Genomic DNA, 57,671 nt, shown 5'->3' with positions numbered 1-57,671 from the left:
AAATGATTTAGCAAACATTCGAATTCAACAAAAAAGTGGCACTTATTTTGAAGCATTACGAAAGTTTTGTAGAGAAAGTGTTGAAACAGAAGGAGAAGAGGTAATACAACAAAAAGTAATCTTCTTTCTAGACATGTTACAAAAGTGGCGTTCGCAAGCGAGAGAAGGAGCACTTTCGGACTTAATATGGCAACTATACCGTGATACAAGTTTTTATGACTTTGTGGGTGGAATGCCAGGGGGTAAACAAAGACAGGCAAACTTACGTGCTCTATATGATAGGTCAAGGCAATACGAATCAACGTCATTTCGTGGATTATTTCGCTTTTTACGATTTATCGAGCGAATGCAAGATAGAGGAGAAGACCTTGGGGCAGCAAGAGCACTAGGGGAGCAAGAAGATGTTGTTCGTTTAATGACAATCCATTCGAGTAAAGGTTTAGAATTCCCGATAGTGTTTGTTGCTGGCCTTTCTAAACAATTCAACATGATGGATTTAAACAGTTCCTATTTACTTGATAAAGAGTTCGGGTTAGCGACTAAATTTGTCCATCCCAAACTACGAATCACGTATCCAACCATTTTACAATTAGCATTGAAACGAAAAGCAAGAGCTCAGCTTATTGCAGAAGAAATGCGTGTTTTATATGTAGCACTAACTCGTGCAAAAGAAAAACTATACCTATTAGGTACAGTTAAAGATGCAACAAAATCGCTCGCTGACTGGAATGAACATGTAAGTAATGAACAATGGCTTCTACCAGACTATGTAAGAGCAAATGCCAAAACGTATCTTGACTGGATAGGTCCTTCGTTAGTTAGACATAACGATACAGAGGTGTTGCGAACAGATTCTGTTTCAGCCATAGTACCTGAAGAAATAACGAAACATCCAGCGAAGTTAACTATATCCATTATTCCAGTTGCTGAATTTTTAGCTGAAATGGAAGAAGAAAAATTAGAAGAACAGGTTTTAACTGAAATAATAAAAAAACGAGAAGCAGTTCCTATAGAGTCAGATTGGAAAGATACAGTGAAAAAGCAATTACATTGGCAATATAATTACGCCACTGCCACATCGGTCCGTTCCAAACAATCCGTTTCAGAGCTAAAGAGGTTAAAAGAACCACAAGACCCTTATGCGGATATGCAATTAGTCTCAACGACGAAGAAATTTTTCTTGGATCGACCAAAGTTTGTTCAAAAGCAAAAATTGGCTCCAGCAGAAATTGGTACTGCCGTTCATGCTGCCATGCAACATATCGACTTCCAAACGGATTTGGTAACAATTTCTTCGGTTAGAGAGCAAATAAGTAAGATGGTTGCACGTGAGCTTATTACAGAAGAGCAAGCAAAAGTAGTGGACGTAGAATCAATCGTAACGTTTTTTGAAACGCCAATTGGAATGCGCCTAAGAAATGCGAAGAAAATTCAGCGTGAAGTGCCATTCAGTTTTGCTTTAGAAGCAGATGAGTTATATGGTAAAAGTGAGCTAGCAGGCGAGACGGTTTTACTTCAAGGTGTGATTGACTGTTTATTTGAAGATGAGCATGGTGTAGTATTACTTGATTATAAAACAGATACAATCACAGGTCGCATCAAGAAAGAAGAAGAAGAAATACAATCAATGCTTCGTAGTCGATACGAAAAGCAAATAGCCTATTACAGTAAAGCTGTCGAACAAATTTGGCATAAAACCGTCAATGAAAAATATTTATTTTTCTTTGATGGTAATCGGTTAATAAACATATAATTTATTTGTAATACAGAAATGCTCTTTTCTCAAAGTTTGTTGCTTTTAAATTTAATTTAAAATCGTTAGTGGATTGGAGCGGAAGGAACCTGACTCCTGCGGGAAGTAGAGCGAAGCGGGAGACCCCACAGGCGCATGCGCCGAGGAGGCTCCCGTCGCTCCCCGCGGAAAGCAGGTTCCTGCAGCGGAAAGGAACGGGCTGCATTAATATCCAAAACAACAATCATTTAGAAAAGAGAGCCTAAAGAAAAAAAGAATATGCTTAATGGAGCTTGGCTATATTAGCCAAGCTTTCCTTTACTACTTATCGGGGGAATGGTTTTGAATGAATGAATCTAGTGATAAGAAACAAAATCTCGAATCCGAAATAGAATTAAACGATAAAAACGACAAAGTAGCTAAGCTTAAATTAGAAGAAGAGAAATTAAAAGCTATTCTGAAAAAGGCTAGCGAGAAGCAAAAAGCCTTGAAAGAAGAGTGGAAAAATGTAAGTTTACAGGTGAAAAAAAAACAATTACTGAAGCAAGCCTATGACGCAAAGCTACAAATTGTTCAAAAAGAAGAGGGATTGAAACAAGTTGTAGAGGAAGAAAATTCCCTTTATATTAAAATTCAAAAAACAACGAACGAAATAAATAAACTGGAAAACAACCAAAGTAAGATGAAGGCGAAGTTAATGTCTGTATGGGAAAGAACAGAATCCTATTTCCAATCCACCGCTAATTTAACTGCAAAGTTAGATTGGTTGTTGGCAAAGATTGATAGAGAAGAGGCCAACCTTAAAGAACAACTGGAGCAGGAGAGAGTTAGACAACTTGCAATGGAATTATCAAAAAAATTAATACAAGGTAAAGCTTGCCCCGTATGTGGTTCCACTCAACATAAACCTGTGATAATGGAGAATGAGAAAAAAGTAAGTCAAGAAGAGTTAGAGGAAATGGAGCAGTTAAGAAAACTAATTCAAAAAGAGTATCAACAGAACATAACAATTAAAGTGAAATTTGAGCGTTTAGCCTCTGAATTGTTTGAAATGTTACAAGATACAAATTTTCCTACTGTACTCCATGAAGATGAATCACTGTATCAATGGGAAAGAAGTTATCCAAAGGAAAAAAATAGCACGGCTTTTTTAAAAGCATTATTTAAGGAAGTGTCAAGTGAACAAAAAGCACTACGACAAGACGTTTTACAGATAACGAAAGAAAAAGAAGCCTTAGTGGCAAACTATAATTTGAGAGCAGTAAATAAAGATCACTTAGTGATATTATTAGATACGTACAATGTGGATTGGCAAAAGTGGAGTGATCGATTAATACAAGGGGAAAAAGAAATAGACTTATTAAAAGATCAATGGATGGATACATTTATAGATGTAGCGTATCAATCTTTAGAAAATGAAATAGTAACGATAAACAAATTACAGGAAGAAATGAATGCTTTACAACATAGACTCTTGAAAAGTGTAGAATTTATTGATAAAAAGAGAGAAGAATTATTGGAAATAACGCAAAAAATAAATAAAAGTTGAGCTGATAAACATGGCTAAGAAGAAATTTAATACTGGAACATGTGAATTATGTAGAAGAGAACATGTCGAAATAACCGTACATCACTTAACACCGAAAGAAATGGATGGAACCTTTTTACCTACTACAAATTTATGTATCCCATGTCATAAACAAATTCATGCGTTATATCCAAATGAGGAACTTGCAGTTAGGTTGAACACGATAGCATTGTTGAGGAAAGATGAAAAAATATCGAAGTTTTTAAGGTGGATTCGAAAGCAACCTTCCACCAAAATTCCTATAACAAGAAAATCAGCACAATTAAAAAAACGATAATAAAGCCAGCCTCATTCGACCTTAAGGCTGGCTTTATACGTTTATTTATTAGTTATTTGCCGAGATATTCTGATCGTTAACATCAGGATCAATGGTGTTTGTTGCACTTAGACCGTTATTTGTTACGATAAAATTCCCTGTATTAAAACATCCAGATCCGGCATTTGTTTTAGACGCACTTTTAGGCGAAAGATAAAATGAATCACCAAAATTTACGGCGCCACCACTAATACTATTGATAGCAACAGGACCGACTATTGCAGGCATACGAGTCATCCTTTATATATCATGATAAAATAGTATATGTTACAACAGTCTAGTTTGTTCATATCTGTGAGGAGTACCCGCTGTTGATTGGAGCGCAAATCTTCGCTTTCCGCGGGCGGGCCGGGAGCCTCCTCAGCGCATTCGCGCCTGCGGGGTCTCCCGCTTCCCGCTTCTCCCGCAGGACAAGGAAAGCTACGGAGCGATTCATCGCACGAAGAAAATGCGTATGCATTTTCGAGGAGTCTTCATTTGCGCTCCAATCAACAGCTAGAAAGGGCTAATTAATAATTTACTGATAAATATAATTTCATTTTAATGAAAATAAAACCTCGGACATTTTGTATATAATTATACTTATTGATTTGCTGCTATATTTTGGTCATTAACATCTGGGTCAATTGTATTTGTTGCGCTAAGACCGTTATTTGCTACGATGAAATTTCCTGTGTTAAAACCTCCAGAACCACCTTGTGTTTTACCTGTAGCCTTCGGGCTTAAGTAAAAGGAATCACCGAAGTTAACAGAGCCACCACCAACAGAATTAATTTGTACTGGGCCTACAATCGCTGGCATACGAGTCTTCCTTTCTCATTTTCATCATTCTTCATCTGCTTCTTTATCGTTACCATTTCCAAGTAATTGTCTTATATGCTTTATTCTAGCTTCTGCATTTGTTGTTTTATTTGAACCAATTTGAAAAACAGACGAAAAGGAAATACCACTTATATCTACCTTCTGTACATGTATGTTACGGTTATTATTGGTAACATTCAAGCAAACATTTTCGGTAATAACCGGTTTGGGAATTGGTCTAGTGAATAATGAATAAGCAAGAAAATTTCCTTCTCTTCCATAAAATCGAGGAAATTCCCTCTTAACAGCTAAAGCTTTCGAAAAAGCATTAATGTTAGCAGAATCTCCAATGGTAAAATGAGAACTAAATGATAAGGAGTGAACATTAACTTCTTCTACCTTGGAAACTCTCATATTTATACACCCTTTACTCTGCTGTTAACGGAACAAATGGACCGATGATAAGTGATTCTGGCGGAGTATCGAAAATGGAACTTAAACAAATATTTTGAGTGTCACCTATAAGAAAAATGGAAGAAGAAGATACCCCTGTAATTTCGATATGATTAACATGTAAACCGTTATTTACTACATGGAAATTCAAGATTTGCCACCACCTTTATTACTAGGTATTGTCTGGATAAAAGTCGAAAATGCTTTTGTCATATCTGTTTTTAATTGTTGTACAGTCATTTTACGAATTTCATCGTCACTTAAATTTTGTTTTATTGCTTCAGGTGTAATTTGATTTAAATATTGATTAATTCGTTTCGGTAATTGTGACTTTATATCTTGTATCATAAAATCGGAATAATGGACATCTAGTTGTCTTCCTTGATTAGCGGCCACTGTATTAATTGCATTTGAGGCGTCTTTTTCTAAATAGTTTCTTAAATCTTCTTCCACTAATTTAGCGACATTCTCACTGCGCTTTTGAACAGGTACTTGCATGTTGTCTTGCGTCACGATGAAGTCCTCTATTTCTCCAGTTGAACCTGGAGTTAACCCGATATTTAACGTTCCTTCTAATGTTTCCACTTTTAGTTGGTCAAACTTATATTCAATCCGTTCAATATTCATCGTCGGTTTTTCTTTTAGTTGGATGATCTCTTGTTGCATTGTTTTTAAAAGTTTTTCGAGCGTCTGAATTTGTTTGTGTTGTTTTTCCACTATCTCTTGCATCTGTTTCATCTGTTGTTGAGATTCGTAAAAGTAAGGTTGTTGTTGATAATACATAATGATCACCCCGTTTGCGCACGTTTTTGTTAATACTTAATGTATGCACATATGACGAATGGGTGAATGCCTATTTCAGTTCACTAATTAGCAATACCACCTATTGGTACAAAAGAGCCTCCTTCATCAATATCTCCACTTCCTGTAGGAGCTGGCTCAACAAAACCTCCAGTATTGTATAAATTAGAGAGTGATTTGATAACACCAGCACTCCCAATTTGAAAAATAGAGGAGTTGGATACACCGCCAATTTTTATCTGATGTATCGTAATGTTTTGATGAATAAAAAAGTTTGTTGCCAATTTAATCGCCTCCTTTAAGAAGCAACAGATTACATGTTTAATGCAACCGGCTGATCGTTAACATCTTGATCATACGTATTTGTTTGGCTATTCGTATTGCTAACATTAATTTTATCTGCGGTATTAAAACTTCCTGCACCAGCGAAAGTTTTTGCAGAACTTATAGGCGCCATACTGAATACATCACCAATATGAAAAATAGCAGCATTACCGATGCTATTTACATTTACTGCTCCAACAATTGCGGGCATACTAAGAACTCCTTTAAAACTTTCTTATTGGTATACTATGATAAACGCCCTTGTTTGTGAAAAAATAGAAGACGATTATACCAATAAAGCGTTATAATAAATTGTTGGAAATAAAAGGAGGAGATGGGATGCAACCTATACAGGAAAAAGAAAGAATTGTAACGTTAGATATAATTAGAGGATTTGCTATTTTTGGAATACTTTTAGTAAATATGCTTGCTTTTTTTTCTCCGTTTATATACATAAATCCAAATGAATACTGGACGCATCAAACGGATATATGGGCATTAAGTTTTATTGATATTTTTGCACAAGCGAGCTTTTACACGTTGTTTTCTTTCTTGTTTGGTTATGGATTCATTATCTTTACAACTAGATTACAAGAAAAAGGACTGTCAGTAGGGAAATATTTTAGTCGGAGGCTATTTGTACTTTTAATCATTGGTTGTATCCATGCGTTTCTTATTTGGCACGGAGATATATTGATTCTTTATGCTTTAATTGGCTTTCTTTTAATTCCATTTTTGAAAGTATCTGTTAAAGGATTAACCTGGACAGCTGTATTACTATTAGTAATACCTAATGGATTACTTGCACTCTCTTATTATATTGCTGTTAAACTTGGAATGGGTTATGAGTTTTTTGATGAGATGAAGCCTATGGTTGAACAGTCCATAGAAGTATATAAGAATGGTTCTTACTTAGAAATTACGGCACAGCGTATACACGATTGGAGCTTTGTAAATATTAGTAACTTTATTTTTATTATCTTTACATTGTTACCAATGTTTTTACTTGGAGCAGCTGCGGCGAAGATTAAGCTAGTTGAAAAAGCAACAGAGCATTTAAAATTATTAAAAGGTTTATGGGTTACTACCCTTATCGGTACGTTGGTCTTTAAACTTTTACCGTATTATACGGATAAAAATCTATTTACAGAAGTTGTGCAAGACTTTATCGGAGGACCGTTTCACGCCATTTTTTACTTCACAACGATTACATTACTTGTGAAAATGAACGTTGCATACTCATTGCTAGCACCACTTCGCTATATCGGAAAAATGAGTTTATCTAATTATTTATTACAATCAGTTGTCTGTACTTTTATCGCTTATGGCTATGGCTTAGGATACTATGATGATTTATCAGTATCATTTAGAATATTTTTAGCTATTATTCTTTTTTCTGTACAAATATTGTTAAGTAAATGGTGGTTAAGTCGTTTCCAATATGGTCCTGCAGAATGGATATGGAGAATAGGAACATATGGTACAAAGCAACCAATCAAAAAAGTTATGAAGGGATAACTTACATGAAAAGAGTTATTATCATAGGTTCAGGTGGGGCAGGGAAATCGACACTTGCAAGAAAACTTGGTGAGGTTACGAATCTACCTGTCATACATTTAGATTCTGTATTTTGGAAACCAAATTGGACACCTACACCAAAAGAGGAATGGAAAGAAATTGTAGAACAGTTGATAATGAAAGACGAGTGGATAATTGACGGAAATTTTGGTTCCACTATGGATTTGCGTATTCAAAGAGCGGATACAATTATTCTATTAGACTTACACCCATTGATTTGTGTATATAGTGTGATTAAAAGAGTGCTGAAACATAGAAATAAAACTCGTCCAGATATGGGAGAAAATTGCCCGGAGAAAGCCGACTTTGAATTTTTAAGATGGGTGTGGACTTTTCGTAAAAAAAGTTTACCTTCCATTTTACGTAAACTTGATGAAGCAGAAGGGAAGACAATTATTCGACTTAAATCAAGAAAAGAAATAGATCAATTTGTAAAAGAATTAGATTAAAGTGAAAAGGGCTAATCAGAAGTACATTCTGGATAGCCCCTTTGTTTGCTCTATTTAGCCAATTTATATGAATAAGAAAAAGAAGGTCTAGTCATCGTTAATTTACTTCTATTATTGAATTGTTTATTCAGTAATAGATCTAACTCTTGGCTACATTTTACTGTTTCTTTGGATGTGTACCCGAACTGTGCTGCTATATGAAACATTTCTTGACGTTTTAATTCGATTAGTAATGCTAACATGCCATCAATCTCCATCCCGTTGTGTATGAAAATCATTATGCCACGCTTTGGACAACTTTAAAACCACTTCGATAAAACAAGTCATAAAAAAACAAAATAATACAAGAGTATGGGTAGATTGTCGGATTTTGGAATAGATAATTTTGTAGGGTTAATAATCTTCTCTATCCAAATATTCTGTGATACAGTGTTGATTTCCGCTGCAGGCACTCGCTTTCCACGGGTGGACTAGTGAGCCTCCTCAGAGCTAGCGCGCTTGCGGGGTCTCCCTTGTCGCACTTCTCCCGCAGGAGTCTCCTGCCTGCAGCGGAAATCAACAAGAGAATGATAAAATAGCTCTAAATTTAAAAAACAGGAATAGATTATTTCATCCATTCCTGTTTTTTCTATACTATACAGATAACACTTTTTTCACTTTATCGATTGCCCAGTCTAGGTCTTCTTGAGAAATTACTAGAGGTGGAGCGAAACGAATAACTGTTTCGTGTGTTTCTTTACATAACAATCCTTCTTCTTTAAGACGTTCACAATAAGGACGAGCAGCTTCTGTTAATTCAACTCCGATAAAAAGCCCTCTACCGCGAATATCTTTAATAATCGGGTTGTCAATTTCTTTTAACTTGTCTTGCATATAATTACCTAGTTCAAAAGAACGTTCCACTAACTTTTCTTCCTCTAACACGTTAAGTGCTGCCATAGATACTGCACAAGCTAATGGGTTTCCTCCAAACGTAGAACCGTGAGAACCAGGGTTGAACACGCCTAAAATATCACTGTTAGCTGCTACACACGAGATAGGGAATACACCGCCTCCAAGTGCTTTACCTAAAATGTACATATCCGGTTCAACCTCTTCCCAATCACATGCGAAAAGTTTACCAGAACGACCTAAGCCTGCTTGAATCTCGTCAGCTACATAAATAACATTGTTTGCTTTACAAATGTCATACGCTTCTTTTAAGAAACCATCACGAGGAATGTTAATGCCAGCTTCCCCTTGAATTGGTTCAAAAATGAATGCAGCTGTATTTGGTGTGATGGCAGCTTTTAATGCTTCAGTGTCACCATATGGTATTACTTTAATACCAGGAAGCATTGGTCCAAAACCACGTTGGTATTCTTCGCTAGATGACATAGAAACAGCCGTCATTGTTCTACCGTGGAAGTTATCCTCACAAACAATAACTTCTGCTTGGTTAACTGGTACATTTTTTACATCGTATGCCCAGCGGCGAACAGCTTTCACTGCAGTTTCAACAGCCTCTGCACCAGTATTCATTGGTAGAACCATGTCTTTGTTCGTTAATTTAGCTACTTTTCCATACCAATCACCAAGTTGGTCATTATGAAATGCACGGGAAGTTAGGGTGATTTTATCTGCTTGGTCTTTAAGTGCTTGTATTATTTTTGGATGACGGTGTCCTTGGTTTACAGCAGAATACGCACTAAGCATATCCATGTACTTGTTTCCTTCAGGATCTTCTACCCAAACACCTTCCGCTTTTGAAATTACAATCGGTAGCGGATGATAGTTTTTTGCACCGAATTTTTCCGTTTGTTCAATAATTGCATGAGTTTTTGTTGTCATCATAGTCCCTCCAATTACGTTATGTAATGGCTTTCATTTCACATTATATCATTTACATCTTTTCTTTGCTTACTATTACTCATGAATAATATGGATAAGTTGTCCAAATTTTTGGGAGTTGATATAATAGTTTTTGAAAAATTTAAAGAGAGGACGATGCTGATGCCCATACCATACAAAGATCGAAGTGAACCTGCAGAACTAGTTATCTATCGTTTGTTAAATGAAAGAATGAATTTGATGGAAAAGGATAAAAAGAACTTTATTAATTTACAAAAAGGGTTTGAAGGTGAAAAGTTATTTGATCATTGGACAGAAGCTTTACAGAGCAACTGCCTTGTTATTAATGACTTACTCTTAAATTACAAAGGGAATACTTTTCAACTTGATTCCACACTTATTTTTCAAGATACTATTTATTTGTTTGAAGTCAAAAATTTTGAAGGGGACCATCTTTACGACTCCGGCTCCGAAAGATTATACCTATTACCTGACTCTGAAGTTAATAACCCTCTCATACAATTAAAAAGAAGTGAATCGTTATTTAGACAATTACTCCAATCACTAGGATATATTTTTTCTATTAAAGCATTTGTCGTTTTTATTAACCAAGATTTCACTATGTACAATACACCTCCTAAGACACCATTTATTTTCTCCTCCCAAATGAAAAGGTTCTTTAATAAGTTGAATGCTATCGGTATTCCAAAGTTGAACGAGAAGCATAAAAAGTTAGGCGACAAGCTTATTTCCTTGCATATGGATAATTTTCCATATAAAAAGATTCCTACTTACAATTTTCATCAGCTTGGCAAAGGGATTACGTGTGAAAACTGTCATTCTTTTAATCTTTGTATAGAGGGATATACAGTCTACTGTGAAGACTGTGGGTATAGGGGGAAATTTGCCGATGCGGTTTTGAGAAGTGTAAGGGAATTTAGAATTTTGTTTCCTGAGGAGAAAATTACTACTAATGTTATTTATGAGTGGTGTAATATGGTTGAGTCGAAAAAAAGGATAAGAACTGTTTTACAAAAAAAATACAAAAAAGTAGGAGTTAAGAATAATACTTATTATGTCTAATACTTCTTTTGGCATTACTAGTCATAAACTAATGTATTTATCTAGATAGAAATGATGAATTTGTCATGGGGAAAGTCGCCAAGGCCGATTAGGGTAGAAAAAAAGAGTAAACCGTTCATGGGGAAAGTCGCCAAGGCCCAATAGGGTAGAAAAAAAGAGTAAACCGTTCATGGGGAAAGTCGCCAAGGCCAATTATGGTAGAAAAAAAGAGCAAACCGTTCATGGGGAAAGTCGCCAAGGCCGAATAGGGTAGAAAAAAAGAGCAAACCGTTCATGGGGAAAGTCGCCAAGGCCAATTATGGTAGAAAAAAAGAGTAAACCGTTCATGAGAATAGTCGCCAAGGCCGATTAGGTTAGAAAAAAAGAGTAAACCGTTCATGGGGAAAGTCGCCAAGGCCAATTATGGTAGAAAAAAAGAGCAAACCGTTCATGGGGAAAGTCGCCAAGGCCGATTAGGGTAGAAAAAAGAGCAAACCGTTCATGGGGATAGTCGCCAAGGCCGAATAGGGTAGAAAAAAAGAGCAAACCGTTCATGAGAATAGTCGCCAAGGCCGATTAGGTTAGAAAAAAAGAGCAAACCGTTCATGAGAATAGTCGCCAAGGCCGAATAGGGTAGAAAAAAAGAGCAAACCGTTCATGAGAATAGTCGCCAAGGCCGATTAGGGTAGAAAAAAGAGCAAACCGTTCATGGGGATAGTCGCCAAGGCTGGTTTGGGAGAACAAAAGTAATTAACGTTCATAAATTGCCCTCATTAATAACTTCTTATAATATACCTTTATCATCTACATTAACATTTCTTCTTTCCCCACAAACATGATATGATACAAGTATTGAAAAAAGTGTTAACAAGGAGGAAAAACGTTAATGACACATGCACATATTACAGCATGGGCTGTAGCAATTATTTTATTTGTCGTTGTTCTTTTATTACAAAACGCTAACAAAGCAAAGGGTGTAAAAATTACGCAAATGGTTCTAAGACTTTTCTACGTCTTAATTGTTGTAACAGGAGCACAATTATTACATGTTGTAGGTACATACATAAATGGTACATACATTGTAAAATCCATCTTAGGGATCTTAGTTATCGGTGCGATGGAAATGGTTCTTGTGCGTAGAGGAAAAGGAAAACCAACTAGAGTTCCTTGGATTCTTTTTGCAATTACACTAGTAGTTGTTATTTACTTAGGCTTCTATTTACCTTACGGAACTAAACTGTGGTAAGTTAAATACCGATAAATTCCAACGCTATACCAAATAAAGAAAAAGTCACTTTCTCTTAGAAGGTGGCTTTTTTGATGCTACTTACTAACTCCGCATAAATTCCTCTTCCCACTCCGAAACTATAAAGTCACTATCTAACGGACTTTATTCTTTTAAGCATGATTCAAAGTTTTTATATAATTGAAATGGTTCTTATAGTAAAATGAAAGTAATATTTTGTCGAAAGAATAAGAAAAATTCCTTTTGTTATCTTCTAATTTGTAGGTGAATAGTCTGATGAAAATGTTGAATTTACTTTACACAGAGAAGAAAGAGCTATCTTCTTTTATATCGGAAAATAGTATAGACAATTGCCCCAATATTCTTGTGCAGATTTATTCAGGAATAGTAGATAGGGCACTTTTAAAAGAAGTAACAATGGTTCTAAAAGGATTGCTTCCGCAAGCTGTCGTAGTAGGTACGACAACGGATGGTGAACTCCTCGATGGTAAGGTACTAACAAATCAAGTAGTGATCTCCTTTTTATTACTCGAAAAATCATACATAAATGCTGGTATCCTTCAATATGATGACTTTCCTACATTAGTAGAAGTAGGGGAAGCTATTATGAATGAAGTTGCAACTGAAAAAACAAAGGCAATTTTATTATTCGCAAATGGTGTGCATTATGATATTGAATCTTTAATAAAAGGAGTTAATTTACATAACTCCTCCATAAAAGTGTTCGGTGGATTAGCAGGTGCGAATGGAGAATTTACTGATACGCACGTTTGGTTGAACAACCAATTTACTTCAAGCGGAGTTGCAGCTATTGGTCTAGATGGAGAAGATTTAGCAATACGTTCCTATTCCAATAATAGTTGGAGGAAAGTAGGAAGGCAGTTTCAAATTACAAGAAGTAATAACAATGAAATATATGAGATAAATGGAAAGAAAGCCGTAAGTATTTTAAAACAATATTTAGGAGAGTTATTTGTAACAGAATTACCTAGCAGTGGTACGCAATTTCCACTTTTGTTTGAACGAGATGGGGATACGATTAGGGCATTTTTAACGACGGTTTTACCTAACGGTGGTGTAAAAATCGATAGAAAAGTTGACTTAGGCGAACAATTTTATTTCGCTTATGCAGATGGCCAATCACTGTTAAACGCTAGCTCTAAAAATATAAATAAAATACAGCAACGCCATGTTGAATGTTTTCTTGTCTTTAATTGTATGGCAAGAAGAAGATACTTTTTGCCATATGTAGAAAAGGAAATGGCTACCATTCAACAAATAGCACCAACATCAGGTTTTTTCTCCTATGGAGAAATTGACACTCCTCGAAAAGAACAGACAGAATTCACCAGCTACTCTACTGTCGTTCTAGCTTGTTCTGAGTCCACTGAGGTCAATAACTATGAACGCATTAAATTAGACTTTAAAATACAAAATGAAACAAAAGCGACAATTGCGCTGACTAATTTAATAGATGCTTCTGCCAATGATATTGCCCAACTTAATACAGATATTGAATATTCGGAGCAAAAATATAAGTCTCTTTTTGAACATAACTCAGATATTATTTTTTCTACAGATATATCTGGAAGGTTTACAAGTGTAAACCCAACATTCACTAAGGTATTTGGTTACATGGAAGAAGAAGTACTAGGGAAAAGTGCTCTAAGATTTGTAGAAGAATCGGACGAAAAAAGAGTTAGGCGTCATTTTAGGCGAGCGATTGATGGGAAAGAGCAATTCTATGAAATTAATTTGCAATCTAAAAATGGAAAGATACAAACTTTCTTAATTAAAAATATTCCGATTATCGTTAACGGAGAAAATGTTGGGATTTTCGGGATAGGAAGAGATGTAACAGCGCAAAAAGACGCAGAAAAGAAAGTTGCTTATTTAGCTTATTTTGATGCAGAAACTTCGCTTCCTAATAGACAAAACTTTAATGAAAAGCTAGCAGAATACATTAAAGAGATTAAAATTCGAAAAAAGAAAACAAAAGTAGCAATTATGTTCATTGACCTTGACCGATTTAAAATCATTAACGATAGTGAAGGTCACTTTGTTGGGGATGAGTTGTTGAAAATTGTTGTGGAGCGTATTCATGATGAACTACCATCAAGAAGCTATTTAGGTCGTTTTGGTGGAGATAAGTTTACGCTGTTGCTTTCAAAAGTAAGCGGTGTGGATGAAGTTTTAGAAGTTGCTCAAGCAATACAAAGTACAATAGCTTCTCCGCTATTCTACAATCAAAAAGAATTCTATCTGACGGCAAGCATAGGAATTAGTATGTACCCAAATGATGGAGACGATGAACAAACATTATTAAAAAATGCAGATGCAGCAATGAATCAATCTAAACAGCTAGGTGGGAACAAAATTAAGTTTTATTCCACTGATATGAACGAGCAATCTTTGTTCAAAATTGAATTAGAAAGCTATTTACGGAAAGCTTTAGAGAAACAAGAATTTTTCTTATGCTACCAGCCTTTTATAGACTTATTAACTCAACAAGTTGTTGGAGCGGAAGCATTAATACGTTGGGACCATCCTAAACTCGGATTAGTATCACCATTAGAGTTTATTCCGTTAGCAGAAGAGACGGGATTAATTATTCCAATCGGTGAATGGGTTTTAATAACAGCGTGTATAGAAGCAAAAAAATGGCAAGAACAAGGCTATGAAAAGTTTAGTATATCTGTTAATGTATCAGCTTCGCAGTTTCAACAACCAAATTTTGTCGAGATTGTAAAAAAAGCATTACAAATTAGTGGCTTATCACCATGTGCACTTAAATTAGAATTAACAGAAAGCGTTATGTTGCGAAATGCAACGTACAGCATTACGGTCATGAAGGAAATTCAAAAACTAGGTGTACAGCTATCAGTAGACGACTTCGGTACTGGTTATTCCTCATTAAGTTATTTAAAAGATTTGCCAATAAATAATTTGAAAATCGATCGTTCTTTTATTAAAAACTTAAGTATGACTTCAAAAGATGTGGCCATTGTTAATGCTATTATAACAATGGGAAAAGGTCTGAATTTGAATGTAGTAGCGGAAGGTTTAGAAACAGAAGACCAACTAGACTTACTAAAAAGTATGCAATGTGACATTGGACAAGGCTATTATTTTTCTAAACCGCTAATTAAAGAAGAATTTGAGAAGTTTATCTACAATAAATTAAAGAATAAATAAGGAAAAGACCGCCTTGAGAAAAGTTCAGGTGGTCTTTCTTATTCCGCCTTACGCTCCAAATTAGTAAATAACATCCGCTTCCCAGTTTGTAACGTATATTCAAATCGATCACTCATTTGCTTTCCACGAGTAAAGTGATGCTGCACGGAGCATATAATGGATTCATTATCATAAACAAGGAAGTTCACGCCACGTCTTGCCGTATCAGAGACTTCCTCCCCCATAAATTGCATCGTATTATGACAATAAATACAATCATACAATGAAATGTCCTTAGAATTTAATAATTTTGTAAACTGTAAAAATGACTCACCTGACAATTCTTCTAACATTTCTAAATAAGGATAAGGAAGTTTTTTTCTTACCCGAACAGCATCTCCGTTGTTTAATTCATATTGATGCAACGTGTGTAAAAACACATCACCTGATTCAAGTAACACACCAGGTACCCATTCATTAGACAAAAATATCTCAAGTCCATCTTCTATCAGTTCATTTAACATGAATGCTTCATCGTCCTCTGCGTCAAAAAAAATCCATTGGTCATTAATATTTTCTATCGTTCCATATGTATAGGAACGCTTTTGGGTAAATATAAAGGTTTTTCGTTCCTGTGCTTTCATTTTACTTTATCCTCCGATACTCCAAACTCCAAATGAAAAATCTGTTATTAACGTTTTTGACAAAAAGGAGCATCTTTAAACAAGTTGCATGTTTGTACATCTACTAAACAAAATCTTGTAACTGTTTCCAATGGTTCATCGTATTCTAAACTTCCGCATAGTATAAAACATCTGAATTATTGAAAACTGATACGACACGACACCATGAAGGAGTGAATTTACACTTATGTGTGGAATAACAGGATGGATTAACTATAATCGATCGTTACGTAATGAAAGTGAAACGATTGCAAAAATGACGAACACTCTTACGAAAAGAGGTCCTGATGATACAAATACTTGGATACATGACCATGTTGCTTTTGGTCATAAGCGATTAGTTGTTGTAGACCCAGAAGGCGGTAAACAACCGATGTCACGAACTAAAAATGAAAACGGTTATACGATTTGTTATAACGGTGAACTATACAATACAGAAGATATACGTAAAGAATTACTGAATAGAGGTTACTCCTTTGAAGGACATTCAGATACAGAAATCTTATTAACTTCCTATATAGAATGGAAAGAAGCATGCTTAGACCACCTGAATGGCATTTTTGCATTTGCCATCTGGGATGAATCAGAAGAAAAACTATTTATAGGTCGTGACCGACTTGGGGTCAAACCTTTATTTTTTTATGAGAAAAATGGCCAGTTGCTGTTTGGTTCAGAATTAAAAGCAATTTTAACTCACAGCGAAGTGAAGAGTGAAGTAAGTTACGACGGATTAGCGGAAATCTTCGGACTTGGACCGTCTCGCTCCCCTGGCCACGGACTTTTTCACGATGTAAAAGAATTAAGACCGGCCCACTTTTTAACGTTTTCTAAAAATGGATTAAAAATAAAACGATATTGGAACGTAAAAAGCATGCCACATACAGATTCATTAGATGAAACGGTCGAAAAGGTCCAATATTTATTTAAGGATGCGGTGATAAGACAACTCGTATCAGATGTACCGGTTTGTACATTATTATCTGGTGGGGTAGATTCAAGCGCCATAACAGCTATTGCAGCAACAGAGTTTAAAAAACAAGGAAAAGGTCCTCTTCATACGTATTCTATTGACTATGAGGATAACGATAAATACTTTAAGGGGAATGAATTTCAGCCTAATTCGGATGGAGCATTTATTAAAAAGATGACAGAAGCGTTTGGAACGAAACATCATAGCTCAGTTATTTCCCAACAGCAATTAGCAGATTTTCTTGAAGAAGCGGTATTAGTAAGAGATCAGCCTGGAATGGCAGATGTTGATTCTTCTCTTTTATGGTTTTGTCGTGAAATAAAAGAAAATTTTGTTGTTAGTTTATCAGGAGAATGTGCGGATGAAATTTTTGGCGGCTATCCTTGGTTTCATAGACCAGAAGATTTAGCTTCAAAAAACTTTCCGTGGATGCGCTCTACTGAAGCTAGGATGGAATTGTTAAGGCCAGAGTGGCGAAAGAAATTGAGACTTGATGAATATATCCATTCTAAGTTTGAAGAAACGATAAAGGAAACACCTAGACTAGAAGGAGAAAACCCTATAGAGGCAAAAAGAAGAGAACTTTTTTACTTGAATATGCTCTGGTTTATGACAACATTACTCGATCGGAAAGATCGCATGAGTATGGGGGCTAGCCTTGAAGTGCGTGTACCATTTGCAGATCATCGATTAGTAGAGTACGTGTGGAACGTTCCATGGGAAATGAAAATGTTAGAAAACAGGGAGAAAGGATTGTTAAGAAAGGCGCTGGAAGGGATTTTACCGAATGAAGTGTTGTACAGAAAGAAAAGTCCTTATCCGAAAACACACCACCCAGTTTATACAAAATTAGTTGGAGACTGGCTAACTACCATTCTAGAAGACAAAAACACACCACTTTATGAGTTTTTTGACAAGAAAAAATTGCATACGATTGTGGAATCTGGTGGCAACACCTTTAAAGAACCTTGGTTTGGTCAACTAATGACAGGCCCTCAACTCCTAGCCCACCTAGCCCAAATTCACGTATGGTTCACTCATTACGGAGTGACGATCAAAGAGTAAAAAGTTGCATCCTTCACTGATCAACAGCGGTCTTTAATAGAGCCTAAAATAGAAAAGCAGCCTTAAATTCAGGCTGTTTTTTTCAAAAAGAAAATTGTACAAGTCTAATAGAGCATAAATGATTGTCAATAAAGAACAGGGTGTGTATAATGATTGTATAATATTTGTTTAACTAAACTAAATCTTCAAAATAGATATTACATATCGAAATGAGGTGTTAAGGTGAAAAAGAAAATAATCGTAATAGGTGCAGGACCAGGTGGGCTTGCGGCTGCTATGCTGCTATCGGCTAACGGATATGACGTATCCCTATACGAAAAACAAGGTTATGTTGGAGGTCGCAACGGCTCGATACAGCTAGAAGAATTCACATTTGATATTGGACCGACTTTTCTTAGCATGCCCCACATTGCAGAAGAAATATTTGCAGAGTCTAATAGAAACTTACATGATTATATGAATCTACAAGAGTTAGATACAATGTATGAGCTTATTTTCCCTGGGAAAAATGTGAAGATGTCACGCGATCCAGAACAAATGCGAGAAACGATTGAAAAACATTTTCCAGGTAATGGAGAAGGGTATACGCGCTTTATGAAAGAAACGGAAAAAAAGATGGGCGCGTTAACTCCAATCTTACAAGGGAAAATGGATCGTTATATACATTACTTGCAAGGAAAAGTTATCAAAGCCCTACCGCATTTAAGCTTAGGAAAGAGTTTATATGACGTATTATCAGAGTATTTTACAGACGAAAGATTAAAACTAAGCTTTACCTTCCAATCTAAATATTTAGGTATGTCTCCTTGGGAATGTCCTGGCGCTTTCTCTATTCTTTCTTACATGGAACACGCATACGGAATCTACCATCCTATTGGTGGACTAAATCAATTACCGGAAAATATGGCCAAAGTTATTCAAGAGCATGGTGGGACCATTCATTTAAATGCCGGTGTTAAAAAACTTTGGTTAGACGGAAAAAAAGTGAAGGGTGTAGTTCTAGAAGATGACTCGAAAATCGCAGCAGATGAGGTTGTCATAAACGGTGATTTTGCTCACGTTATGACAAATCTAGTCGACGACGGCGTGTTAAAAAAATATAGTAAGCGAAAATTAGAAAAGAAAAAATACTCTTGTTCCACATTTATGATTTATGTCGGATTAAACAAAGTGTATGAAAACATGCCACACCATACGATTGTTTTTGCAGAAGATTATAAAATGAATGTAGAAGAAATTACGAAAACGAAAAAATTATCAGCAGATCCTTCTATTTATGTACAAAATGCAGCTGTGACTGATTCCACTTTAGCTCCAGAAGGAAAGTCTGGATTATATATACTAGCACCTGTCCCAAATAACTTTAGCAATATCGATTGGGAACAACATAAACAATCGTTTAGAAAACTAGTATTCGAAACGTTGGAAAAGAAAACAGGATATAAAGATATCGAAAAACATATAGAAGTGGAAAAAATAATAACTCCTAAAGATTGGGAAGAAGAAATCTATGTGTATAAAGGTGCAACATTTAACTTAGGACACCAGTTAACGCAAATGATGGTGCTACGTCCACATAATAGATTTGAAGAATTAGAGAATTGTTGGTTAGTAGGTGGAGGAACACACCCAGGTAGTGGATTACCTACTATATTAGAATCAGCTAGAATTACAACAAAACTATTACGAGAAAAATATGAAAATTGTAAAGTTACAAGCCATGTGCCAAAAGAGGTAGGGAAAGCGTTATGACGAAAACAGTAGTAATTGTTGGAGCTGGAATTGGTGGCATGATTTCTGCCTTGCTGTTAAGAAAAGAAGGTTTTGAAGTAACAATTTATGAGAAGGAAAGTAAGCTAGGTGGTCGATTAGCATTTGTTGAAAAAGATGAATACAAAATTGATAAAGGACCTACCATTGTTTTGTTACCAGAAATGCTTGTTTCTATCTTAAAGGAAGCAGGAGTAAAAGAGTCAGATTATGAACTAGTCGCGTTAGATACGATGTACTCCCTTCATTATCAGGATGGAACAACGTATACAAAATTTCGAAGTATGGTTAAACAAAAGGAAGAAATAGAAAAGAAATTTCCTGAAGATTTAAAAGGGTTTTCGAAGTACATGAATGATATGGAGAAAAGATTTGCAATTGGGAAAGAAGCTTTTTTAGAAAAATCATTTGTGAAAAAGAGTACGTTTTGGACAGCAAAAAATATTCAATCCCTACTTAAATTAAAAGCATATGAGACAACGAGAAAGAATGCGAATCGTTATTTTTCACATAAAAAACTACAAGAAGCCTACACATTACAAACCTTATATATAGGAGGAAATCCATACTCATCTCCTGCCATGTACAATCTAATTCCATTTAGTGAGCATGCACATGGAATCCATTATATAAAAGGTGGATATGCGAGTTTAGTTGAAGTTATACAAAAAAAGTTATTAAAAACAGGTGTGAAAATTCATTTTAATAGTAACGTTGATCGAATTATAACGGAAGACAATGAAGCCAAAGCGATTAAGGTAAATGGCAAAGTCAATAATTTTGATGCGGTTTTAGTAAATGGCGATTTCCCAAATATGTTACCACTTGTGAAACAGAAAAAGAAGTATGAACCTTCTTCTAGTTGCTTGTTGTTCTACTTCGGTTTAAATAAGAAGTATGACACGTCCAATGTCCATCAATTTTTTATGAGTAATGACTTTTCTAAGCATATGAAACAAGTATTTAAAGAGAAAGTAATTCCGACAGCCCCATCTTTTTATACGTTCAATCCTTCGATTATAGATGATAGTTTAGCGCCATCCGGGAAGAGTGTTTTATATGTATTAGTTCCAGTCCCTTCTGGAGATCACATAGATTGGGAGAATGAGAAGGACTTTATTGAAAGGATGTTTCAGCAATTGGAACAAAGAGCATTTCCGAAATTAAGAGAGTCCGTAGAATGGATGGAAGTTCGTACACCAAAAGAGGCTATGGTGGAAGGGTTATTCCAAGGTGGAAGTTTCGGAATAGGTCCATCTATCCTGCAATCAGGTGTGTTTCGACCTCAAGTAAAACCTTTTAAGTTCAAGAATGTATATGCTGCAGGAGCTTCCATTCACCCTGGTGGAGGAATTCCAATTGTTATGCAAGGTGCGAAACTTGCAGTAGAAATTATAAAGGAAGACCTATTAAATCAGTCAAATAGTGAGGATGTGAGAGATAATGATGAGTTTAGCAAAAGCGTATCAGCATTGTGAATTAATCATTAAAGAACATTCGTTAACTTTTTACAGTGCCTTTATGCTATTACCGAAAGAAAAGAAAAATGCCGTTTGGGCTGTGTATGCATTTTGTAGAAGAGTAGACGACATAGTAGATGAAGGAGTAAACCCGAAAGAAGATTTAATGAATTTTAAAGAACAGTTTGACTTGTTTTTAACAGGTTTTCTACCTTCAAACGATCCAATGTGGTTAGCGTTACAGGATGTTTTCGATAAATACGAAATGGATGAACAGGCATTTTGGGATATGATCAAAGGGCAAGAAATGGATTTATATAAAAAAATGTATTACTCGGAAGAAGAAGTGCTTTTCTATTCTTATCATGTCGCAAGCACTGTTGGATTAATGTTACTTCCGATACTTGCTCCTGAAAATAGGGATAAATTACGTGAAGGGGCAATTGCTCTTGGAAAAGCAATGCAAATTACGAACATTTTACGTGATATTGGTGAGGATTTAGAAAGGGAAAGAATCTATATTCCTATTGACCTATTGCGTTCCGTTGGGTATTCGGAGGAACTGCTAAAGCATAGAATAGTAAATGCGAGTTTTATTCAAGCTTGGGAAGCGTTGGCGCAGATTGCGGAGAGCTATTACGAGCAATCGTTAGAAACACTTGATTTATACCCATTACATTCACGTACGTCAGTAAAAGGTGCCGCTTATTTATATCGAGCAATATTACCTTCAATTCGTAAGAAAGGGTACACAGTTTTTCATACGAAACACTATGTTACTAGTGAAGAAAAGCAACAAATTATCTCACAAATGTAAAAGGGTATGCACCGTAATTTGGCGCATACCTTCTTTCTTTTTAAACAAGTGATTGATTGGAGGGAATGCCTTCGCTTTCCGCGGGCAAAAAAGGAAGATTATTTTCACTGTCAAAAAAAACCTACTCCTCGGCGCAAGCGCCTGTGGGGTCTCCCGCTCCCCGCTTTTCCCGCAGGACAAGGAAGTCTACTGAAGCGATGCATCCTTCGTAAGAAAATGCGGTAGCATTTTCGAGGAGTCTCAGCCTTGCACGGAAATCAACAGATATTAGTATTAAATCTTCAATACTAAGCTTTAACATAGCTATTTTCTTACATAATTTGCAGCTATTAGGTTGGCTACGTTTAGGCCTGAAAGCGTGACCATGGGTGAGCCACCTCCTGGATTGGTGCTTCCACCGGCAAAGTATATGTTTTCGATATCTTTTGATTTGTTAGATGGCCGGAAGAAAGCATCCATTTTTTTGTTTGATGCAATGCCATAAAGGGCACCGCGATAAGCGCCGAAAGTGGTTTGGATATCATGTGGGCCAATTACTTTTTCTTTTACCACTTGGTTTGATAGGTGTAGACCTTTTTCATCTAGAATGGAATATATTTTATTTTTATATTGTTCATACATCTTATCGTCTCGAAGTTCACCAATTTTTGTAGCTGGGGCATTTGCTAAAATAAATAAATTATCTCCAACCAAGCTTTGGCTTTTGTCTGTTACAGAAGAATTACTAATATAGACGGTTGGCTCCGTTGGAAACTCTTTTTTACGGAATAACTCATTAAATTCTCTTTCGTAATCAGACGAAAAATAGACAGTGTGATGTAACAAGCTATCGTTTCTCGATTTTGTACCAGCTAACATAACAAAGGCAGAAATGGAAGGTTCATAGCTTTCTGCTTGCTTGTTTGTAAAATTGGGTCTGTCTACTTCTTGCACCAGCTCAGGGTAAGCATGAAGTAAATCTGCGTTCATGACAATTTCATCTGCTTCCAATACATTTCCGCCGTCCGTCTCTACGCTCACAGCCCTTTTGTTACGAACATGAACCTTTGTCGCTTTTTCATTAAAATGAAAGTTCACACCAAGCTTTTTAGCCACTTCATAAAAACCTTGAGCTATCTTTACATTTCCTCCACGAGTATAATAAACTCCTTGCGCCAATTCTAAATAGGCAATCAAGCTAAACGTGGCTGGAGTAATATATGGAGAAGATCCAATATATGTAGCATATCTATTTAAGACTTGTAGGATAAAAGGGTTTGAAAAGTATTGCTTGAAAAAAGAATCCATCGTTTGAAAAGGCTTTACTTTTAAAAATGCTAAGCCTAATTTTGGCGAGAAGAAGTCCTTTTTTGAAGTAAACGTTTTACGGAAAAAATAAGTTCTTCCTAACTCATATAAACCTGCAATATCTTTTAAGAAAAGGTCATAATTGACTGCACCTTTTGCGTCCATCTTTTCTAACTGTTCCATCATTAAGTCACGATTACTTGATAAATCAAAAATCTCGCCCTTATGAGAAATGTTTCGTGTGTGTGGCTCTAATTTCTGAAATGTAAAGTAATCATTGGGATTTTGTCCTGCTAGTTGCACGACTTCTTGAAAGATTTCGGGCATTGTGATCGTGTTCGGTCCAAAATCAAACGCATAATCTCCGAGTTTGACAGACATCAATTTTCCGCCAGCATGACTATTTTTTTCTATAACCGTTACATGAAACCCCTTTGTGGCAAGGGAGATAGCTGCAGAAAGACCACCTAAACCTGCTCCGATAATGACAACTTTGTTCATTTATAGGCACGTCCTTTCCACATGTAGTCTTGTTTTAAGATGCTTCTCCACATAGAAGCATGCATAATTATTATGAAAGCTATTGCGCTAAAAGGCATCAGAATAAAAAGCCATTTTTTTTGAAGAGTTTGCCAGTCGATAAAAGCTTTTTGTAAAAAAATGAATAATATAGGTACTGTGTATAACCAGCCTTCATTAAATATGGCTATAGGAAACGGAAGGATATAGACAAAGGTGTAATAAACAGAAAGAAAGAATACCATTATTTTCGAACGTCCTATTCCGGTATAAATATTTTTTAGGAAGCCTTCCCATACTTCTTTATTTGTATCATACATATAACAAGTTATGAAAGATGTATTGTTTATTAATTTCACAAAATAGCCACTTTCTTTTACTTTTCTTGCAATATGAACATCTTCAACAAGTGAATTTTTTACAGAGCTATGTCCACCAATTTCGGTGTAACCATTAGCTTCAAACATCATAAATGCACCATGGGCAGCGGTTGCTTTTGGTTGAATTGTTAAATTTGCAATAAAAGCTGGTAAATGTGTCCATACGACAAAATGTTGCATTGGTACAAGTAGTTTACTTAGAAAACTAGTAACAGGGAAACGTGGAAATCCAGTTACTAGTTTAACATTATTGCTATGGAAATATGGTAGTGTCATCTCTATCGAAGAAGGATGTAAACGAACATCTGCATCAATAAATAATAAATACTTACCTTTTGCTTGTTTACTAAGTTGGTGACATGCATGGACTTTGCCAACCCAACCTTCTTGTAAAGGTACACCATCAAGTAGATGAAAGCGCTCGTCGTCGTCAATTGCTTTTATAGCGAGTGATCTTGTATTGTCAGTCGAACGATCATCGAGTAAGAACACCTCATAATTTTCATAGGAAAGTTTTTTTATATAATGAATAAGATTCGTGACATTTCTTTCTTCGTTTCTCATCGGAATTAATATGGATATTAACGGTTTATTTTGATCTGTTTTTAGAAGTTTATTAGGTTTTGCAAGAAAAAAGTTATTTACAATGGTGAAACAAAGGGAAAAAACGAGAAAACTTAAGATGATATATACGATAGAATCAAGCAACACCGATTTTTCCCTCCTTAAAGAATAGATTCATAAAGTTCATGCGTTTCGTTCATGACGTCACGTTTTAATTCGTCTAATAATTTTGTAAAAAGCAGCTCTAAATTTGTTGTCTTTGCATTAGGATTTTTTCCGTCTAATTGTTCGTACAATAGGGGTTCGCCAATATTAATATATATTTCTGGTTTCCTGACATGTCCAAAAGTGTAATAGATTGCGACCGGAATAATTGGTGTAGTCGGAATTTCCTTTACTATGTGCATTGTTCCGGCCTGAAATTGTAATGGTCTAATTTCTAAATGCTTTTCATCGCCTTGTGGAAAAATCCAAATGCTCTTACCGCTCTTTAATAAATTTCTTGCATATTTTAATGATAAAATTATATCTTTCGGATTTGATCGGTTGATGGAGAAGCCTCCGATTTTTCGGAAAAATGGATGTTCTTTCATACCGCTTTCCTGCATCATCGCATAACTATCGTGATTAGCAAATCTTTTGTTTAGGTGATAGATAACCAAACCGTCCCACCATGTACTGTGATTACAGATAAAAATGACAGGGGGCTCAAGTAACATCTCCTTATAAGTTTTTTTTACATAAATTCCACGAAAATGCAGTGATAGCAATCTTCTATTAAATGGATAAAAAATCATCTCAAACATTTTGCTTTTTTTAGCGGGTATCATGCTGTAAACTCCTTCTTGCATAAGCGAGTATTAGTAAAATCGTAGCAGGAATGGTAGTAACAACAACAGCTAGCCATAGCTTGGCACTTATTGCAATAATAATAAACATTAAAATCATGAGTCCATATAACGTAAACATGTTTTTCTCCCAATACAAATCAGTTGGAGAATGCCCTTTTGCAAAAAGCAGAAAAAGCATGAAAAAGAAAAACGATAAGCCATACCAACTAACAAAATTAAAGGTAGGAATATTATAGTAAAACCCATTGTCAACCCATATCCAGTAAGACTTTGCGACATAGGAAACTGGATCTATAATTAAGTCCATTACTACAGCTGCAAACGAACCAATTAAAGAGATTAGCCAAACGGACTTAGTTTTAACGATTCTTGTGGCAATAACGAGTGAAGTCGCGATCACCATCACCCATGCGAAGCCTATTGTTATTGGAACTCCAAATAGCTGTGGTCCAAAATCAGCATTATAATAATAGTTACCGAATAAAAAGCCGTATTTAACACCTATATGTTCTGCAATGATAGAAAAAAAGAATACAAAAAGAGAGAAGAGTAGTCCAATATATTTATAGTTTTTTATAAAGAAAATGAATCCGAGAATTCCAGCTGTCATTAAAAAAACAACATTTGCCCATTCCAGCCATGGTGGAAGTAAGTCAAAGGTCAATAAAATGACACCACAAACATACCAAATGATAAAAAAACGAAATATATACTTATCCCAGTTTTGTAACAATTACAAACACCTCCACGTACATTATAACTTTTTGTATAACTTTTGTATATTGTGTGTATAGTGTATGAAAACAAAGACCAGTCTTCTTATGAAAACTGGTCTTTAGACTTTATATTCTATTATATTTTTGTCGTACTAGCTTTAGTACTGATGTTGTTTAAGAAGCTTGCTTCGCTTCGTTTTGAACGAAAGATTTGTTAACCCAAACTCTAGACTTCCAGCGGAATAACATAATAATTCCACGTAGCCACTCATCAAGTATGAGTGCAATCCAAACACCTACTAATCCTAATCCAAAATGAACTCCAAGAATGTATGAAACAGTTACAGCTACACCCCACATCGATAAAATCCCCATATACACTGGGAACTTTACATCACCTGCTGCACGTAATGCGCTTATTACAACCAAGTTAAAAGAACGTCCTGGTTCTAAAATAATAGTTAACAAGATTAATGTGCCACCGAGCGCAATGATTTCTTCATTATCAGTAAAAATAGATAATAACTGATCAGAGAAGATAGTTGCTACAATAGCTGTAACGAAACTAATAATAATGGCGAACTTTAAGCTTTTTAAGCATCGTTTGTAAGCTTCTTCAATTTTACCTGCTCCAATTTGTTGGCCAATTAAAATTTGACTACCTTGGCCAATCGCGATACCAAAAAGTAAAATGAACATCATAATATTTTGTGCATAAACTTTTGTCGTTAATGCTTGTGTTCCCATTGCGATAATGAAGAACGTTATAACAATCTGTGACGTGTTATACGATAAATGCTCACCAGCTGAAGGAATTCCAATCTTTAACAAATTCTTGATATGACTAGAAGGGAATGTAAATATTTTTGTAAATGGTAGCGGCTCTTCAATTCGTCTAAATAATAAGAAAGTGATTGCAATTAAACCTAATGCTCTAGAAACAACCGTTGAGATGGCAACTCCGTCGACACCTAATACAGGTATTCCAAACGGTCCGAAAATAAACAAGTAGTTTCCGATTACATTTAAAACGTTCATTCCAATCGTGACGTACATGGCATCACGAGTAAAACCGTAACTGCGAATCGTTGCTCCCATCGTCATAATGATCGCTTGAATAAATGAAAATGCACCTACTAGTTTTAAGTAAAAGTCAGCTTCTGAAAGAAGTTCAGGAGGCAAATTCATCATCAGTAACAACTTCGAACTTGTGAAGAAAATGATGAAACTAATTGCGATACTGAAAACTAAATTTGCTCCTAGACTTACAACTGTAATTTCTGAAGCAGAACGCCGGTCGTTTGCACCTATATATTGTGCAACGAGTATTGCTGTTCCAGTGGCAACGAAGCCGAACATTACTATTAACATATATAAAATTTGATTAGCCACCCCAACAGCAGCAACAGAATCATCTGAGTATTGACTTAACATTAATGTATCTGCGTTTCCCATTAGCATATGGAGAAATACTTCTATAAAAATTGGCCAAGTTAAGGCGAATAGTGTTAATTTTTTTGCATTTTTGTTTTGCATGGAGTCTTCCCCTTTGTTTTTCCCGACATAAAGCAATTTATAGTTTATACTGATTTACATATAATTTAAAGAGAAGAAAACGATACTAATTGGAAAAATCCGACCTGGAGTGAAGAGAATGACAATGATAGCGCTTAACATCCCACCGTTTCCTGTTTTTATTAAAGGTGGAGAATTTACCTTTTCAAAAGGGGAGAAACACTTTAAGAGGACGTATTCCGTGTTTGATATGTTATATGTGAAAAAAGGGACTTTATTTATGCAGGAAAATGATGTGAAGTTTGATATTAGAGAAGGGGAGTATTTAATTCTTTTACCAAATAGGGAGCATGTTGGTTATGAGAATTGTATAGAAAATACAACGTTTATTTGGTTACACTTTATGATCTTACATGATGAGTATGTAGTGGTACCTAATAAAAACATCGATTGGTCATTTGTTTATGAAAGAGAATCAACATTTACAGAACCAGCAGTTTACCGATTTCACATTCCACAACACGGTATCATTAATAGAAGAGAGTTGATGGAGCAAATGATTGAAAATATTATTGATATAGGCAGTGGACAAGTGCATGCTCCAGATGAGGCGTTAAAACAACAAATACTATTTGCTGATTTTTTTGTAGGATTACAAAAAGAAGCTTTCTCTATTCCGAGTGCAACGGAACAAGTTTGTGAACAAGCTATGAAATACATACAAGAAAACTATCAACAACCGGTGAAAATGAAAGATATTAGTGCATCATTGCTTTTTCATCCAGATTACATTACTAGGTGTATGCACAAAACAATTGGATTAACGCCTAATCAATACTTAACACATATTCGTTTCACACATGCAAAACAACTATTAGTTGATACAAATGAAAAGATTGCCTCGATAGCCAAACAAGTAGGAATAGAAGATGTTACGTACTTTTCGAAGGTGTTTAAAAAACAAGAAGGAATCACTCCAATGGAATACAGAAGAATCGTACATCGAAAATGAGAATATATAAGGCTGGAACAAAAAGTCGATGAATTCAAATACCTCCTACATTCATTTTCACAAAAGAAAAACACAAAAATGAACATGGAGAGGTCTCCCACATTCATTTTTACAAAAGAGAACCACAAAAATGAACATGGAGAGGTCTCCCATATTCATTTTCACAAAAGAAAAACACAAAAATGAACATGGAGAGGTCTCCCACATTCATTTTTACAAAAGAGAACCACAAAAATGAACATGGAGAGGTCTCCCATATTCATTTTCACAAAAGAAAAACACAAAAATGAACATGGAAAGGTCTCCCACATTCATTTTCTCCAAAGAAAAACACAAAAATGAACATGGAGAGGTTGATTAGAGCTCTCAAGTTCATTCTTACTAAGAAATAATTCCTTAATGAACTTGATTCTTGATAAGCTGTCTCAAGTACGTTTTCATTAAAACAATTCACAGTGAACTTAATAACGTTGATCAAGTTCAGTTTCATCAAATATTTATCCCAATACTGAATTTGATATTATTAAAATCTTGGATAACCTATTAAACATAATTAGAAGAGGCCCCTAGAATAATCTTTTATTCAAGGGGGCTCTTCTATATTTTGTCCCAGTCTTATATTTTTAGACAACCATGCTGTTGATTTTCGCGCATGTTGTAGACTCCTGCGGGAGAAGCTGAGGAGGCTCCCGGCCCGCCCGCGGAAAGCGGAGACATGCGCGGGAATCAACAGCGGTTTTTAATAGAGCCAACAAATATTAATTGAGTGAGTTCCATAATGTACAATTACTAATCGAAAAACGAATATTAAACCTATTTTTTAATATAAATAACGTTTTATATCGAACGTTATTTAATTATAATAAACTTAACATTCGTTTTTCACTAAACGAACAGTAATTATGAAATTGATTCAATTTCATAGTATATAAATTAATACTATTTCACCTTTAGGATATGGAATCCATATGGAGGAATAGTGGCTTGTAGTTTTGTTGCTTCTAACGCCATTTCTTTTTGTTCCCATAGGTCGTGTATGACTTTTCCTTTGTAGCTTTCAGGTAGCGAAATTGTTAATTCTTTCTCACTATTGTTAATAAGGAAAGTAATCTTTTCATGTTCTGAAATTTTTTCATATATAACATGATTTGTTTCATTGTTACCTTCGACGAATCTAATTTCACCGTGATTGCCAAATGCTTTGTAAGTTTTACGTAAGTGAATTAATTTTTTCACAAAAGCAAACATATCTTTGTCTTGATCTTTTTCGTCCCAAACCATACATTTGCGACAACCGGGGTCTTGATCACCAGTCATGCTAAATTCGTCTCCGTAATAAATACAAGGGGTACCAATAAAAGATAATTGGAATAAGAATAGCAACTTTAACTTATTCTTATCATCTTCACAAATAGTAAGTATTCTTGGAGTATCGTGACTTCCAAGTAAGTTAAAGGCAACTTCATTCACATTGTTAGGATAAGAATGAAGAACATTCGTGATGGAGTTTACAAAGTCTTCAGCTTTTGTTACACCTTTTGCAATATAATCTAACGTAGCGTTCGTAAACGGATAGTTCATTACAGCATCAAACTGATCACCTTGTAACCAAGGCATAGAGTCGTGCCAGATTTCACCTAAAATATATACGTCTTCTTTCACTTCAGAAACAGCTTGTCTAAATTCTCGCCAAAATTGATGATCAACTTCGTTTGCCACATCTAATCTCCAACCGTCAATATTAAATTCACGAACCCAGTAGCGGCCAACTTCTAATAAATAATCTTTTACTTCTTTATTTTCCGTATTTAATTTTGGCATGCTTCCAACAAAGGCAAACGCATCAAAGTTTGGCTTTGGCTCTGTTACAACAGGGAATTCCCAAAGGTGGAACCAGTCTTTATACTTGGACTTTTCCCCATTCTTCAAAACATCTTGAAATTGTGGGAAGTAATAACCGCTATGGTTAAAAACAGCATCAAGCATTACTTTAATCCCGTTTTCATGGCAAACTTCCACTAATCGTTTGAATGTTTCCTTGTCACCGAACTGTGGATCAATTTCCATATAATCGATTGTGTCGTACTTATGGTTTGAATGTGCTTTAAAAATAGGAGTTAAGTAAATACCTGATACTCCTAAATCTACTAAGTGGTCTATATATTCGATAACTCCTTCGAAATCCCCACCGAAAAAGTTAGTTGGTGTCGGCGCTACACTTCCCCATGGTAATGTTCCTTCAGGATCTATTGCTGAATTACCATTAGCAAATCTCTCTGGAAAAATCTGATACCAAACAGTATCTTTCACCCATTCTGGTGCATGAAATACATCTGCTTTATTTAAGAATGGAAAACAAAAATAGTATCCACAGTCTTGTGGAGTTTCTTCATAAAAACCACGCTCAGTTAATGTTGATTGCTCATCTTTTGATGTAAGGTTAAAGCCGTAGCGCAATCTTTTGTATGTTGGAGCTACATCAGCAAACCAGTAATCAAATAATGTATCAGACCCTGTTTTCACCATTTCTTTTTCGTCGTATATCCATTTGCCATCTTCCCAAATATAAGGATCGCCATGAATAAGAGTCACTGTATCAACATCATTTTTCTTCGTTCGAATACGAATGTGTAAAGTTTTTTCATCATATGCATAAGCATAATTATTTTTCGGCCGATGATAAATTGCTTCTTTTAACATAATTAATCAATCTCTCCTTAATGCAATCGATTGCATTTATTTTTAACATCATAGTATTATTTTTCCTATGTTAGTTAATATGCTAGCATATTTAAGTGTCCTTCAAGCAAATAAACAACATTCTTTATTAGGTTATTTGATTAGAAAATGAATGTCAACGGTAATGAAAGCGTTTAAAATATCTAAATGAACATTTTCATCTAATACGTTACGAAACTATGAATTTTTAAAAAAATATATCGAAACTATCAGTTTTTCTAAAAAAAGTAGTTGTCAAATAGGCGAATACCTGTATAATAAAGATTGTAGGTTGTGCAATCGTTTTCACTAGCATTCATAAAAAATGTAAGCGTTTTTCGAATTCGCTTTCATGAAAATGCAAACGGTTGTGCAAGATAAAAAAGATACTTTTTATAAGACGGAGGGGTCAAGAATGAAAAAGTTCCTAGCAATTATGATGATTGCCGTTTTAACACTTGGTGTTCTTGCTGCTTGTGGTCCACAACGTGATACTGCAAACAACAATAACACTCCTGGTGGCGGCGACGACGACACAGATGTAACTGAAGGTGTAGAAAAACCAGCTAGTTTATCCATTTGGGTAAATGATGCTGAAGCACAAAAAGAAGGATTAGACAAAATCTTTGCTGCTTATACTGAAGAAACTGGAATTGAAGTGAAAGTAACTCCAATTTCAATGTTAGAGCAAACAGATGCATTAGCATTAGACGGTCCAGCTGGTACTGGTCCAGATATTTTCTTCCAACCACATGACCGTATCGGTGATATCGTTATTCGTGGATTAGCAGATCCTATCGATTTAGGTTCTGACGTATCTCTTTACAGCGAAACTGCTATTAACGCAGTAACGTATGATGGAGAAGTATACGGTGTACCACAAGTAGTGGAAACTTATGGTTTATTCTATAACAAAGACTTAGTATCTGAAGAAGAAGTATCTACTATGGAAGGTTTACTAAAAGTAGCTGCAGATCAAACAGATATGAACGCTGACAAATACGGATTCTTAATGGAAGCAACAAACTTCTATTTCGTATATCCTTTCTTCGCTGGATTTGGCGGATATGTATTCAATAACGATGGTTCTGGTTTCGACGCTTCTGACGTTGGTTTAGCAAACGGCGGTGCTGTTGAAGGTGGTAATTTAATTCAATCTTGGTTCCAAGATGGTTACATTCCACGTGAAATTAACGGTGACATCATGAACGGATTCTTCCAAGACGGAAACGTTGCTGCAGTAATCACTGGTCCTTGGAATATTCCAGCATACCGTGATGCTTTAGGTGACAAATTAGGAACTGCTATTTTACCTAAGTTAGACAACGGTGACGTTCCTTCATCATTCGTTGGAGTTAAAACTTGGATGTTAAGTTCTTACTCTAAAAATCCTGAGTGGGCTACAGACTTAATGAAGTTCATGACTAACTTCGAAAACTCAATGACTTACTACGAGTACGCAGGTGAAATGCCAGCTAACCAAAAAGCATTAGAAGATGAGAAAATCTCTGGAGATGCTATCATTGGTGCTTTCGCTGAGCAAATTCAATACGGCCAACCAATGCCTAACATTCCTCAAATGTCCCAAGTTTGGGAGCCAATGGGTAATGCACTTCAATTTATCGCTGGTGGCGATGATGTAGAAGAAGTATTAGGTGAAGCTGTTGAAGATATCGAAGAGCGTATTCAAGCTAGCGGTGCTAACTAATAGCTTAAACTAATTAGAGTGGATAGAACGGGCAGCATGCTCTGTCTATCCACCTTTATTTCTTTATTAGGAGGATCAGCTATGTCTGAACAAAAAATGCGGGTACATAATCCGAAATTAGCAATGATCCTTTCCATTCTTTTTGCAGGATTAGGGCAACTATATAACCGCAGATATGTGAAAGGTATTGCATTTATCATTATTCAAGCCTCTTTTTTAATCACATTTTTTGATTTTTTAAATGTAGGCTATTGGGGACTTATTACACTAGGAGAAATACCAAGAGTTGACCACTCCATCTTTTTACTTATACAAGGACTAGTTTCCGTTGTTATTACAGTTTTTGCTGTAACCCTGTTCTATTTAAACATTGTTGACGCAAAAAACAATGCCATTGATATTAAGCTCGGTAAACCAAAACCAACTATGCGTCAATCACTGAAAGCATTTTATGACAATGGATTCCCATATTTCATGGTAATTCCAGGGCTTGTTATGTTAATTTTTATCGTAGTATTACCATTAATGTTTATGATTGCATTAGCATTTACTGACTATAACTTATATAACTCTCCACCACGTAACCTTTTAAGCTGGGTAGGTTTTGAGAACTTTGTAAATCTGGTATCGATTCCACTTTGGAGAAGAACGTTCATGAGCGTTTTTGCGTGGACGATTGTATGGACAGTTGTAGCAACAACGTTACAAATCGCGTTAGGGTTATTTTTAGCATTAATCGTTAACGACCCTCGTATAAAGTTCAAACGTTTCATTAGAACAATCTTAATCTTACCTTGGGCTGTGCCAGCGTTCGTTACAATCTTAATTTTCGCTGCAATGTTTAACGACCGTTTTGGTGCTATTAACCGAGAAGTATTAAGTACAGTTGGTTTATGGTTCCCATGGTTAACAGACCCATTCTATTCAAAAATAGCCATTATTATGATTCAAACTTGGTTAGGATTCCCATTCGTATTCGCACTATTTACAGGTATCCTACAAAGTATATCAAAAGACTGGTACGAAGCAGCGGATGTAGACGGAGGTTCCCGTTTCCAAAAATTCCGTTTCATTACTTTACCACACATACTTTATGCAACAGCACCGTTGTTAATCATGCAGTACGCTGGTAACTTCAATAACTTTAATATTATTTACTTATTCAACCAAGGGGGACCTGCTGTTCGTCAACAAAACGCAGGTGGTACCGATATCTTAATCTCTTGGGTTTATAAAATGACGTTCGAGACGCACAACTACAACATGGCAGCAGCAATTTCGATTATTCTAGGACTAATAGTCGCTGGATTTGCTTTCTTCCAATTCCGACGTACTCGTTCGTTTAAAGAGGAGGGCAATATTTAATGGACAGAAAACTTAAATCGAATATCGAAGTTTCGTTAATTTATTTATTCATCGGTTTTATGTTTATCATTATTGCATATCCTCTTCTTTGGACAATTGGATTATCATTAAATCCGGGACAAAGTTTATTTACAGCAAAAATGATCCCAGAAAACTGGTCTTTCGTACATTACAAATGGCTATTTACAGATCCTCAAAGTGATTATTTACTTTGGTACAAAAATAGTATTTATGTAGCAGTTGCAAACTCTGTATTTTCTGTAATTGTTACGGCATTCGTTGCCTATGCATTTTCTAGATACCGCTTTAAAGGAAGAACATACGGACTATACGCATTTTTACTTTTACAGATGTTCCCTGTACTAATGGGGATGGTAGCTTTGTACATTCTTTTATTTATGGTTGGTTTAATCGATACTTTAGCAGGATTAACATTAATCTATATTGGTGGACAAATACCGTTTAATGCGTGGCTTGTAAAAGGATACTTCGATACAATTCCAAAAGAATTAGACGAAGCAGCAAAAATGGACGGTGCCGGACACTTTGGCGTATTCTTTAAAATCATGCTTCCGTTAGCGAAGCCAATTTTAGCCGTAGTTGCTCTTTTCAACTTTATGGCGCCATTTACCGACTTCTTATTACCACGAATTATTTTAAGAAGTCCTGAGAACTTTACATTAGCACTAGGGTTATTTAACTTCGTAAATGATCAGTTTGCAAATAACTTTACACGCTTTGCAGCTGGGTCGATTCTAATAGCAATTCCGATTGCATTAGTATTCTTATTCTTACAACGTTATTTAATTGCTGGATTAACTGCTGGTGGAACAAAAGGATAATAGTATATAATAGAATCGTTTGTTACTAATAACGGTTTAAAGGAGGGAAGCGGAATTGAAGAAACGAGTTTTAGGGCTCATTCTCGTTCCGTTTCTTCTTTTTTCAGCATTTTTTCCTGAGAGATTTGTAAATGCAGAAAAAGAAGAACACGCATGGCAAGATGAGATTATTTATTTTATTATGATTGACCGCTTTAACAATGGAGACATATCTAATGATTTTGATGTAGATCGAAATGATCCCAAGGCATATCAAGGTGGAGATTTCAGAGGAATTATTCAAAAGTTAGATTACATTGAGTCCATGGGATTTTCTGCAATTTGGTTAACGCCAATTGTGAAAAATGAACCAGGTGGCTACCATGGGTATTGGGCAGAAGACTTTTATGAAACAGAAGAGCACTTCGGTACGTTAGAAGAATTCAAAGAACTAGTAGCAGAAGCGCATAAACGTGATATAAAAGTAATCGTTGATATTGTGGTGAACCATACTGGATATAAACATCCGTGGCTTGATGACCAAGATAAAGAAGATTGGTTTAACCCTAATAAACGTATATTAAACTGGGATAACCAAGAACAAGTAGAACGTGGCTGGATTTTTGGCTTACCTGACTTGAATCAAGATAATCCAGAAGTACGTGACTATTTAATAGACATGGCAAAATGGTGGATCGAAGAAACAAATATTGATGGTTACAGATTAGATACGGTTAAACACGTACCAAAATGGTTTTGGCAGGAGTTTTCTGAAGAGATGAAGTCTGTGAAAGAAGATTTCTTCTTAATTGGGGAAGTTTGGCATGACAATCCAGCAGTAATTGCTGCTTACGAAGATACTGGAATTGATTCGTTTGTTGATTTTCCTTTGTATAACATGCTTTCCCGTGTATTTGCTGCTCCAGATCGCCCTTTAGGAAGTTTACAAGCTATCTGGGACAATAATAACACTCACTTCACGAATCCACACGTTTTAGGAACTTTTATCGATAACCATGATGTGGAAAGATTTACTCGTCAAGCATTAAAAAATAATGAGCACCCAGTTTCTCGTGTTAAACTAGCTTTATCCTATTTATATACAGCACCGGGCATTCCAATTGTGTATTACGGTACAGAAATTGCCCTGGATGGTGGGGAAGACCCGGACAATAGAAGAGATATGAACTTTCGTGCAGACAAAGAGATTATTGAATATATTGGAAGGCTAGCTGAAATTAGAAAATCAAAACCATCTTTAACTCATGGATCATTTGAAATGATTTTTGAACAAGACGGTATGGCTTTAATTAAGCGTGAATATGAAGGAGAAACAACTATCGTTGCCTTAAATAACACTTCTGGAACCGTTACTGCTTCCATACCACTCGACGTAGTAGGAGAAGGCATGCAGTTAAGAGGTTATTTGCTCGATGAGTTAGTGCGTGAAACAGCTGGAGAATATCGAATTACGTTAGATAGAGAAACGGCTGAAATCTTTAGTGTTAAGGAAGATACTGGTTTAAATGTACCGTTCTTAACTGCGATGGGATTAATTTATGGTGGCTTTGTAGCATTTATCTTTTTTATGATTCGTAGAAAAAGAAAAGCAAGCTAACTTTGATGTAAGTGGACTTAGTTCACTTACATCATCACATGGTGCTTTTTTTAGGTAATGGCTTGTTTTTTGTCCAAATCTGTAAGCGGATTCAAAATTACCAACATCCTATAGGAATGTTACATTCCATTGAGTAAATAATATTTATATCAGTATTATTTGTTCATCAGGATTTACTTATGTTTGAATAGAAAAAATAAATCATTGGAACAGTGAAGGGGGAGAGGTGCAATGAGCGTAACAATTAAAGATGTAGCGAAAGCTGCTAATGTTGCACCTTCTACTGTTTCTCGTGTCATCGCAAATAATCCACGAATAAGTGATAAAACAAAAAAGCGAGTACGAGAAGCAATGGAAGAATTAGGGTATCACCCAAACTTTATCGCAAGAAGTTTAGCTAATCAATCGACGAAGGTAATCGGCCTAGTTATGCCGGCTTCTGCAGATAAAACATTACAAAATCCATTCTTCCCAGAAGTCCTTAGGGGAATAAGTACAGCAGCCCATGATAAACAATACGCACTTCAAATGTCTACTGGGGTATCAGAAGAAGAAATTTTAGAAGGTGTTATTCAAATGGTGCAAGGACGTAGGGTAGATGGCATCATCATGCTTTATTCTCGAGTAGAAGATAAGGTAATTAAATATCTGCAAAATAGTAAATTTCCTTTCGTCGTTATAGGTAAACCTTTTACGCAAGTAGAAGAAATTACCCATGTAGACAATGACAACTTCCGTGGAGCAAAAGAGGCAACAGAGCATCTTATCAAACTTGGACATGATCGTATTGCTTTTGTTGGTGGTAGTTTAAATTTAGTCGTAACCATTGATCGTTTGTTAGGTTATGAAAAAGCGTTAAGAAATGCAGGTATTCCGCATCGTGATGATTATGTTATTCACGAAGAATTTTTAAAAGAAGGCGGGCAAGAAGCGACTTCAGAACTTCTGTCCTTAGAGCAACCACCTACCGCCTTAGTAGTTGCTGATGATCTTATGGCACTTGGAATATTAAACAAATTGCATGATCTAAATATTTCTGTGCCTGAACAAATATCCATTGTGAGCTTTAATAATGTGTTGTTAGCAGAAGTTGCGCGACCACCGTTGACATCCGTCGATATTAATATCTTCCAGCTTGGTTTCCAAGCAACGAAAACACTAATTCAAAAAATGGAAGATCCAACTGAACCGACTAAACGTATTATCATTCCACACAAAATGGTCGTACGACAAACATGTCAGCAATATAAAACAGTATCAACTATGATAGAAAGCTAGTCTAATAGGGACTGGCTTTTTTGTATTGGTTAAAAATGAAATAATGATTCTGGGACAAAATTGATGAATTAACTTCCTCTCACGTTCATATTAACCATAGAAAAATTTAAAAGTAAACATGAAGAGGTCTTTCACAATCATTTTTGGCAATTAAAAACGCAAAAATGACAATGGGGAGGTATCCCGTAATCATTTTCGGCAATTAAAAACACAAAAATGACGATGGAGTGGTATCCCACAATCATTTTCGGCAAAGAAAAATCCGAAAATGATGATGGAGAGGTATCCCGCAATCATTTTCGGCAATTAAAAACGTAAAAATGACGATGGAGAGGTGTCTCACAATCATTTTCGGCAAAGAAAAATCCGAAAATGACGATGGAGAGGTATCCCGCAATCATTTTTGGCAAAGAAAAATCCGAAAATGATGATGGAGAGGTGTCTCACAATCATTTTCGGCAATTAAAAACGCAAAAATGACGATGGGGAGGTATCCCGCAATCATTTTTGGCAAAGAAAAATCCGAAAATGACGATGGAGAGGTGTCTCACAATCATTTTCGGCAATTAAAAACGCAAAAATGACGATGGGGAGGTATCCCGCAATCATTTTTGGCAAAGAAAAATCCGAAAATGACGATGGAGAGGTGTCTCACAATCATTTTCGGCAATTAAAAACGCAAAAATGACGATGGGGAGGTATCCCGCAATCATTTTTGGCAAAGAAAAATCCGAAAATGATGATGGAGAGGTGTCTCACAATCATTTTCGGCAATTAAAAACGCAAAAATGACGATGACGATGGGGAGGTATCCCGCAATCATTTTTGGCAAAGAAAAATCCGAAATTGATGATGGAGAAGTCTCTCACGTTCATTTTCGTTGTCCCGTCTGTAGTTTTATCCCACCCTTGGTACTAATACTAAATAATTAAATATTACCCATTTACTACTTTCCCACCATTGATATGTATCATTTGTCCAGTCATATAAGATGCATCATCACTTGCTAAGAATACATAACTTGGGGCAACTTCTTCTGGTTGACCAGGTCGTTGCATCGGAGTATTGGCACCAAACTCCGCTACTTTATCTGCTGAAAAAGTAGACGGAATCAATGGTGTCCAAATTGGCCCCGGTGCAACACCGTTAACTCGAATACCTTGGCCAACTAGCTGTAACGCTAACGAGCGAGTAAACGTAACGATGGCACCTTTTGTTGCTGAATAATCAAGTAATGTTTCATTCCCAGCATAAGCTGTCACAGATGCGGTATTAATAATGGAGCTACCAGCACCTAAGAATGGCAATGCTGCTTTTGTTAAATAAAAAAAGGAAAATACATTTGTTCGGAACGTTTTCTCTAACTGACTACTGCTAATATATTCAATACTATTTTGTGGATGTTGTTCTGCAGCATTATTAACTAAAATATCAAGCTTAGAGAATGTTTGAATCGTCTCATCGATTATTTGTTTACAAAAAGATTCGTCTCCTATATCACCTGCCAGCAATAGGCATTTACCGCCTTGTACCTCTACTAATCTCTTTGTTTCCTCAGCATCACTATGCTCGTCCAAATAAACAATGACAACATCTGCACCTTCTTTTGCATACAAAATAGAAACAGATCGTCCAATTCCACTATCTCCACCTGTAATGATAGCTACTTTTCCATCAAGTTTACCGCTTCCTTTATAACTACTATCATCCGACACTGGCTTCGGTGTCATTTCAGATTCAATTCCTGGTTGCCTATTTTGATGTTGTGGCGGTAACGTTTTTTTATTTTCAGATTGATTACTCATTACACTAGCACCTCCAAATTTCTATCATATTATTGGAAAAAAGAGTATAATTTATTCTAATTATTAATAAACTCTTACCCGTTTGAATACTCGTTAAACTTTTAAGAAGGTGGAGACTATGAGTAAAATAGATATTAGACCAATAAAAGTAGAAGATGCTCCAAGACTATTGCATCATATGAAAATTGTTTTATCAGAGGGGAAAAACTTGCTGATATCACCAAAAGAATTCCACATGACTACAGTAGATGAAGAAATCTGGATAAAGAGTAATATAGAGAAAAATAACTTTACCATTGTTGCTGAAAAAGATGGTGAAATTGTTGGTTTGTTAAACGCAAACAGAGGGACAAAGGTGAGAGTAGAACATTTATGCTCATTTGGAATTAGTATTCAAGAGAAATATTGCAATCAAGGTATTGGATCAAAAATGATAACTAGATTACTAGAATGGGCCAAACAAGATGAGAAAATCGAAAAAGTCTATTTAGAAGTTTTTGCAGAAAATGAAAGAGCCATTCACGTCTACGAAAAATTTGGCTTCAAAAAAGAAGGCATAAAAGAGAAACATATTAAATTTGAAGATGGCTCATATGCCGATGAATACTTAATGGGACAATTCATTTAGAACAGAAAAATAAGATAGGAGAGGATGACCATGTGTGGGATTATTAACTAAATTTAATGAAAGAGATAAAAAACTACCAACCGAAAGAAAGAAATTAATGGATGCAATTGAAACGGATGTAAAAAACGATCCAAATATCATAGCAGCATTTTATGGAGGCTCCATTGCAAAAGGAAATGAGGATAATTATTCGGATATTGATCTACGAATAATTGTTAAGGAACATAAATTTGAACACTACAAATTGAACAAAAAAGAGCGTGCAAAAAAATGGGGAGATGTACTTTTTTATGAAGATTTTTCATGGGCATCGTACAGTATTTCACATTATAATAATTTCATAAAAGTAGATACCTTTTATTATAAGGAAAAAGATTTACATGCCTCTCTCTATTTAAAGGAAATGAATGTAATACATGATCCGAGTGGCCTATTAAAAAATGTACTAAAAGACTCTAAGTCTTTACGTTTTCCATATTCACAAGAGGAACTTGATGTGTGGAGAGGAAAGGTGTTTGCTTATCTTCATGAGACGTATAGAAGAGTTAGGAGAAAAGAGTATAATTATGCTTTTTCCATGCTAGAAAGTCTACGATTTTCCGTAGTTACCGGTTGGTATACGGAGATAGAAATTCCTGCAAATAATTTTGGTGATTGGTCAAAAGTAGAGGGAGAAAGAAGTCCGCTTACAGAAGAACAATTAGCACTTCTAGCTAGTTGGGATAATCCAGATCGAAATGAAAGAGATATTTTAAATGTGGCCAAAGCTATATTTAAAGAGTTCAAGGTCGTTCATAAAAATTTGTGTAAAAAGTACAATTTAAACGAAGAAGAAGAAATCATTATAGAAGTTGAAAAATTAGTTTTCTAAATGAAACAAGCTTGACGGTATTTAATACCTTCAAGCTAGTGAATTATTATCGATAATTCGTAAACTGTAACTCGATATCTAGACTTGCTTCACGTAGAGCAGCGATGACAGATTGTAAGTCATCTCTGTTTTTGCCAGTAACACGAATTTGGTCATCTTGAATTTGTGTCTTAACTTTCAAGCCAGAGTTCTTAATAATTGTATTGACCTTTTTTGCGTTTTCTTTATCAATACCTTGAACGAGATTTGCACGTTGGCGAACTGTTCCGCCTGAAGCATTTTCTAACTTTCCATACTGAATGTTTTTAATCGCTACGCCACGTTTAATTAATTTGCTAATTAAAACATCTTTTAATTGCTCCATTTTATAATCATCATCAGAGACTAATACTAATTCTTCTTTTTCCAACTTAATGTCACTTTTGGAACCTTTAAAGTCGTAGCGGTTTTTAACTTCTTTTAAAGCGATGCTTATTGCGTTTGTAACTTCAGGTAAATCAACTTCAGAAACGATATCAAATGAACATTCCTTAGCCATTTAAATTCCTCCTATTAAAAACTAACGTAATATTAATTTTTATTTATGTACACATTAAATTATAGTAAAATAAAGCAGTTTGGACAACTAAAGTAAAACTTGATATATTTTAAATCAAAACTTATGGTACGATAGAGTGAATGAATAAAAAGGATGATGTAAACATGTTACAAGTTGGAACAGTAGTAAACTTATCTGTAGATCGTGAAACGCCGTTAGGGTATATGTTATCTGATGGCTATTTAGAAGATGCTGTTTTTCTTCACCGTAATGAAGTAGAAGGGGAAATAAGCATGGATGATACTGTAGATGTGTTTTTGTATACAGATCAAAAAGGTAGATTATCAGCAAGCATGGCAATTCCAAAGGGCTTAGATGAGCATGAATGGATGGAAGTAGTAGATGTAGTGCCGGACTTAGGGGTTTTTATTAACATCGGTATTTCTAAAGACGCATTAATTCCTGCCGATGATCTTCCTGTATTTGAATCCATTTGGCCACAAGTAGGGGACCATTTACTATGTCGTTTGAAAACAGACCGCCGTGGGATGTTAATTGGAAAATTAGCTACACATGACGTAATGTTAGACCGTTCCGTAAAAGCTCCAAGTACCCTTTTGAACAATAACATTCAAGGAGCGGTGTATCGTTTACTTAAAGTAGGTAGTTACATCGTAACAAACGAAGGATATGTTGGTTTTATCCACAACTCAGAACGCAAAGAAGAGCCACGATTAGGTTCCGTAGTAGAAGGAAGAGTTATTGACGTGAAGGAAGATGGGACGGTTAACGTATCTTTACTTCCTAGAAAACAAGAAGCAATGACAGATGATTCAGAAATGATTATGACTTATTTACAATCGAGAAACGGCGCGATGCCATACAGTGATAAAAGTGCACCAGAAGATATTACAGAGCGATTTAATATGAGTAAAGCAGCCTTCAAACGTGCTCTCGGGAAGCTAATGAAAGATGGAAAGATTACACAGAGTGAAGGGTGGACGTACGAAAAAAAGGAGTAGGCTAATGCCTGCTCCTTTTTCCATCCATTATAGGTGATCTGTCTTTTTGGAATATTGTCTTTCACCTTTTTGACGGTTTTTTTCGCGCTCCATGTTTTTCTCATGGCGTTTCGCGTTATTGTCTTTTGCTTTTTTATCGTTATCACTTGTATGAGGCATGCACTATTCTCCTTTCCAAAATGGGTAAGTATAAGAATAGCATGTCCAATACAGAAAAGTTTATTTCACTTCATTTAAGAAGAAAAGAGCTATTGTTCCAGGGCCAGAATGAGCGCCTATTGCAGATCCGATAGAATAAATATAAATATTATGATTGCCAGTTTCTTGTTGAATCAATTCTTTTAGTGCATGTGCGGTTTCTTCATCATCACCGTGACTAATAGCGATAACTTGTGTGTCTAAAGAAGTACCCCGTTCCTTCATTAATTCAACCATTCGGCGTAAAACCTTTTTGCGACCTCGTATTTTTTCAATTGGGATAAGTTTTCCTTCTTCCATATGTAGTAAAGGTTTAATGTTTAACAGACCACCTACAAATGCAGAAGCACGACTAACTCGACCACCTCTAGCTAAATAATCCAAATTGTCCACAGTGAAAATATGTTCCATATGTGTACAAGTATGTTGAATTTCCTCTAAAAGTTGTTCTTTTGTTGCTCCAGATTTAGCACTTTCAATAGCTTTTTTTACAATTAATCCTAAGCCAAGAGAAGCTGACTTGGAGTCGATAATTGTAAGATCTAAGTTGGGGAATTCCTCTAAAACATCATTACGCATTAACATGGCTGTTTGATATGTACCTGATAGCTCTGAAGAAAAAGCAACGTAAATAGCTGTTTCATTATTATGGGCAATTTCTGTGAAAACACGTTTAAAGTGTTCCGGAGATGCTTGGGAAGTTTTTACTACTTCTCCTTCTTTCATTGCATCAAAAATTTGTTTGGAGTCAATGGTCACCATATCATCATACTCATCATTTTTGAACAATACTTTTAATGGAATTAACTCCACATCATTTTCTTCTAAATAACTTTTAGGTAAGTCACAAGCACTATCTGCTAAAATTCTTATTGTCATCTAATCACCTCTTTATTATACTTACATTCATGTGTTTTCATACTTTATCTTTACTCTACCTTTTAATACGTAAAAATGAAACCTTTTCTTTAATGTAATGGTTAATACATATTAGATGCAAGAAAAAAATGTTAGGATGATTAAAATAAAGGGAAAAACATAAACTAACAATGTTTGGAAAATTGGGGGTTACACAATATGGTTGTTCAGCAAACAAAAAAAGTTATTATCGTAATCATTGGTGCATTCCTTAATGCTATTGCAATGAATTTCTTCCTAATTCCTGCTGATGTATATGCAAGTGGCTTTACAGGAGTTGCTCAGTTGGCGTTTCGAATCTCAGAAGACTATTTACCTTTTACCGTATCAACTGGTTTAACATTACTCGTACTTAATATTCCTGTAACTATTTTAGCTTGGAAAAAAGTCGGAAGATCTTTTACTGTGTACAGTTTTTTAAGTGTATTTTTAATGTCACTATTTTTAGAAATTGTTCCTATTTATAAATTTAATGATGATATATTATTAAATGCTGTATTTGGAGGAGTAATAGCTGCGGTTGGAGTAGGATTAACATTGAAGTGGGGAGCATCCACTGGTGGACTTGATATTATTGCGATGATACTTTCACGAATGAAGGACAAGCCAGTAGGAATATACTTCTTCGCACTAAATTCAGTCATTATTTTAACAGCAGGTTTAATATTTGGTTGGGAAAAAGCTTTATACACCCTTGTAGCTTTATATGCTTCAACAAGGGTTATCGATGCCATACATACGCGTCACGAAAAACTAACAGCTATGATTATTACCAAAAAAGGTCAGGATCTTAAAGATGCCATTCACGAAAAAATGGTCCGCGGTATTACATCTGTCCCTGCAAAAGGTGCATACTCTGGAGAAGAAAAAGAAATGTTAATGATCGTAGTAACGAGATACGAACTTTATGACTTAGAACGTATCATTAAAGATGTAGATGAAAATGCCTTTACAAATATTGTTCAAACAACTGGGATTTTTGGATTTTTCCGAAGAGATTAGAGCATGTTGTGTATTGTGGAATATACTAATGAAAAGGGGTAGGTGATAAAGTGAAAAAATTATTAGCTTGCTTAATATTAATTCTTTCTGTAGGTTGCGTTCAACAGGTAACAAATAATAATAACAACAACGTTCCAAAACCAGATGAAGAAACTCCAGTAGCGGAAGTACCAGCTGAAGTAATTGATTTAAATAAAATAGAGATGGATTTTATAGCATTAGCAGGTTCTAATGAAGTTCAATTTGTTTTAGGACTAACAAACAAAAATGAAGCAGAAGCTGAATTGTACTTTTCTACAGGACAAAAATATGAAATTGTCGTTACAAAAGGCGGTAATGAAGTTTACAGATACACAAATGACCGTATGTTTACGGAGGCATTAGAACAACTAACATTACCTTCTAGAGAAAGACTAGAATGGGAAGAAAGTTGGAATTATACAATAGATGGCGAAAGGTTGCCAGAAGGTGAATATGAGGCACGAGCGTTTTTTGTTCCTTATCAAATAAGTAATATGGAAGTTAACGATCAATTATTTAGTATGACAACTAATTTTGTTGTACCAGCAGAAAATAAAGCCTATCGCAATGTAACGGTAGAAGGCGAAAACGGCCGATACATCGTTCGTGGTGAAGGTAGAGTATTTGAAGCTACAGCTTCTTATTTTGTAGAAGATGGTCAAAATTATTTAGTAGAAGAAACTTTCTTTACATTAAAGGAAGGGGCTCCAAGTTGGTCGGAATTTGAGCTAGAAATAAACATCGATCAAGATAAACTTCCTGAGCATGGTACAGTAACTCTAGTGCTTTTTGAAAGAAGTGCAAAAGACGGCTCCATTGTAAATGAATATTATGTGACGCTAGAAAGGCTTTAGTTAAAGAAGTGGTGTAACAAAAGAAATAAAAAGTCTAAACATAAATGAAAGTGCCGGTGTGTGGCCGACTCCTCGAAAATGCATCCGCATTTCCTTCGTGCGATGCATCGCTCCCGTAGCCTTCCTTGTCCTGCGGTAGAGGGCAGGCTGGTGAGACCCCACAGAGCCCTTGGGCTCGAGGAGGCTCACCGCCTCCCCCGCGGAAAGCGGTCACACCACCGGCACTTTTTTTAGGAACGAATAAAGGGTGCCTAGAAATACTTTCTAGACACCCCTTCTTTTTACTCTTTATTATTATGCATCGATTGCTCTAACTGATCTTGAAACTCACGAAGCTGGCGTTGTTCAGCTTCTGTTGAGTTTGCATAAGCGGAGGATAGTGCATTTTTGGCAACTTCTACATCCTGTTGTTCATATGACGATTGGTGTTCACTTTTATGTTGAATAACGTTCATAACAGCCTCTTTTGCGGATTGGAATAAACGATTGCCCATATTATATTCCTCCTAAAGAGTTTTGCTCTGCTTGCTTTGCTTTACGTTGTTCCGACTGTTCAAGTGTCATATGATATGGGAACTGTTGGTCATGAAGTTGAACCGCATTTTTCCCATGTTGTACAAAACGTTTTGATTTGTTGCTTCTACCCATTGCAATTCCCCCTTTTAATAATCAGAAAAGCGAATTGAACGATCGATTCAGGACGATATCTTCGCCCATTTATAGTGTGGGACAATTTGAATAATCTATGAAGGGGAATTGTTGCCTTTTCTAAAAATATGGCTAAGTTTAAGTCTGTTGATTCCTGTGCAAGGCTTCGCTTTCCGCGGGCTTGTCTAGTTTCAATGGCTAGGGCTAGCTCCACGACTCATAATCCATGGTCTTATTGAGGAAAAATGCGCCATCTACGGAGCGATGCATGCTTCGTAAGAAAATGCGGTAGCATATTCGAGGAGTCTCACCTTGCACGGAATCAACAGGTCATAACCTTTGAATAACAGCACCAAACTACGCAGTTAAAAATAAGAGGCTGGGACAAAGAGGCCAATGAAGTTTATCTCGCATGAAAAAATGGTTGTAGATGAACTTCATAAGGCCGATGAAGTTCATCAGGCATAAAAAATTGGTAGTAGATGACCTTCATAAGGCCGATGAAGTTCATCAGGCATAAAAAATTAGTTGTAGATGACCTTCATAAGGCCGATGAAGTTCATCAGGCATAAAAAATTGGTAGTAGATGACCTTCATATGGCCGATGAAGTAATCTGGCATAAAAGAATTAGTGTAGTTGAACTTTATAAGGTCAATGAAGTGCTTTTGTAGAGAGTGCTTCAAGTACTTTCTTTCGTATAGTAAAATACCTTTGTTCCATCAATAAGTAGAGGCCCGCAAGAATAAAAAAATGTTCTTACAGGCCTCTTCCATTATATTCACTAGGTTTTGTCCCAGCCTCTGTTGGAACTTATAGTTTTAAATAGTTTTCTAAAAATACTGCTATGCCGTCTTCTTCATTAGTTAGTGTTACTTCGTTTGCTTTTTCTTTTAATTCTTCAATTGCATTGCCCATCGCTACACCAGTGCCAGCATACTCAATCATTTCAAAATCATTATCTTCGTCACCAAAAGCGATAATATTTTGTTGCGGAATGTTGTAGTGTTTTGCAATTCTTTCAAGACCTACTGCTTTACTTAGTCCTGTACGTACAATTTCAATAATGTGCCATGGAGCAGCCCATCTTCTATGATCGATTACCTCCGCATGCACTTCAGATAAATAGTGACGTATTTTATCTACTTCATCTTCACTTGCATGAATTAATATACATGTAGGATCTTTCTTTAAAATACTTCTTAAATCCCCTGTTTCCATTTTTGGATTCCCAAAACTGAATATATCTAACAACTTTTCATCATGAAAATGAAAATAAACATCATCCATTACTTCTGCTAAAATGTTATGAATTTGATATTTTTCACTAATCTTTACAATTTCTTTAACCGTTTCTAAATCAAGAGGTTCATGGAATACTCCCCAATCATCGTTTCCAGGGAAATGAACAAACGCACCATTAAAATTAACAATTGGTGTAGTTAAGCCAATTTCTTCATAATACATAATACTTGCTCGATAAGGTCGTCCTGTTGCAATTACAACTTCGTGTCCTTGTTCCATCGCTTTTCGTAACGCTTGTTTGTTTCTTCTAGAGATTTTTTTATCGTCTGTAAGTAATGTTCCGTCTAAATCTATAGCAATTAAATGTTTTTCCATATGTACTCCTTTATACAAAAAAATAATGTCTTATTTTAAGTGTAACCTTTTTTCAAAATAATTGTCTACATGTTACACTTGTTCTATGGAAAGATATAGAAATTGTTTGGGGGAGAAAGATAATGATAATTGTAAACAAGCAGTTTGTCGGTGAAATTCCCTTGTTAGAAGTTTATAACGAGTCGATTGCAGAACAAAAAGCGCCGACAATCTTTTTTATTCATGGCATTACAAGTATGAAAGAAATGAACTTATCTTATGCCTATTTATTAGCGGAAAAAGGTTTTCGAATCTTTTTACCAGATTGTACTTATCACGGAGAAAGAACGAATAGGAAAAATGAAGCGGAATTAGGTCCTGTTTTTTGGAAAATAGTGATACAAACTATTCATGAATTAGATTTTTTACGAAAACATTTTCTACATCAGGGAAAAATAGACGAAGACAGAATTGGAGTCGTTGGTACTTCCATGGGTGGATTTATTACCCTTGGTGCACTAACGCAATTTGAATGGATCAAAACAGCAGTTAGCCTAATGGGTTGTCCTGATTATAAATCATTTGCCCAAATGAAATTAAGTGCGCTACCTGAAAATACTTTCTCTGAAGAAGAAATTAGAACAGCATTAGAACAAATTGTTCCATATGATTTAAGTAAACAACCAGATAAATTACAAAACCGTCCATTATTTTGTTGGCATGGAAAATGTGATAAGGAAGTTCCATCAAACTATATAGAAGAGTTTTATGAAGCGCTAAAGGACTCTAGCTCTCATTTCGAATTAGTTATTGACGAAAAAGCAGAACACAAAGTATCTAAACATGGCATGTACAAAACAGTTAGTTGGTTTAATGAATACTTATGAAGGGAAGATGAACATGGGACAAGAAGACTTAAAAGTAAAAATTATGGAAGCACTAGAAGAAGTGGAAGATCCGGAATTACGCGTTGATATTGTCAACTTAGGACTCGTTTACGGAGTAGAAATAGAAGAAGGGATAGTAGTAGTAACAATGACATTAACGTCTATTGGTTGCCCTCTTGCAGGCACAATTGTGGAACATGTTAAAAAAGCGTTAATTAACATTGATGGTGTCAAGGGTGTAGATGTGAATATTACATTTAATCCACCATGGAGCAGAGATAAAATGTCTAGGTTAGCGAAAATTGCTTTAAATGTTGCGGATTATTAAGCAGAAGGGAATTGGTTTTAATGGAAAATAAAATTATATTAGTAAGCTCTAATCAGTTAGGAAAAGGTGAAGAAGCACTTGGGGAATCTGTATTAGAGACATTTTTCACTTTATTAAAACAACGTGAAAGTTTACCACATGCAATATTCCTAATGAACACTGGTGTACTCACAGCTACAGAACAATCACTAACATCTGTTCATTTAGGAGAATTAGAAAACAGTGGCGTACACGTTTATGCATGTCGTACATGTGTAGAACATTATGAAGTTGCCGACAAACTAACAGTCGGAAAAATAAAAGGCATGGATCTATTCGTTGAACTAGCCACTAAACATGAAGTATTAACTATTTCTTAAAAGTAAAGCTTTGTTAAGGATTAATGTTGATATTTAACTACTTATTAGCTGTTGATTTTCGTGCAAGGAGGAGACTCCTGCGGGAGAAGCGGGGAGCGGGAGACCCCGCATGCGCGAATGCGACGAGGAGGATCCCGGCCCGCCCGCGGAAACCGAAGCCTTGCACGGAAATCAACAGCGGTCTTGGAAACAGCTAAAAGAAAAAATAAACAACATTTAAGACATTCACCCATTCCCATTTCCATGAATAAGATACGAAAGAAAGGGAGGGGTATGAATGTATTACCAAAATCACCAAGATTTTTACAACCGTAATCACCAAAATACTAACCATATGTATGAACTTTGTGCGAACCACTTAAAGGATTACGTAATGGTGCAAACACAAGATGGAAATCAATTTGATGGAATTATTGTAGATGTAGCCGAAGATAATGCTACCTTTGCAGTACCAATGGATGAAACAGACCAAATGAGCGAACAAATGCCGCAAGGGGATATGCATAATCAAATGATGAGAATACCATTTGGTTACCCTGGCTACGGATATTCAGGCTACGGTGGCTATCCAGGTTATTTTTATCCAAGAAGAAGATTTCGTCCTCTCGTCTTACCATTAGCAGCAATTACTGCTATTTCATTACTTCCATATTTCTAAAGAGATTTTCCCTTCAATATATTTTAGAGCGTTGGGTAAAATAAATATGAATTCCATATTACATGTGCACCGAAACATGTAAAATGGAGTGCTCTATATTAGGAGGGAAAATGAATGGGACAAAACCAACAATTTCGACCTGGCCAAAAAGCACCGAATAACGGTACTTACTTAGAAATCGGTGAAACAGGAAGTATGGTCAAAAATCCTAAAAGAGTAAATTTAAAAGCTGGAGACTCTTTCCCAGAAACATCTAACCATAACCGTGTCTGGGCAAGAAAACGCAGGCCTTAATGAAATAATAAGTTGCAAGAAAGAAACTTTTCATGCAAATCAAACCATCCTTCTTGTAAGGATGGTTTTTTCTTCTGTATAATAGTGTTAAAAGGTCAATAATGGTCAAACTATAATAGGAGGCTGTTAATTATGGATATAAATATTCTTACTTCACACTTACAGCAAACATTACAACAAGCACAAACGATAGCTGTGGAGAAAAAACATACAGAATTAGATATAGAGCATGTTATTTTTACATTACTAAACCAACAAGAAGGGATTGCTAAGAGAATTTTTGAAGTGGCGAATATTACAATACATTCTCTTCTGTCTGAACTACAAGAAAAATTAAACCAAAAAGCAACTTTCCAAGGAGAAAGAAATAGCCAAATCTATGCGTCACATTCATTAGTTCACTTTTTTCAAAAAGCAGATGAACTAAGAAAAAGCTGGCAGGATGATTTTATATCAACGGAACATGTAGTTTTTCAATTTGTAAAACAAATAAACAATAATCGTAATTGGCAAACACCTATTTCGTTAGAAAAAATCGAAGAAGCTATTAGGAAGATAAGGGGGAACCAGAAAGTGGATAGTCAGCATGCTGAAGAAACATTTGAAGTGTTAAAAAAATATGGTAGAGATTTAATTGAAGATGTAAAGTCAGGAAAAGTGGATCCTGTAATTGGACGTGATCAGGAAATTAGAAGAGTGATTCGAATTTTATCACGAAAAACGAAAAATAACCCTGTCCTAATTGGAGAGCCAGGTGTTGGTAAAACAGCTATAGTAGAAGGACTAGCTCAAAGAATCGTAAGAAAAGATGTACCAGAAGGCTTGCAAAATAAAACTATCTTTTCCCTTGATTTGAGTTCATTAGTAGCAGGAGCAAAATTCAGAGGTGAGTTTGAAGAAAGATTAAAGGCTGTCTTAAATGAAGTAAAGAAAAGTGATGGACAAATCATTCTTTTTATTGATGAACTACATACAATCGTTGGAGCTGGTAAAACAGAAGGAGCGATGGATGCAGGAAATATGTTAAAACCAATGCTCGCTCGTGGTGAACTACATTGCATAGGGGCAACAACCTTAAATGAACATCGACAATACATTGAAAAAGATCCAGCATTAGAGAGAAGGTTTCAACAAGTAATGGTTCAAGAACCTACAGTAGAAGATACTATTTCTATCTTAAGAGGGTTAAAGGAAAGATTTGAAATACACCATGGAGTAAATATACAAGACAGAGCAATCGTATCGGCAGCTACTTTATCTGACCGATATATTTCAGAACGTTTTCTTCCTGATAAAGCAATTGATTTAATTGACGAAGCTTGTGCAATGATTCGCACAGAAATTGATTCTATGCCTACCGAATTAGACGAAGTGACTAGAAGAATCATGCAACTAGAAATAGAAGAAGCGGCATTAAGTAAAGAAAAAGATAAAGATAGTGAAGAAAGGCGACTACAAATTAGAAAAGAATTAGAAAAATTAAATGAAAAAGCAGCAACTATGCGTGCGCAATGGGAAGTTGAAAAAAGCTCTATTCAAGGAATTAGACACAAACGTGAACAACTAGAAAAACTTAAGCGTGAGTTAGAAGAAGCAGAAAGTAAGTATGATTTAAATAAAGCAGCAGAAATTCTCCATGGAAAAATACCAATACTGGAAAATGAAATTAAAAACCTAGAACAAGCATCTAAAGAAAAAGAAGGAAGTAAATTACTAAGAGAAGAAGTAACAGAAGAAGAAATAGCTAGTATAGTTGCCAAATGGACAGGTATCCCAGTTACAAAATTAGTGGAAGGGGAACGAGAAAAGCTACTTAATCTTGAGACTATTTTACAAAAAAGAGTAGTTGGTCAAGACGAAGCAGTTCAACTTGTTTCTGACGCTGTTATAAGGGCAAGAGCAGGTATTAAAGACCCGAATCGACCTATTGGCTCCTTTATTTTCCTTGGGCCAACTGGAGTAGGGAAGACAGAATTAGCTAAAGCACTAGCACAATCGCTTTTTGATAGTGAAGAACAAATTATTCGAATTGATATGTCAGAGTATATGGAAAAACATGCGGTATCCCGTTTGATTGGTGCACCTCCTGGGTATGTAGGATATGAAGAAGGTGGGCAATTAACAGAGGCGATAAGAAGGAAACCATATTCAGTCGTGTTGTTAGATGAAATAGAAAAAGCACATTCAGAAGTATTTAATATATTATTACAAATGCTAGATGATGGAAGAATTACGGATTCACAAGGTAGAACAATTGATGTAAAAAACACAGTAATTATTATGACATCTAATATTGGCTCACAATTTATGCTTAATAATCAAAATGAAGAAAACAAAAGTGAAATTTCAGCGGAAGTAAAAGAACTTGTCATGAAACAATTAAGATCACACTTCCGTCCTGAGTTCTTAAATCGTATCGACGAAACTATCCTGTTCGCTCCATTGGATAAAAATGAAATTCGTTCTATATTAGATAAATTAATCAATGAATTGCAAAAGCGCCTACAAGATAGAAGAATGACAGTTACGCTAACAGATGAAGCAAAAGATTATTTAGCAGAAGTAGGTTATGAACCACAATATGGAGCTAGACCCCTAAGAAGATTTGTCCAAAAACATATTGAAACATTACTTGCAAAAGAAATAATCAAAGGAACGATAAAAGAAGAGGAAGAAATTGTAATTGATTTTAAAGAAGGAAAATTGTATTTAGTATCAAAGTAATAAAAGACAGACTGTGTTAAGGATTATATTGATTTTTTTTTATACTAGTTTAGCAGTTGATTTCCGCGCAAGTCGGAGGCTCCTCGAAAATGCTATCGAATTTCCTTCGTGCGATGCATCGCTCCCGTAGCCTTGCTTGTCCTGCGGGAGTAAATCCCACAGGCGAAGACGAGTAGGCTCCAGCCACTCCGAAAAGTGATGGCTTGCGCGGGAATCAAATGCAGTTCTTGTAAAGCCAAATAAAAAAGAACTTGTCTACATCAGTCAAGTTCTTTCTTGTAAAAAAATATTAATGTTTTTCAACTGGTTCGTTCGGAAGAACCGCACCGATTAATGAAATAACTAGTGTAAACACTACAGCTACACCACTTGCAATTACATAATTATATGTATCACCTTGCATACTTGCAATAACATAAGAAATCATGTTTACAAGTAATAAAGACCATACTAAAGTCCAAAAGAAACGCATATTAGTATATCCTCCTATCATAAAGAACTACATTCTTCGGATATTTTACCACAAAGTACGCATATAATAAACGTAAAAATGTATTCGTTTTCTTTAGTAATTTTTTCTGTAACCATATTTTTGAAAATAGGAGGATATACTTTGGCAAATCAAGATAAGTTAAAAGAGCTGAAATTATTGTTAGAACAAAAAGAAACAAACTTAACGGAACTAGGAAAAGAAACATTACAACGCTTAAATGAAGAGCTAACTAATGTCCATGACGAAGAAGGTGCTTGCTAAAATCGCCTTCTTTTATTTTTTACTTTAGGTAGATTTACCATTAAAATGAAATAACAAATAATATGAAATAACACGAATGTGAACTTTAGCACAAATTATTGAACAATATGGAAAAATCCTTCAAAAGCCTTTAACAGGAAAGTCTTTTTTTCATACGATAAAATATACGGTGAAGATGTTGGAGGAAAGGAAGTATGATGGATAGAAATATACGATTTTTTCTAATGGGAGGTCAATGGAATGTTGTTCATGTTCCAGAGAAGCCAAACGGATTTGGAGTACTTATTATCGGGGACACTAATCACTTTGTAGATGAGCACAAGAGCTTATGGACGCAACATATAGGACGAACGAAAATAATGGAACAACTTCTAAGTGCAGGATATACCATTTTTTACTCTAATTTGTACGGAGCAAATTGGGGAAGTGAAAGAGCTTTAGAACATATACAACAGTTGTATCATATCGTTTTAAAGCAGGAAATCTTAAATAGTAAGATTCATATTTTAGCAGAAGGAATGGGAGCCCTAGTTGCACTTCAATTGATGGAAATAATAAAAGAAAATGTGCGCTCCGTAGCTCTTATAAATCCGTGTCTTGATTTATATGCTCACTACAAGCAAGAAAAAGAAAGAAAATTCTTCTTTAAAAAAATATATAAAGAGCTATTAGATGCACATAAAGTGAACAAAGAGGAATTAGAAAATAAAATAAAGCAAATAAGTGGTCATCACTTTATAAGTGAATTGCCAGTTAAGATTTGGCAAACTACAACGAATTTCACTTACGATCCTAACGTACATTGCAAAATATATGAAGAATGGAGAAAAAAACTTTCACATCCAATTCAAGTAACGTATCACCTTGTGGAAAAAAGATATTCTTACGGTAGTTCCATTTGTCAGTTCTTTACGAAATTCGAAACAAAACTATAAAAGTCTCTATTCTAAAAATCGAATGGGGACTTTAATTATGTCGATTGCATAAGATACGGTAAGAGCTAGTTTTCGAGGAGGGATAAAACTTGAATAGAATTGTAGTAATCGGTGCTTCCAACTTTATTGCCTTTAGCTTGTGTAAAAAATTGATAGAGGAAGAATATGAAGTATTAAGCATAGAAACGGAACAACAACAACGAAAAGAAACAGATGAAATGTTAATGGAGATTGGAAGAAATGCATTCTTTCAATATAAAAACGTAGAAAGCCTAGAACTGTTAGAAAGTGAAAGTGGAGGGGCAGCCTTCTATTTTCCAGAGAAAAAACTAACAGAAAACGAGAAAAAACACCTAAACAATTTGTCACAACTCTTTGAGATTGTTTACATTATCCAACGAGTAGATACAGCCAATGACGACTGGATAGAATATTTGGATTCACTTGGTAATGTAGTAATGATTCTATTTAATGAAGTGTTTGGACCGTGGCAGCCAGAAAAAGATACCATCCAAAGAATAATTTTTAATAAAGTCGAAGGAAAAATGGATTGTGATGGAGAAAATGACATGGTAGTAGAAAAAGACTATATATATGTAGAAGATGTTTCAAAAATATTAGTTTCTTTATTGGAAAGTAAAGAACGAATTCATCAAAAAGTATTACTGGTAACAAATCCAAACAAAAACGTATCTGATGAATTGGCTGTGGAGTTGTCTATTAAACTATCGAAAGTTAATACGTCACCTATAAGGAAAGGCGAATCCGTTTGGAATTTCATTGATTGTAAACCAACTTATACCGTAAAACAAGCGGTTGAAGATCATGTATTACATTCTAAGATTCGTAGAAAACGTATGTAAATTATATTAAGAATATATGGTATTTTTGAAATATCTCTTTTATTATAATGAGATGAGTGTAATATATAAGTTAGAATAGGAAAGTTTTTCTTTCCTAATACATAATAATGTAACAATAGTTTACAGTTTTTTACTTGTTAGGATGGTGTCTTCACTTGAAAAAAATAAGATTTATGACTTTATTTTCTATAATTGTTCTTCTTCTATTAACTTCTTGTGGACAAGTTTCTTCGAATGATAAAAATAAAGTTGGACTACTTGTTCCAGATACTATAAATGACCAAGTTTGGGGAACGAAAGGATATAAAGGTTTACTTAGAATTCAATCTACATTTAATTTAGATGTGTTCTATGAAGAAGGAATTGAACAGGAAGAAGAAATAAAAAAAGCAGTGAAGGAATTCGATAAAAAGGGAATTACGTTTATTTTTGGTCATGGAAATCAATACGCAAAAGTGTTTGACGAAATAGGAGATGATTATCCTCATATACATTTTGTTTGTTTTAATTCAACCGTTTACGGGAAAAATGTTACAAGCCTAAACTTTAAAGCAAATGCTATGGGTTTTTTCGGTGGAATGGTTAGTGGCCATATGACAGAAACGAATAAAGTAGGAATTATTGCTGCATTTGAATGGCAACCTGAAGTAGATGGCTTTTTTGAAGGTGTTTCTTATCAGAACCCTGACGCTACAGTGTTCATTGAGTACACTCAAAATTGGGATGACCCTAAAATTGCATTAACTATCCTTAAAGGTATGCTAGAAAATGACGTTGATATCGTTTACCCAGCGGGGGACGGCTTTAACGTTCCAGTCATTAATCAATTAAAGAGTAAAGGCAAATATGCGATTGGCTTTGTTACGGACCAATCTGACTTAGGAGAAAATACAGTGTTGACCAGTACTGTTCAACACGTTCCAGAATTATATGAACTAGTTTTTAGAAACTACTTATCTGGCGAATTATCATCTGGATCACTATATTTTGATTTTGAAGATGATGTTATCTCACTAGGGAAGTTCAGCCCATTAGTCGATAAACCTTTTCAAGAAAAAATACTCCAAAATATAGAAACATATAAAGAAACAGGTTTATTACCAAACGAACAAGTAAAAGGAGAATAACAATGGAAGATCAATTAAAACAAATGCAATTTATGCAAATCGCTATGAAACACTTACCAGAAGCGAAACAGATGCTTGACGAAACTGGAATCGAATTAAGTATAGAACACCTTCAACCATTCATGACACTACTAACAAAAGTAATGGACGAAGCATACGAACTAGGAAA

The 57,671-nt window shown here is 35.4% G+C and carries 58 protein-coding genes (2 of these 58 running past the window's edge); 34 read left to right on the top strand and 24 right to left on the bottom strand.

The features are described from left to right. The 3 genes from addA to CDZ92_RS10555 all read left to right on the top strand — a co-directional run. A protein-coding gene (addA, locus tag CDZ92_RS10565; RefSeq protein ID WP_096155203.1) for a helicase-exonuclease AddAB subunit AddA crosses the window boundary here: on the top strand, window positions 1–1,753 show its final stretch. The gene continues 2,012 nt to the left of window position 1, outside the view; 1,753 of the gene's 3,765 nt are visible here — the last part of the coding sequence; its start codon lies beyond the left edge, outside the window; it ends in the stop codon at window positions 1,751–1,753. Between the two features lie 325 nt (window positions 1,754–2,078). Then, window positions 2,079–3,281 carry a hypothetical protein gene (locus tag CDZ92_RS10560; protein ID WP_096155202.1) on the top strand — a complete coding sequence of 401 codons (1,203 nt, stop codon included), beginning with the start codon at window positions 2,079–2,081 and terminating at the stop codon, window positions 3,279–3,281. A gap of 10 nt (window positions 3,282–3,291) precedes the next feature. After that, window positions 3,292–3,597, top strand: a complete 306-nt coding sequence (locus CDZ92_RS10555) for a hypothetical protein (protein ID WP_096155201.1) — start codon at window positions 3,292–3,294, stop codon at window positions 3,595–3,597. A 48-nt stretch (window positions 3,598–3,645) separates the two neighbouring features. On the opposite strand, the gene CDZ92_RS10550 is transcribed toward CDZ92_RS10555, so the two are convergent. The 7 genes from CDZ92_RS10550 to CDZ92_RS10520 all read right to left on the bottom strand — a co-directional run bounded on the left by CDZ92_RS10550 (window position 3,646) and on the right by CDZ92_RS10520 (window position 6,226). After that, window positions 3,646–3,864 (bottom strand): spore germination protein, encoded by a 219-nt coding sequence (locus CDZ92_RS10550; protein WP_096155200.1) that lies wholly within the window; start codon window positions 3,862–3,864, stop codon window positions 3,646–3,648. A 354-nt stretch (window positions 3,865–4,218) separates the two neighbouring features. After that, on the bottom strand, window positions 4,219–4,437 hold the full coding sequence (locus CDZ92_RS10545) for a spore germination protein (RefSeq protein ID WP_096155199.1): 219 nt from the start codon (window positions 4,435–4,437) through the stop codon (window positions 4,219–4,221). 24 nt (window positions 4,438–4,461) lie between these two features. Then, entirely contained in the window at window positions 4,462–4,851 is a 390-nt protein-coding gene (locus CDZ92_RS10540; RefSeq protein WP_096155198.1) for a spore germination protein GerPE, read from the bottom strand. Window positions 4,852–4,864: 13 nt separating this feature from the next. Continuing rightward, window positions 4,865–5,041, bottom strand: a complete 177-nt coding sequence (locus CDZ92_RS10535) for a spore gernimation protein GerPD (RefSeq protein ID WP_096155197.1) — start codon at window positions 5,039–5,041, stop codon at window positions 4,865–4,867. Continuing rightward, a complete protein-coding gene (gene gerPC, locus CDZ92_RS10530; protein WP_096155196.1) occupies window positions 5,038–5,673 on the bottom strand; it encodes a spore germination protein GerPC in 636 nt (211 codons plus the stop codon). Before gerPC ends, CDZ92_RS10535 begins: the two co-directional genes overlap by 4 nt. Window positions 5,674–5,756: 83 nt before the next feature. Beyond that, complete coding sequence (locus tag CDZ92_RS10525) at window positions 5,757–5,975, bottom strand: spore germination protein GerPB (RefSeq protein ID WP_096155195.1); 219 nt, start codon at window positions 5,973–5,975, stop codon at window positions 5,757–5,759. Between the two features lie 29 nt (window positions 5,976–6,004). Beyond that, the gene (locus CDZ92_RS10520; protein WP_096155194.1) at window positions 6,005–6,226 is read right to left on the bottom strand and encodes a spore germination protein; all 222 of its coding nucleotides are present in this window, start codon (window positions 6,224–6,226) and stop codon (window positions 6,005–6,007) included. Window positions 6,227–6,354: 128 nt separating this feature from the next. Here CDZ92_RS10520 and CDZ92_RS10515 point away from each other — a divergent pair, with 128 nt between their 5' ends. Continuing rightward, complete coding sequence (locus tag CDZ92_RS10515) at window positions 6,355–7,533, top strand: DUF418 domain-containing protein (RefSeq protein ID WP_096155193.1); 1,179 nt, start codon at window positions 6,355–6,357, stop codon at window positions 7,531–7,533. 5 nt (window positions 7,534–7,538) lie between these two features. Then, window positions 7,539–8,042 (top strand): DNA topology modulation protein, encoded by a 504-nt coding sequence (locus tag CDZ92_RS10510; RefSeq protein WP_096155192.1) that lies wholly within the window; start codon window positions 7,539–7,541, stop codon window positions 8,040–8,042. A gap of 50 nt (window positions 8,043–8,092) precedes the next feature. Here CDZ92_RS10510 and CDZ92_RS10505 read toward each other — a convergent pair whose 3' ends face one another. After that, window positions 8,093–8,284: an aspartyl-phosphate phosphatase Spo0E family protein gene (locus tag CDZ92_RS10505; RefSeq protein WP_096155191.1), complete on the bottom strand. Its 192-nt coding sequence runs from the start codon at window positions 8,282–8,284 to the stop codon at window positions 8,093–8,095. A 391-nt stretch (window positions 8,285–8,675) separates the two neighbouring features. Then, window positions 8,676–9,875, bottom strand: a complete 1,200-nt coding sequence (locus CDZ92_RS10500) for an ornithine--oxo-acid transaminase (protein WP_141395212.1) — start codon at window positions 9,873–9,875, stop codon at window positions 8,676–8,678. Between the two features lie 159 nt (window positions 9,876–10,034). On the opposite strand from CDZ92_RS10500, the gene CDZ92_RS10495 reads away from it, so the two are divergent. The 3 genes from CDZ92_RS10495 (at window position 10,035) to CDZ92_RS10485 (ending at window position 15,375) form a co-directional block, all read left to right on the top strand. After that, the gene (locus CDZ92_RS10495) at window positions 10,035–10,955 is read left to right on the top strand and encodes a nuclease-related domain-containing protein (RefSeq protein ID WP_255249808.1); all 921 of its coding nucleotides are present in this window, start codon (window positions 10,035–10,037) and stop codon (window positions 10,953–10,955) included. Between the two features lie 865 nt (window positions 10,956–11,820). Then, complete coding sequence (locus CDZ92_RS10490; RefSeq protein ID WP_096155189.1) at window positions 11,821–12,180, top strand: YisL family protein; 360 nt, start codon at window positions 11,821–11,823, stop codon at window positions 12,178–12,180. 276 nt (window positions 12,181–12,456) lie between these two features. Beyond that, complete coding sequence (locus tag CDZ92_RS10485) at window positions 12,457–15,375, top strand: bifunctional diguanylate cyclase/phosphodiesterase (protein ID WP_096155188.1); 2,919 nt, start codon at window positions 12,457–12,459, stop codon at window positions 15,373–15,375. A 38-nt stretch (window positions 15,376–15,413) separates the two neighbouring features. On the opposite strand, the gene CDZ92_RS10480 is transcribed toward CDZ92_RS10485, so the two are convergent. Beyond that, window positions 15,414–15,998, bottom strand: a complete 585-nt coding sequence (locus CDZ92_RS10480) for a DUF2777 family protein (RefSeq protein WP_096155187.1) — start codon at window positions 15,996–15,998, stop codon at window positions 15,414–15,416. A 226-nt stretch (window positions 15,999–16,224) separates the two neighbouring features. Between CDZ92_RS10480 and asnB the strand changes: the two genes are divergently transcribed. The 4 genes from asnB to CDZ92_RS10460 all read left to right on the top strand — a co-directional run bounded on the left by asnB (window position 16,225) and on the right by CDZ92_RS10460 (window position 22,119). Then, window positions 16,225–18,072 carry an asparagine synthase (glutamine-hydrolyzing) gene (gene asnB / locus CDZ92_RS10475; protein WP_096155186.1) on the top strand — a complete coding sequence of 616 codons (1,848 nt, stop codon included), beginning with the start codon at window positions 16,225–16,227 and terminating at the stop codon, window positions 18,070–18,072. A gap of 222 nt (window positions 18,073–18,294) precedes the next feature. Then, on the top strand, window positions 18,295–19,824 hold the full coding sequence (locus tag CDZ92_RS10470; RefSeq protein WP_096155185.1) for a phytoene desaturase family protein: 1,530 nt from the start codon (window positions 18,295–18,297) through the stop codon (window positions 19,822–19,824). Further along, entirely contained in the window at window positions 19,821–21,320 is a 1,500-nt protein-coding gene (locus CDZ92_RS10465) for a phytoene desaturase family protein (RefSeq protein ID WP_096155184.1), read from the top strand. Before CDZ92_RS10470 ends, CDZ92_RS10465 begins: the two co-directional genes overlap by 4 nt. Beyond that, window positions 21,286–22,119, top strand: coding sequence for a phytoene/squalene synthase family protein (locus tag CDZ92_RS10460; protein WP_096155183.1), 834 nt, complete (start codon window positions 21,286–21,288; stop codon window positions 22,117–22,119). The genes CDZ92_RS10465 and CDZ92_RS10460 overlap by 35 nt, the downstream gene beginning before the upstream one ends. 303 nt (window positions 22,120–22,422) lie before the next feature. Here CDZ92_RS10460 and CDZ92_RS10450 read toward each other — a convergent pair whose 3' ends face one another. From CDZ92_RS10450 to CDZ92_RS10430, 5 genes are all read right to left on the bottom strand, one after another. Beyond that, window positions 22,423–23,907 carry a phytoene desaturase family protein gene (locus tag CDZ92_RS10450; RefSeq protein ID WP_096155181.1) on the bottom strand — a complete coding sequence of 495 codons (1,485 nt, stop codon included), beginning with the start codon at window positions 23,905–23,907 and terminating at the stop codon, window positions 22,423–22,425. After that, entirely contained in the window at window positions 23,904–25,016 is a 1,113-nt protein-coding gene (locus CDZ92_RS10445; protein ID WP_255249807.1) for a glycosyltransferase, read from the bottom strand. Before CDZ92_RS10445 ends, CDZ92_RS10450 begins: the two co-directional genes overlap by 4 nt. A gap of 14 nt (window positions 25,017–25,030) precedes the next feature. Beyond that, a complete protein-coding gene (locus CDZ92_RS10440; RefSeq protein WP_157842748.1) occupies window positions 25,031–25,699 on the bottom strand; it encodes a lysophospholipid acyltransferase family protein in 669 nt (222 codons plus the stop codon). Beyond that, on the bottom strand, window positions 25,686–26,453 hold the full coding sequence (locus CDZ92_RS10435; protein WP_227521515.1) for a carotenoid biosynthesis protein: 768 nt from the start codon (window positions 26,451–26,453) through the stop codon (window positions 25,686–25,688). The genes CDZ92_RS10440 and CDZ92_RS10435 overlap by 14 nt, the downstream gene beginning before the upstream one ends. A 157-nt stretch (window positions 26,454–26,610) precedes the next feature. After that, window positions 26,611–27,972, bottom strand: a complete 1,362-nt coding sequence (locus CDZ92_RS10430) for an MATE family efflux transporter (RefSeq protein WP_096155180.1) — start codon at window positions 27,970–27,972, stop codon at window positions 26,611–26,613. Window positions 27,973–28,090: 118 nt separating this feature from the next. Here CDZ92_RS10430 and CDZ92_RS10425 point away from each other — a divergent pair, with 118 nt between their 5' ends. Continuing rightward, on the top strand, window positions 28,091–28,963 hold the full coding sequence (locus CDZ92_RS10425) for a helix-turn-helix transcriptional regulator (RefSeq protein WP_096155179.1): 873 nt from the start codon (window positions 28,091–28,093) through the stop codon (window positions 28,961–28,963). 939 nt (window positions 28,964–29,902) lie between these two features. Here the strand turns inward: CDZ92_RS10425 and CDZ92_RS10420 are convergent. Further along, window positions 29,903–31,663, bottom strand: coding sequence for an alpha-glycosidase (locus tag CDZ92_RS10420; protein WP_096155178.1), 1,761 nt, complete (start codon window positions 31,661–31,663; stop codon window positions 29,903–29,905). 433 nt (window positions 31,664–32,096) lie between these two features. Between CDZ92_RS10420 and CDZ92_RS10415 the strand changes: the two genes are divergently transcribed. The 5 genes from CDZ92_RS10415 to CDZ92_RS10395 all read left to right on the top strand — a co-directional run bounded on the left by CDZ92_RS10415 (window position 32,097) and on the right by CDZ92_RS10395 (window position 38,471). Next, the gene (locus tag CDZ92_RS10415) at window positions 32,097–33,389 is read left to right on the top strand and encodes a sugar ABC transporter substrate-binding protein (protein WP_096155177.1); all 1,293 of its coding nucleotides are present in this window, start codon (window positions 32,097–32,099) and stop codon (window positions 33,387–33,389) included. 81 nt (window positions 33,390–33,470) lie between these two features. Continuing rightward, window positions 33,471–34,754, top strand: coding sequence for a carbohydrate ABC transporter permease (locus CDZ92_RS10410; RefSeq protein ID WP_096155176.1), 1,284 nt, complete (start codon window positions 33,471–33,473; stop codon window positions 34,752–34,754). Next, window positions 34,754–35,596, top strand: coding sequence for a sugar ABC transporter permease (locus CDZ92_RS10405; protein ID WP_096155175.1), 843 nt, complete (start codon window positions 34,754–34,756; stop codon window positions 35,594–35,596). Before CDZ92_RS10410 ends, CDZ92_RS10405 begins: the two co-directional genes overlap by 1 nt. 55 nt (window positions 35,597–35,651) lie before the next feature. After that, entirely contained in the window at window positions 35,652–37,193 is a 1,542-nt protein-coding gene (locus CDZ92_RS10400; protein WP_096155174.1) for an alpha-amylase family glycosyl hydrolase, read from the top strand. Between the two features lie 231 nt (window positions 37,194–37,424). Continuing rightward, entirely contained in the window at window positions 37,425–38,471 is a 1,047-nt protein-coding gene (locus CDZ92_RS10395) for a LacI family DNA-binding transcriptional regulator (protein WP_096155173.1), read from the top strand. A gap of 935 nt (window positions 38,472–39,406) precedes the next feature. Here the strand turns inward: CDZ92_RS10395 and CDZ92_RS10390 are convergent. After that, window positions 39,407–40,276: an SDR family oxidoreductase gene (locus CDZ92_RS10390; RefSeq protein WP_096155172.1), complete on the bottom strand. Its 870-nt coding sequence runs from the start codon at window positions 40,274–40,276 to the stop codon at window positions 39,407–39,409. Window positions 40,277–40,394: 118 nt separating this feature from the next. Here CDZ92_RS10390 and CDZ92_RS10385 point away from each other — a divergent pair, with 118 nt between their 5' ends. After that, complete coding sequence (locus CDZ92_RS10385; RefSeq protein WP_255249806.1) at window positions 40,395–40,904, top strand: GNAT family N-acetyltransferase; 510 nt, start codon at window positions 40,395–40,397, stop codon at window positions 40,902–40,904. Window positions 40,905–40,938: 34 nt separating this feature from the next. Continuing rightward, complete coding sequence (locus CDZ92_RS10380; protein ID WP_096155171.1) at window positions 40,939–41,775, top strand: nucleotidyltransferase domain-containing protein; 837 nt, start codon at window positions 40,939–40,941, stop codon at window positions 41,773–41,775. Between the two features lie 46 nt (window positions 41,776–41,821). On the opposite strand, the gene CDZ92_RS10375 is transcribed toward CDZ92_RS10380, so the two are convergent. After that, window positions 41,822–42,313 (bottom strand): YajQ family cyclic di-GMP-binding protein, encoded by a 492-nt coding sequence (locus CDZ92_RS10375; RefSeq protein WP_096155170.1) that lies wholly within the window; start codon window positions 42,311–42,313, stop codon window positions 41,822–41,824. Window positions 42,314–42,477: 164 nt separating this feature from the next. Between CDZ92_RS10375 and CDZ92_RS10370 the strand changes: the two genes are divergently transcribed. After that, window positions 42,478–43,335 carry a CvfB family protein gene (locus tag CDZ92_RS10370; RefSeq protein WP_096155169.1) on the top strand — a complete coding sequence of 286 codons (858 nt, stop codon included), beginning with the start codon at window positions 42,478–42,480 and terminating at the stop codon, window positions 43,333–43,335. A 27-nt stretch (window positions 43,336–43,362) separates the two neighbouring features. On the opposite strand, the gene CDZ92_RS10365 is transcribed toward CDZ92_RS10370, so the two are convergent. Beyond that, window positions 43,363–43,494 (bottom strand): DUF3941 domain-containing protein, encoded by a 132-nt coding sequence (locus tag CDZ92_RS10365; RefSeq protein WP_096155168.1) that lies wholly within the window; start codon window positions 43,492–43,494, stop codon window positions 43,363–43,365. A gap of 60 nt (window positions 43,495–43,554) precedes the next feature. Next, the gene (locus tag CDZ92_RS10360) at window positions 43,555–44,412 is read right to left on the bottom strand and encodes a DegV family protein (RefSeq protein ID WP_096155167.1); all 858 of its coding nucleotides are present in this window, start codon (window positions 44,410–44,412) and stop codon (window positions 43,555–43,557) included. 198 nt (window positions 44,413–44,610) lie between these two features. Between CDZ92_RS10360 and CDZ92_RS10355 the strand changes: the two genes are divergently transcribed. Next, window positions 44,611–45,453 (top strand): YitT family protein, encoded by an 843-nt coding sequence (locus CDZ92_RS10355; RefSeq protein ID WP_096155166.1) that lies wholly within the window; start codon window positions 44,611–44,613, stop codon window positions 45,451–45,453. A 50-nt stretch (window positions 45,454–45,503) separates the two neighbouring features. After that, window positions 45,504–46,328, top strand: a complete 825-nt coding sequence (locus tag CDZ92_RS10350) for a BsuPI-related putative proteinase inhibitor (RefSeq protein WP_096155165.1) — start codon at window positions 45,504–45,506, stop codon at window positions 46,326–46,328. Window positions 46,329–46,609: 281 nt separating this feature from the next. On the opposite strand, the gene CDZ92_RS10345 is transcribed toward CDZ92_RS10350, so the two are convergent. The 3 genes from CDZ92_RS10345 to CDZ92_RS10340 all read right to left on the bottom strand — a co-directional run bounded on the left by CDZ92_RS10345 (window position 46,610) and on the right by CDZ92_RS10340 (window position 48,594). Further along, on the bottom strand, window positions 46,610–46,822 hold the full coding sequence (locus CDZ92_RS10345; protein WP_096155164.1) for a DUF3813 domain-containing protein: 213 nt from the start codon (window positions 46,820–46,822) through the stop codon (window positions 46,610–46,612). A 1-nt stretch (window position 46,823) separates the two neighbouring features. After that, window positions 46,824–46,976: a hypothetical protein gene (locus tag CDZ92_RS19990; protein ID WP_176483750.1), complete on the bottom strand. Its 153-nt coding sequence runs from the start codon at window positions 46,974–46,976 to the stop codon at window positions 46,824–46,826. A gap of 811 nt (window positions 46,977–47,787) precedes the next feature. Then, on the bottom strand, window positions 47,788–48,594 hold the full coding sequence (locus CDZ92_RS10340; protein WP_096155163.1) for a Cof-type HAD-IIB family hydrolase: 807 nt from the start codon (window positions 48,592–48,594) through the stop codon (window positions 47,788–47,790). A gap of 122 nt (window positions 48,595–48,716) precedes the next feature. Here CDZ92_RS10340 and CDZ92_RS10335 point away from each other — a divergent pair, with 122 nt between their 5' ends. From CDZ92_RS10335 to clpB, 6 genes are all read left to right on the top strand, one after another. After that, window positions 48,717–49,460: an alpha/beta fold hydrolase gene (locus CDZ92_RS10335; protein WP_096155162.1), complete on the top strand. Its 744-nt coding sequence runs from the start codon at window positions 48,717–48,719 to the stop codon at window positions 49,458–49,460. Next, window positions 49,447–49,788 (top strand): metal-sulfur cluster assembly factor, encoded by a 342-nt coding sequence (locus CDZ92_RS10330; RefSeq protein WP_227521513.1) that lies wholly within the window; start codon window positions 49,447–49,449, stop codon window positions 49,786–49,788. Before CDZ92_RS10335 ends, CDZ92_RS10330 begins: the two co-directional genes overlap by 14 nt. 20 nt (window positions 49,789–49,808) lie before the next feature. Continuing rightward, complete coding sequence (locus CDZ92_RS10325) at window positions 49,809–50,147, top strand: transcriptional regulator (RefSeq protein ID WP_096155161.1); 339 nt, start codon at window positions 49,809–49,811, stop codon at window positions 50,145–50,147. 277 nt (window positions 50,148–50,424) lie between these two features. Further along, window positions 50,425–50,805 carry a hypothetical protein gene (locus tag CDZ92_RS10315; protein WP_096155159.1) on the top strand — a complete coding sequence of 127 codons (381 nt, stop codon included), beginning with the start codon at window positions 50,425–50,427 and terminating at the stop codon, window positions 50,803–50,805. A 114-nt stretch (window positions 50,806–50,919) separates the two neighbouring features. Then, entirely contained in the window at window positions 50,920–51,099 is a 180-nt protein-coding gene (locus CDZ92_RS10310; protein WP_096155158.1) for a YjzC family protein, read from the top strand. A 132-nt stretch (window positions 51,100–51,231) separates the two neighbouring features. After that, window positions 51,232–53,823 (top strand): ATP-dependent chaperone ClpB, encoded by a 2,592-nt coding sequence (clpB, locus tag CDZ92_RS10305; protein ID WP_096155157.1) that lies wholly within the window; start codon window positions 51,232–51,234, stop codon window positions 53,821–53,823. Window positions 53,824–54,112: 289 nt separating this feature from the next. Here the strand turns inward: clpB and CDZ92_RS10300 are convergent, their stop codons facing one another. Beyond that, a complete protein-coding gene (locus tag CDZ92_RS10300) occupies window positions 54,113–54,295 on the bottom strand; it encodes a YjzD family protein (RefSeq protein WP_096155156.1) in 183 nt (60 codons plus the stop codon). A gap of 141 nt (window positions 54,296–54,436) precedes the next feature. On the opposite strand from CDZ92_RS10300, the gene CDZ92_RS19985 reads away from it, so the two are divergent. The 5 genes from CDZ92_RS19985 to CDZ92_RS10280 all read left to right on the top strand — a co-directional run. Continuing rightward, window positions 54,437–54,577 carry a hypothetical protein gene (locus CDZ92_RS19985; protein ID WP_157842747.1) on the top strand — a complete coding sequence of 47 codons (141 nt, stop codon included), beginning with the start codon at window positions 54,437–54,439 and terminating at the stop codon, window positions 54,575–54,577. A gap of 194 nt (window positions 54,578–54,771) precedes the next feature. Continuing rightward, window positions 54,772–55,512, top strand: coding sequence for a hypothetical protein (locus tag CDZ92_RS10295; RefSeq protein WP_096155155.1), 741 nt, complete (start codon window positions 54,772–54,774; stop codon window positions 55,510–55,512). Between the two features lie 89 nt (window positions 55,513–55,601). Continuing rightward, window positions 55,602–56,375, top strand: coding sequence for a hypothetical protein (locus CDZ92_RS10290; RefSeq protein WP_096155154.1), 774 nt, complete (start codon window positions 55,602–55,604; stop codon window positions 56,373–56,375). Window positions 56,376–56,548: 173 nt separating this feature from the next. Then, window positions 56,549–57,502: a BMP family ABC transporter substrate-binding protein gene (locus CDZ92_RS10285; protein ID WP_096156968.1), complete on the top strand. Its 954-nt coding sequence runs from the start codon at window positions 56,549–56,551 to the stop codon at window positions 57,500–57,502. Between the two features lie 2 nt (window positions 57,503–57,504). Then, window positions 57,505–57,671 carry the 5' portion of a ComZ family protein gene (locus tag CDZ92_RS10280; RefSeq protein WP_096155153.1) on the top strand. The gene runs 19 nt beyond the window's last position, so only the first 167 of its 186 coding nucleotides appear in the window; its start codon is at window positions 57,505–57,507; its stop codon lies beyond the right edge, outside the window.

The sequence above is a fragment of the Bacillus sp. FJAT-45066 genome (assembly GCF_002335755.1).
GTDB lineage: Bacteria > Bacillota > Bacilli > Bacillales > Bacillaceae_I > Bacillus_CD > Bacillus_CD alkalisoli.
This window is presented reverse-complemented; position numbering and strand designations above follow the sequence as displayed.

Excerpts from the sequence above, each read along its gene's own strand:
- CDZ92_RS10365 (WP_096155168.1), bottom strand. The coding sequence starts at position 43,494 with ATGCCTCATACAAGTGATAACGATAAAAAAGCAAAAGACAATAACGCG.
- CDZ92_RS10550 (WP_096155200.1), bottom strand. The coding sequence starts at position 3,864 with ATGCCTGCAATAGTCGGTCCTGTTGCTATCAATAGTATTAGTGGTGGC.
- CDZ92_RS19990 (WP_176483750.1), bottom strand. The coding sequence starts at position 46,976 with ATGGGTAGAAGCAACAAATCAAAACGTTTTGTACAACATGGGAAAAAT.
- CDZ92_RS10515 (WP_096155193.1), top strand. The coding sequence starts at position 6,355 with ATGCAACCTATACAGGAAAAAGAAAGAATTGTAACGTTAGATATAATT.
- asnB (WP_096155186.1), top strand. The coding sequence starts at position 16,225 with ATGTGTGGAATAACAGGATGGATTAACTATAATCGATCGTTACGTAAT.
- CDZ92_RS10285 (WP_096156968.1), top strand. The coding sequence starts at position 56,549 with ATGACTTTATTTTCTATAATTGTTCTTCTTCTATTAACTTCTTGTGGA.
- CDZ92_RS10490 (WP_096155189.1), top strand. The coding sequence starts at position 11,821 with ATGACACATGCACATATTACAGCATGGGCTGTAGCAATTATTTTATTT.
- CDZ92_RS10395 (WP_096155173.1), top strand. The coding sequence starts at position 37,425 with ATGAGCGTAACAATTAAAGATGTAGCGAAAGCTGCTAATGTTGCACCT.
- CDZ92_RS10480 (WP_096155187.1), bottom strand. The coding sequence starts at position 15,998 with ATGAAAGCACAGGAACGAAAAACCTTTATATTTACCCAAAAGCGTTCC.
- clpB (WP_096155157.1), top strand. The coding sequence starts at position 51,232 with ATGGATATAAATATTCTTACTTCACACTTACAGCAAACATTACAACAA.
- CDZ92_RS10505 (WP_096155191.1), bottom strand. The coding sequence starts at position 8,284 with ATGTTAGCATTACTAATCGAATTAAAACGTCAAGAAATGTTTCATATA.
- CDZ92_RS10440 (WP_157842748.1), bottom strand. The coding sequence starts at position 25,699 with ATGATACCCGCTAAAAAAAGCAAAATGTTTGAGATGATTTTTTATCCA.
- CDZ92_RS10385 (WP_255249806.1), top strand. The coding sequence starts at position 40,395 with ATGAGTAAAATAGATATTAGACCAATAAAAGTAGAAGATGCTCCAAGA.
- CDZ92_RS10415 (WP_096155177.1), top strand. The coding sequence starts at position 32,097 with ATGAAAAAGTTCCTAGCAATTATGATGATTGCCGTTTTAACACTTGGT.
- CDZ92_RS10430 (WP_096155180.1), bottom strand. The coding sequence starts at position 27,972 with ATGCAAAACAAAAATGCAAAAAAATTAACACTATTCGCCTTAACTTGG.
- CDZ92_RS10545 (WP_096155199.1), bottom strand. The coding sequence starts at position 4,437 with ATGCCAGCGATTGTAGGCCCAGTACAAATTAATTCTGTTGGTGGTGGC.
- CDZ92_RS10410 (WP_096155176.1), top strand. The coding sequence starts at position 33,471 with ATGTCTGAACAAAAAATGCGGGTACATAATCCGAAATTAGCAATGATC.
- CDZ92_RS10360 (WP_096155167.1), bottom strand. The coding sequence starts at position 44,412 with ATGACAATAAGAATTTTAGCAGATAGTGCTTGTGACTTACCTAAAAGT.
- CDZ92_RS10405 (WP_096155175.1), top strand. The coding sequence starts at position 34,754 with ATGGACAGAAAACTTAAATCGAATATCGAAGTTTCGTTAATTTATTTA.
- CDZ92_RS10375 (WP_096155170.1), bottom strand. The coding sequence starts at position 42,313 with ATGGCTAAGGAATGTTCATTTGATATCGTTTCTGAAGTTGATTTACCT.
- CDZ92_RS10465 (WP_096155184.1), top strand. The coding sequence starts at position 19,821 with ATGACGAAAACAGTAGTAATTGTTGGAGCTGGAATTGGTGGCATGATT.
- CDZ92_RS10315 (WP_096155159.1), top strand. The coding sequence starts at position 50,425 with ATGTATTACCAAAATCACCAAGATTTTTACAACCGTAATCACCAAAAT.
- CDZ92_RS10390 (WP_096155172.1), bottom strand. The coding sequence starts at position 40,276 with ATGAGTAATCAATCTGAAAATAAAAAAACGTTACCGCCACAACATCAA.
- CDZ92_RS10355 (WP_096155166.1), top strand. The coding sequence starts at position 44,611 with ATGGTTGTTCAGCAAACAAAAAAAGTTATTATCGTAATCATTGGTGCA.
- CDZ92_RS10300 (WP_096155156.1), bottom strand. The coding sequence starts at position 54,295 with ATGCGTTTCTTTTGGACTTTAGTATGGTCTTTATTACTTGTAAACATG.
- CDZ92_RS10345 (WP_096155164.1), bottom strand. The coding sequence starts at position 46,822 with ATGGGCAATCGTTTATTCCAATCCGCAAAAGAGGCTGTTATGAACGTT.
- CDZ92_RS10520 (WP_096155194.1), bottom strand. The coding sequence starts at position 6,226 with ATGCCCGCAATTGTTGGAGCAGTAAATGTAAATAGCATCGGTAATGCT.
- CDZ92_RS10560 (WP_096155202.1), top strand. The coding sequence starts at position 2,079 with ATGAATGAATCTAGTGATAAGAAACAAAATCTCGAATCCGAAATAGAA.
- CDZ92_RS10495 (WP_255249808.1), top strand. The coding sequence starts at position 10,035 with ATGCCCATACCATACAAAGATCGAAGTGAACCTGCAGAACTAGTTATC.
- CDZ92_RS10420 (WP_096155178.1), bottom strand. The coding sequence starts at position 31,663 with ATGTTAAAAGAAGCAATTTATCATCGGCCGAAAAATAATTATGCTTAT.
- CDZ92_RS10295 (WP_096155155.1), top strand. The coding sequence starts at position 54,772 with ATGATGGATAGAAATATACGATTTTTTCTAATGGGAGGTCAATGGAAT.
- CDZ92_RS10425 (WP_096155179.1), top strand. The coding sequence starts at position 28,091 with ATGACAATGATAGCGCTTAACATCCCACCGTTTCCTGTTTTTATTAAA.
- gerPC (WP_096155196.1), bottom strand. The coding sequence starts at position 5,673 with ATGTATTATCAACAACAACCTTACTTTTACGAATCTCAACAACAGATG.
- CDZ92_RS10460 (WP_096155183.1), top strand. The coding sequence starts at position 21,286 with ATGATGAGTTTAGCAAAAGCGTATCAGCATTGTGAATTAATCATTAAA.
- CDZ92_RS10500 (WP_141395212.1), bottom strand. The coding sequence starts at position 9,875 with ATGATGACAACAAAAACTCATGCAATTATTGAACAAACGGAAAAATTC.
- CDZ92_RS10555 (WP_096155201.1), top strand. The coding sequence starts at position 3,292 with ATGGCTAAGAAGAAATTTAATACTGGAACATGTGAATTATGTAGAAGA.
- CDZ92_RS10340 (WP_096155163.1), bottom strand. The coding sequence starts at position 48,594 with ATGGAAAAACATTTAATTGCTATAGATTTAGACGGAACATTACTTACA.
- CDZ92_RS10510 (WP_096155192.1), top strand. The coding sequence starts at position 7,539 with ATGAAAAGAGTTATTATCATAGGTTCAGGTGGGGCAGGGAAATCGACA.
- CDZ92_RS10325 (WP_096155161.1), top strand. The coding sequence starts at position 49,809 with ATGGAAAATAAAATTATATTAGTAAGCTCTAATCAGTTAGGAAAAGGT.
- CDZ92_RS10450 (WP_096155181.1), bottom strand. The coding sequence starts at position 23,907 with ATGAACAAAGTTGTCATTATCGGAGCAGGTTTAGGTGGTCTTTCTGCA.
- CDZ92_RS10330 (WP_227521513.1), top strand. The coding sequence starts at position 49,447 with ATGAATACTTATGAAGGGAAGATGAACATGGGACAAGAAGACTTAAAA.
- CDZ92_RS10485 (WP_096155188.1), top strand. The coding sequence starts at position 12,457 with ATGAAAATGTTGAATTTACTTTACACAGAGAAGAAAGAGCTATCTTCT.
- CDZ92_RS10370 (WP_096155169.1), top strand. The coding sequence starts at position 42,478 with ATGTTACAAGTTGGAACAGTAGTAAACTTATCTGTAGATCGTGAAACG.
- CDZ92_RS10310 (WP_096155158.1), top strand. The coding sequence starts at position 50,920 with ATGGGACAAAACCAACAATTTCGACCTGGCCAAAAAGCACCGAATAAC.
- CDZ92_RS10540 (WP_096155198.1), bottom strand. The coding sequence starts at position 4,851 with ATGAGAGTTTCCAAGGTAGAAGAAGTTAATGTTCACTCCTTATCATTT.
- CDZ92_RS10335 (WP_096155162.1), top strand. The coding sequence starts at position 48,717 with ATGATAATTGTAAACAAGCAGTTTGTCGGTGAAATTCCCTTGTTAGAA.